A 43,155-nucleotide genomic window follows, 5' to 3' on the forward strand; every position below is an offset into this window, starting at 1 on the left:
ACACAGCATGAGCGGTCAGACCCGCAGGCGGCAGCGCAGCGTAACCACGCAGGGCCCCGCTCATGCCGACGACAAACACAGCATGAGCGGTCAGACCCGCAGGCGGCAGCGCAGCGTAACCACGCAGGGCCCCGCTCATGCCGACGACAAACACAGCATGAGCGGTCAGACCCGCAGGCGGCAGCGCAGCGTAACCACGCAGGGCCCCGCTCATGCCGACGACAAACACAGCATGAGCGGTCAGACCCGCAGGCGGCAGCGCAGCGTAACCACGCAGGGCGAGAGGCACACCGCATGAGCCGCGTCACCGCCCGCCGCCGGATGCGACGGATCACTCCGGACGCGGACATCCAGCGCCCGGACACCCTCGCTGTCGAAGAGCCGCTGGAAATCCGCATCGGCGGCCAGTCGCTGACGGTCACCATGCGCACCCCCGGCGATGACATCGACCTCGTGCACGGCTTCCTGCTGAGCGAGGACATCATCCGCTCCGCCGAGGACATCGTGGCGGCCCGTTATTGCGCGGGCACCGATGACCAGGGCCGCAACACCTACAACGTCCTCGACGTCACCCTGCGCACTCCGGTCCGGGCGCAGACCCGCTCCTTCCTCACCACGGGAGCCTGCGGGCTGTGCGGCAAGACCGCCCTGGACGAGGTCCGCACTCGCACCCGGTTTCCCTTGCCGCCCGGCGTGCCCGCGGTGGACACCCGCGCACTGGCCGCCATGCCCGGCATGCTGCGTGACCGGCAGTCGGTGTTCGACGCCACCGGCGGCCTGCACGCGGCGGGCCTGTTCACCGCCGAAGGCCGGCCGCTGGCGGTGCGCGAGGACATCGGCAGGCACAACGCGGTGGACAAGGTGATCGGCTGGGCACTGCGCGAATCCCGGGTCCCCGCCCACGATCTGGTGCTCATCGTGAGCGGGCGCGCCTCGTTCGAACTGGTGCAGAAAGCCGTCATGGCCGGGATCCCGATGCTCGGCGCGGTCTCCGCACCCAGCTCGCTCGCGGTCGACCTGGCCATCGATGCGGGGCTCTGCCTGGTCGGCTTCCTCCGCGGCGACACCATGAACGTCTACAGCGTCCCCGAGCGAATTCGGGTCGAGCCGGGCGCCGACTCGTTGTTGGCCTGACTCACTATTGCCCGCGCCGGATACCCGTTTTACCGTGACTGCACGGAGCCGAAACGGGTTCGGCGAGAACGGAGCGACCGATGCGGATCTCGGTGCAGGGGAACTCCGAGGGCCTGCGGGTGCGGATGCGGTTCGAGCAGCACCGCCGCCTGCTGCTCACGCGGATCGTGCTGGCCGTCTTGGCGGTGCAAGGAGCCGTCGTCGGCCTCTGGGCCGCCCTGGCGCCGCATTCCTGGTACACCAGTTTTCCGGGGTTCGGCATTCGGTGGGTGGCGGCGGACGGCCCGTACAACCATCATTTGGCGGCCGACGTCGGGTCCTTCTTCCTGGCGCTGACCGCGGTGACGATCGCCGCGCTGGTCCTCGACCGGACGACGGCGGCCCGGATGGCCGGCATCGGGTGGCTGACCTTCGGTGTCCCCCATTTTCTGTACCACGTCCTGCACAAGCCGGCCGAAATGGGCGCGGCGAGCTTCGCTGCCAGCCTGATCGCGGCATTCCTGCTGGTGGTCGGTGGAGCGGTCTGCGTCTTCGCCCCGCCGCGAGGCGACCTTCCTTTGTCGGATCCGCAGCCGGTCACGGTGCGTTTCCCGCGCCGCCGTACGCGGCCGTCTCGTTGACCGGCCCGGTCGGCCTGCGAGTGCGGGACGCCCGTGGGAGATCACCACGGGCGTGATCCGGTGCGTCCGCGGATGCGCCGCCGAATTCCCCGCCCGTCAGTCCTTCAGCGCTTCGAGCAGTGCCGCGCGCTGACGCGCGCCGAGACCACCGATGCGGCGATCCTCGGGGATCTCCGCCTGGTCCATCAGCTTGGCGGCCTTCACGGGCCCGACACCGGGCAGGGCCTTGATCACCGCGGCCACCTTGGTCTTCTTGACCAGCTCGTCGGAATCGGCCTTCTTCAGCAGGTCCGCGACCGAGACCTTGCCCTCTTTCACCTTGCCGATCAGTTCGGAGCGCGCCTTGCGGACCGCAGCCGCCTTGGCCAACGCCTCGGTGCGCTGCTCTGCGGTCATGGTAGGCAGTGCCATGTCTCCTCCGCTTCCACTCGTCACTCGAACATCTGGTTGACCGGACCGAGTAAACAGCACGCCACCGAGAGCGCAAGCTCGACACACCGGGGCACGAACAGCGGAAATAGCGATGAATTTCCCCGGTTCGCGCCGTCGGAACCGGTGAACGGCCGACGCTCGACGGGCGAAAAGGACGAAAGGAACAGCGGCGGTAACACGGGCGGCGGCTTCCCCGACAGACTCAGCGAACACCGAGCACGGAGACGGTTCAACGTCGAACCAGGGGGATCAACGGCGATCCCCCGTACCCGCCGCGGTGAACGACAACCGAACACGGTCACACCCGCACAGCCGTGCCAGCATGGCGGCATGCCGAACGCCCCGCACGCATTGCCCGCGATGCTCTGGCTGTGGGCCGGGCGGGCGATCTATCGCGGGCCGTCACTGCGCCTGGACGCGCATTCGACCGCGGTCGACTGCCTGGCGGTCGGGATCGATGCTCCGTTCACCCTCGCGGCCGACGGCATCGCACGTTCCGTGCGCAGCGCCCTCGTGCCGCCGCGCCGGGTCCACCGGGTGATCACCGACGGTGACCACATGATGTTCTGCTACTCGGATCCCGGTTCGCCTGCCGCTCGCGCCTGCCGCGAGCGAATGACGCGGTGGGACAACGAGTTCGGGCTGCGCCATGCGGCGGAGGACGCACTGGTCACGGTATCGGGCAGCGCTCGCCCCGACCCGGGATCGCTGGCGGACCTCGCCGGTACGGCGCCGATTCCCCCGCTGGACGTTCGCATCGCGGCGGCGCTCGCCGACCTCGACGCACATCCCGCCGCCACGTTCCCCGCCGCGCGGTTCGCCGCGACCGCACATCTGTCTGAGTCGCGCTTCCTGCACCTGTTCGCCGCCCAGACGGGGACCTCGTTCCGGCGCTACCGCCTCTGGGCCAGGATGCTCGCCGTGGGGCGTGCCATCGCCGGAGGCGCGGACCTCACCACGGCCTCGGCCGAGGCCGGATTCGCCAGTCCCTCGCACTTCAGCGACGCGTTCCGCACCCTGTTCGGGCTGTCCGCTTCCGATTTGCTCGCCACCGGCGTCCAGATCGTCGTACTGGACGGGCCCGAGGGGATCGAATCGGGCACGCGAACTTGCTAGGCTGAAAAAACTAGAACACGTTTCACTTCGGAGGAGACTCGATGGCCAAGCAGATCCGCGACGTGGTCGAGCAGTACGTCAAGCTGGTCGGCTCCGGCCCGACCGAGGACATCGTGGCGCTGTACGCGCCCGACGCGATCGTGGAGGACCCGGTCGGCACCCCGCCCAAGCGCGGCCACGCTGCCATCCGCGAGTTCTACGAAGTGATCGCCGCGCTGGATCGGGAGACCGAGTTGCGGCCGGAGAACATCAGGATCGCGGGCAATCAGGCCGCGTTCCCGTTCACCATCGTCACCAAGGTCGGCGGACAGCGTTTCGTCCTGTCGCCGATCGACGTGATGGAGTTCGACGAGGAAGGCCGGATCACCGGGATGCGCGCCTACTGGAGTCAGGAGGACATGCGGGTCGAACCCGAGTAGTCGTGCGGCGGCCGGGTGCGCCACGTCACATCGCGGCCCCATCACATTCCGGCACGGTCTCTCGTCCGAGAAGTAGGAACCACATCCGCTGATCGAAGGAGATCGACATGGGCGCCACCCGTATAGCCGCCGTCACCCCGCAGCAGGCCGGCCCGATGACCAAGTTGCTGTACCGGCTGGCAAAGCGCCGCTTCCGGGAAGTGCCGGAGCCGTTCGCCGTCACCGCCAACCATCCGAAACTGCTCGCCGCCAACGCCGTCCACGAAACCATGGTCGACAAGGCCAGCACCGCCCTTCCCGCCGTCATCCGTGAGATCGCCGTCTACCGCACGGCGTGGACGATCGGTTGTTCGTGGTGCGTCGACTTCGGCGCCATGCTCATGCGCCTGGGCGAACTGGACGTCGCGCGGCTGGAACACATCGCCGACTACGCGACCTCGCCGCTGTACTCCGACGACGAGCGCGCCGCCATCGCCTACGCCGACGCGATGACCGCCACCCCGACCACGGCCACCGACGAGCAGGTCGCCGACCTGGAGCGGCGCTTCGGCCGAGCGGGCGTGGTCGAGCTCAGCTATCACATCGCGCTGGAAAACTCACGCGCCCGGTTCAATTCGGCACTCGGGATCACCGCACAGGGCTTCAGCACGGATTCCTGCCGGGTGCCCTGGGCGTGAAAGCGGCCGTGGCGCTGCGGAAACGCGCGGGGCGACCTGGCACTTCGGCGCCGCGGGCACTCCGGACTGTCGTTAAAGCCCGGAATGCACTAAGAATAGGAGGTGTTGACGTCGCCTGGCCGTGCCGCGGTCGACGAGCTGCCGTCGCGAATTTCGCGCAACGGCAGGCCGTGCCGGCGTCTTCGGTTTCTCGAGTTCCCCTCCGCTCAACCCTTTGGAGCCGCATGCTCGACGAACAGACCTCGGACGACGACGTCGCGCGGCTGGCGAGACGGGTCGAGAAGGCCCGCGGCCGTCTCGCCTACCAGTTCGACCCGGCGCTGACCGGCGCGCTGTCGGAGGAGGAACTGCTCGCGGAACGCGAACTGGCCGAACGCATCCGGACGCAGGATCGCGACCAGCGCTGGAAGCAGGCCGAGGCGTCCGCCGCGGCGTCCGACCGGGCGCGCAACACCTCGGAGGCCATCGAGAAGGCCGAGATCAGAGACCTGCTGCTGGCGCGCAAGGCCATCGCCGCGCAGCGGCGCGCGTCCAGCCCGCATGCCAGGCTGGCGTCGCTGTACCGGCACCGTTCGTGGTCGCTCGGCTCGCTGGCCGGCGTGGTCGCCGCCGGGATGCTGTGGTCGGCGGTCAACGTCCAGCACAACATCGCGCCGGGTGGCCCGACCGACCCGCTGTACTGGTTCAGCTACCTGCTCGAGGCGATGATCAGCGTGTCGCTGATCATCATCATGATCGGCACGAACAAGGTCACCGAGTGGGGCGTGCTGGACAACCGCAGCCAAGTGGCGGCGGCCGAAGTCGCCCTGCTGACGCTCACCGTGGGACTCAACACCTACCCGTACGTGAGCGAGGGGCGGTGGTTCGACGCCGCCGTGCACGGAGTAGCCCCGGTGATGATCGGCGTCGCGCTGCTCATCCACGACGCCGCGAGCGCCCGATACGGACGCGCGATCAGCTACGCCACCGAGCAGGTGCGGAACCTGCCCGACCCGACCGGCCACGACCCCTTGCCGGAACCCTCTTCGGAGGACATCCGGTCCAGCGCGGACGCGGAGTTCCCGATGAATCTGCGCGCGCCGTTGGTTCAGGGCGCACACAGCTAGATCTATCGGTCAGCGGCGCAACAGGAGTCGTCACCGAACACGGCGTCCGGCGGGTGCGAACGACAGTCAGGGCCGGCGGGGGACGTGAGCCGTCGAGTGCAGACCGGCCCTCGTCCACCACACCGGTGTTCAGTACGGGTATCGGCTTTCGACGGCGTCCTTGGCCTCTTTGAGCCCGCACCCGGTGAGTTCCCGGTACCGCTTGATCGCGTGAATCTTCTTGCCCTGCGCCAGTAATCCGTCGATCTCCGCCATGCCGTCACCCCGCGGGACCGACGGAACGGCGCGCGGTGGTGCGGCCGACGCCGGCGCCTCGATGCCGAGCTGGGCCATGATCAGATCGAGTTTGACGTGCAACGCGTCGACCTTGCGCTCCAAGCGCCGGTTGGCAAACATGACCCATCGTAACGATCGACGCCGCTCCTCACGCCGCGTCGAGCACGGCGTCGGCGAGACTCGTCCGGGTTTCGAAACGCCCGAGGTCCTCGGCCAGCTGCAGCAGCCGGTCCACGCACCACGCACCGGTGACCAGGCGTAGCCGGCCACCGGTCTGCGTCAGCATGCTCCGCGCGTCGACCAGGACGTACAGCCCGGCGACGCCGAAGAACGTGACTTTGGAGAGATCGACGACCACCAGGGGCGCCGCCGTACCCAGTGAACCGATCAGTCTGCGACGGAACACCTCGACGGTGTAATAGTCGACCTCGCCCGCAAGGGCGCATAGCGTGACCTGGTCACTCGGGGCCGTAACGGAGATCTTGAGCCGCTCCGCAGGGTGATCGGCATTGCGAGCGGCGGTGAGAACGTACGTGGGATTGGCCAAGCCTGCCGACATGAGGACCTCGGTCCTGTCGCCCGCAACAATCTCCCGAGGAGGTGCTTGCGGGGTGCTGATGCGCTCCGGAAGACCGGGCCGCCGGAACTAGGCTGTTTGCTCAACCCTCACGAAGGTGTACCCCCGGGATGGGGCCGCCACACCCGTATTACGCCGACTTCTCCCGGCGCTCCGGCCGCTGCGCCTTGCGCGGCACGATGGTGGGCAGCACGTTGTCGTTGACCGTGTCCGCGTTCACGACCACCTTGGCGACGTCGTCGCGGCTGGGGATGTCGTACATCGCGGGCTGGAGGACCTCCTCCATGATCGCCCGCAGGCCACGCGCGCCGGTTCCGCGCAGGATCGCCTGATCGGCGACCGCCTCCAGCGCGTCGTCGGTGAACTCGAGGTCGACCCCGTCCATCTCGAACAACCGGACGTACTGCTTGACCAGTGCGTTCTTCGGCTCGGAGAGGATCTTGACCAGCGATTCCTTGTCCAGGTTGGTCACCGAGGCGACCACCGGCAGACGGCCGATGAACTCGGGGATCAGGCCGAACTTGATCAGATCCTCGGGCATGACGTCCGCGAAGTGATCGGTCGTGTCGATCTCGGCCTTGGACCGCACCTCGGCGCCGAAGCCGATACCGCGGTGGCCGGTGCGGTCGGAGATGATCTTCTCCAGGCCCGCGAAAGCGCCCGCGACGATGAACAGCACGTTGGTGGTGTCGATCTGGATGAACTCCTGGTGCGGGTGCTTGCGCCCACCCTGGGGCGGCACGCTCGCCTGGGTGCCCTCCAGAATCTTCAGCAGGGCCTGCTGCACGCCCTCGCCGGACACATCGCGGGTGATCGACGGGTTCTCGCTCTTGCGGGCGATCTTGTCGACCTCGTCGATGTAGATGATGCCGGTCTCGGCGCGCTTGACGTCGTAGTCGGCGGCCTGGATCAGCTTCAGCAGGATGTTCTCGACGTCCTCGCCGACGTACCCGGCCTCGGTCAGCGCGGTGGCGTCGGCGATGGCGAACGGCACGTTCAGCATCTTCGCCAGCGTCTGGGCCAGATAGGTCTTGCCGCAGCCGGTGGGGCCCAGCATCAGGATGTTGGACTTGGCCAGCTCGACGGTCTCGCCGCGGCTGTCGCGACCCTTGTCACCGGCCTGGATGCGCTTGTAATGGTTGTAGACGGCCACCGCGAGAGTGCGCTTGGCGGTGTCCTGGCCGATGACGTAGTTCTCCAGGAAGTCCCGGATCTCGGCAGGCTTGGGCAGCTCATCGAGCTTGACCTCGCTCGATTCGGCGAGTTCCTCCTCGATGATCTCGTTGCAGAGATCGATGCACTCGTCGCAGATGTACACCCCTGGTCCCGCAATGAGCTTCTTGACCTGCTTCTGGCTCTTTCCACAGAACGAGCACTTCAGCAGATCGCCGCCATCTCCGATGCGCGCCATCTCGTGGGTCCCTACTTCCTTGTCCGCGTGCAACCGTCCGTCCAGGTTGCCAGCTGTCCACCACTTTCGCAGCCGCAAACGCATCGACTGAATCGTGGCCGGTGGGCAGTGCTGTCAACCGGGAGCAAAGGTCCCTAGGTCGACCGTACCCGGTGTTCGGGACGGAGGTCGACAACTCGCGCATGTTTCTCGCGCGGGTTGTGCGAGTTGTCACGACGCCGAAAGGCGGACCGCCCGCCTGACCGGCATTAGAACACTCCGGACCGCACCTCGCGCCGCAGCGGGGTTCGAACACATTCTCGAACCGCGGCGGCGCGACAAGCGGTCCGGCCGGGCGGCATACCCATGGCATGCTTCCCGGCCGGAATTCCCTGTCATAGAACGATTTCCGAGCGTACCGCCGCCGGGATCGGCGATTCGCCCAAGTCGTCCCGGCCGGGCCGGAAACGACTATTCGCGCGTTATTTCTGCGCGCTGAGCTTGCGGTAGTCGAACACCGTGTCGATGATCCCGTATTCCTTGGCGTCCTCGGCCGTCAGGATCTTGTCACGGTCGGTGTCCTTGCGGATGGTGTCGGCGTCCTTGCCGGTGTGCCGCGCGAGCGTGGTCTCCATCAGGCGACGCATGCGCTCGATCTCGGCGGCCTGGATCTCCAGGTCCGACACCTGACCCTGGATGCCACCCTCCAGCGACGGCTGGTGGATCAGCACGCGGGCGTTGGGCAGGCAGGCCCGCTTGCCGGGCGTGCCCGCGGCGAGCAGCACCGCAGCGGCCGAGGCGGCCTGGCCCAGGCAGACCGTGGCGACGTCGGCGCGCACGTACTGCATGGTGTCGTAGATGGCCATCAGCGAGGTGAACGAGCCACCCGGCGAGTTGATGTACATGGTGATGTCGCGGTCGGGGTCCAGCGACTCCAGCACCAGCAGCTGCGCCATGATGTCGTTGGCCGAGGCGTCGTCCACCTGCACGCCGAGGAAGATGATGCGCTCCTCGAACAGCTTGTTGTACGGGTTGGACTCCTTGACGCCGAAGCTCGAGTGCTCGATGAACGACGGCAGGATGTAGCGAGCCTGCGGGCTCTGCGGCGCGATGCCGGACAGGCCGGCGCGCGGGTCGATCGAATTGGCCATCTTCGTCTCCAAAGTCGGTGCGGCGGCCGGACGTTCGAGGTGTCCGGGGGCCTGTGGGTGATCCGGTGCGTTACTTCTTGGCGCCGTTGGCCTGGTTCGCGTGGCTGATCACGTGGTCGATGAAGCCGTACTCCAGGGCTTCGGACGCGGTGAACCAGCGGTCGCGGTCGGCGTCGGTGGTGACCTGCTCGACCGACTTGCCGGTGTGCAGCGCCTGCAGCTCGTTCAGCTCACGCTTGGTGTGCGCGAACTGCTCGGCCATGATCGCGATGTCGGCCGCGGAGCCGCCGATCCCCGCGGACGGCTGGTGCATCATGATGCGCGCGTGCGGCAGCGCGTAGCGCTTGCCCTTGGTCCCCGCGGTGAGCAGGAACTGCCCCATCGACGCGGCCAGGCCCATGCCATAGGTGGCGATGTCGCACTCGGCGAACTGCATCGTGTCGTAGATGGCCATGCCCGCCGTCACCGAGCCGCCCGGCGAGTTGATGTAGAGCGAGATGTCCTTGGTGGGATCCTCCGCCGAGAGCAACAGGATCTGCGCGCACAGCTTGTTCGCGATGTCGTCGTCCACCTGCGTGCCCAGGAAGATGATGCGCTCACGCAGCAGGCGCTCGTACACCGAATCACTGAGGTTGAGACCAGCAGTCGCGGTTGTCATGACCCCTGCCTGGTTGATTGTCACGGATACCTGCCTTCTCTCGCCGGCTCGTTGCGGAGTGCCACATAGCCATCACTGGTCGGATATGCCGGACCCCATCGGGCGGGCCATCCGACTTGTCGTCACAAACATTAACGAAGCAGGGCGGCACCGAACTCCCGGTACCGCCCTTTCTTCGCTCACAGCGCAATCAGCGCACCTCTCGGGCGTCGAGCACGCCGACATTCCATGAAATTATTCGGCGTCCGCAGCGGCCGTCTCGACGGCCTGGTCCTCGTCCGCGGAATCGGCGGGAGCGCCGAACATTTCGGCGGTGTCCACCGTGTTGCCCTCGGAGTCGGTGACGGTCACCTTGCCGACCACGCCCGCCAGCGCCTTGCCGCGACGCACGTCCGCGAACACCGCGCCGAGCTGGCCCGCCTGCTGCACCTGCTGGATGAACTGCTCCGGCGACATGCCGTAGCGCTGCGCCTGGAACAGGATCCGCTCGGTGAGCTCGTCCTGGCCGACCTGGGTGCCCTCCGCCTCGGCGATCGCGTCCAGCAGCAGCTGGGTCTTGACCGACTTCTCGGCGGCCTCCTTGGTCTCGGTGTCGAACTCCTCGCGGGTGCTGCCCTGCGCCTCGAGCGCCTCGGCGAACTTGGCCTCGTCGTGATCGAAGCCGTGCACCGCGTCGTGGGTCACGGCGTCGATCTCGGCCTTCACCACGGCGTCGGGCAGCGGCACCTCGACCTGCTCGAGCAGGGTGTCCAGCACCTTGTCACGGATCTCGCCCGCCTGCTGCACCTTCTTGACCCGCTCGACTCGGCTGCGCAGATCGGCCTTCAGCTCTTCCAGCGTGTCGAATTCACTGGCCAGCTGGGCGAACTCGTCGTCGGCCTCGGGCAGCTCGCGCTCCTTGACGGTCTGCACCGTGACGGTGATGACCGCCTCCTTGCCCGCGTGCTCACCCGCGACCAGCGTGGAGGTGAATTCCTTCGACTCGCCCGCCGACAATCCGACCAGCGCCTCGTCCAGGCCCTCGATGAGCTGACCGGATCCGACCTCGTGGGACAGGCCGGTCGTGGCGGCCTCGGCCACCTCCTGGCCGTCCACGGTCGCCGAGAGATCGATGGAGACGAAGTCGCCGTCCTGCACCGGACGCTCGACACCGCTCAGGGTGCCGAAGCGCTGGCGCAGCGACTGCAACTGCTCCTCGATGTCCTCGTCGCCGACGGTGAACGCGTCGACGGTCACCGCGATGCTCTCGTAGTCCGGCAGGGTGATCTCCGGACGCACGTCGACCTCGGCGGTGAAGGCGAGTTCCTGACCGTCCTCGATCTTGGTGATCTCGATCTCCGGCTGGCCGATGACCTTCACCTCGGAGGTGGTGACGGCCTCGCTGTAGCGACCCGGCAGCGCGTCGTTGACCACCTGCTCGAGGATCGCGCCGCGACCGAGGCGGGCCTCGAGCAGCTTCGCGGGCGCCTTACCGGGACGGAAGCCGGGGATACGGACCTGCTTGGCCAGTGCCTTGTACGCGCGGTCGAAATCGGGCTTCAGCTCCTCGAAGGGCACCTCGACATTGATCCGGACCCGGGTCGGGCTCAGCTGCTCGACGGTGCTCTTCACGGACATGCTCCTTGTTCGTTGTTCGTACTGGTTGACGTTCGGTGTGCGGTGCCTCCCCGGCACTCCGAAGTCGGAACGGCGGATGAGGCGGCCCTACGCTGGCTACCGCGCTCCCCCGACCGGCGCAGATCCGGACCGGAGTCCCGGCCTCGGCCGAGACGACGAGGAATGCGGCGTACGCCACGCATCCCGACCAGGTTAGTTGACCGGCCGAGCGGACCTGCATCCGGCGGTGGCTCCGCGGGCCGCGAGGGCCGCGGTCACTTCCCCACCGACACCGCGTCGGTGACGAAGACCAGCGTCTCGTACGGCGCGATGCCCCGCCCGCCCGCGCCGTAGCCCAGCTCCGGCGGCACGATCAACAACCTGCGCGAGCCTTCTCGGACGCCGACGAGACCCTGGTCCCAGCCGTCGATGACCTGGCCTGCGCCGAGGTCGAGCTGGAACGGCTTGCCGCGACCGAACGAACTGTCCAGCGTCTTCTTGTCCGACCAGGTGACCAGCGCGTAGTTCATGGTGAGCTGCTGCCCCGCCGCGGCGCCGGGCCCGCTGCCCTCGATGAGGTCCTTGACGATCAACTGCTTCGGCGGGTCGCAGTCGTCCGGGATGGTGATGGTGGGCGCGGCGCCGAAGCCACCGGTGACGCCGATGTCCTCGGCGGTGCACTCCCGACCTTTGCTCTGCGTGGCCGGGCGCTGCGCGGGGGAAGGCCCCGCCGCCGCGGTAGTCCTCGTCGCGGAGACGGTCGTGGCGGTCGGCTCGTCGTCCGAGCCGCAAGCCGCCAGCGCGATGGTCGTCGCGGCGAGGGCGCCGATACCGATGATCCTTCCGAGAATGTGCATGCCGCGGACCCTAGACCACGAGCGGGCGCCGGGCGGGGCGAGCTTCCCGCGACACGCGCGGACCGCCGCGGGGAGCCCGCTCCGGCTAGGCTGGCGATGAATCTCCATCCGGCGTTGTCGATTCCGATCGGCAACCGTTGCAGGACCGGGACGGCGGTCACTCGTGGCGGCGCTGTCCTCGATACCCGAACGTGAGGAGAGTCGGCGTATGACCCACATGGCGAGCGCAGGTGGCGACACCTCGGCGGACAACGTCGGCAGCACCGGCGGCCGGACCGTCGCCCCGCGTCCCTACCGGCTCGCGGACGTGCCGGGTCCGTTGGAACGCGACGAACTGGCGTCGATCGACGCGTGGTGGCGGGCCGCCAACTATCTCGCGGTCGGCCAGATCTATCTGATGGCCAATCCGTTGCTGCGCGAGCCGCTGCGCTCCGAGCACATCAAGCCCAGGTTGCTCGGGCATTTCGGCACGGTGCCCGGCCTGAATCTGGTCTGGGCGCACGCCAATCGCGCGATCCGGCAACGCGGGCTGAACGCCGTCTTCGTCGCGGGCCCCGGGCACGGCGGTCCCGGGCCGAACGCGTGCGCCTGGCTGGAGGGCACATACTCCGAGCTCTACGGCCACATCTCGCAGGACGCGGCGGGCATGGGCGCGCTGTTCGGCCAATTCTCCTTTCCCGGCGGGGTGCCGAGTCACTGCGCGCCGGAGACTCCAGGCTCCTTCCACGAGGGCGGCGAACTCGGCTATTCGCTGCTGCACGCGTTCGGCGCCGCCTTGGACAATCCCGATCTCACCGTGTTCTGCGTGGTCGGCGACGGCGAGGCGGAGACGGGACCGCTGGCCACGAGCTGGCACGCGAACAAGTTCCTCAGCCCGGCGCGCGACGGCGCGGTGCTGCCGATCCTGGCGCTGAACGAGTACAAGATCGCCAATCCGACCATCCTGGCGCGCATCCCGGAATCGGAACTGCTCGCCTTGCTGCGCGGATACGGCTACGAACCGATCGTCGTCGCGGGTGACGATCCCGCGGCGGTGCACCAGGCGATGGCCGCGGCGGTGGACACGAGCATGGAACGCATCGACCGGATCCAGCGCGCCGCGCGCGGCGGCGGTGACGGGGCGCGGCCGACCTGGCCGATGATCGTGCTGCGCACACCCAAGGGCTGGACCTGTCCTCCGGTGGTGGACGGCGACCAGGTCGAGGGCACCTTCCGGGCGCACCAGGTGCCGTTGCCCGGCGCGCGCACCGATGCCGGGCACCGCGCGGTCCTGGAGCAGTGGCTGCGCTCCTACCGTCCGGAGGAGCTGTTCGACGACAGCGGCGCACCGGCGCCGGAACTGATCGCTCAGGTACCGGGCGGCGATCGGCGGATGAGCGCCAATCCGGTCGCCAACGGCGGCGCGCTGCTGCGCGACCTGCGCCTGCCGGACTGGCGCGACTTCGGCGTCGATGTGCCCGCGCCGGGTGCGACCGAGCACGAAGCCACCCGGGTGCTCGGCGGCTGGCTACGGGAGGTCACCAGGCACAATCCGGACAACTTCCTCACCTTCGCGCCGGACGAACTGGCCAGCAACCGGTTACAGGACATCCTCGAGGTCACCGGTCGCAACTGGCAAGCCGAGATCGACCCCCGGGACCAGAAACTCGACCGCACCGGCCGGGTGATAGAAGTGCTGTCCGAACACATGTGCCAGGGTTTGCTGGAGGGCTACCTGCTGACCGGCAGGCACGGCGTGTTCACCTGTTACGAGGCCTTCATCCACATCGTCGACGCGATGTTCAACCAGCACGCCAAATGGCTCGACGCCAGCTCGGCGGTGCCGTGGCGGCGTCCGATTCCCAGCCTGAACTATCTGCTGTCCTCGCACGTCTGGCGCCAGGACCACAACGGCTTCACCCACCAGGACCCCGGTTTCCTGGACGTGGTGCTGAACAAGAAGGCCTCGATCGTGCGGGTGTACCTGCCGCCGGACGCCAACACGCTGCTGTCCACCTATGACCACTGCCTGCGCTCCCGGCACTACGTGAACGTGGTGGTCGCGGGCAAGCAGCCCCAGGCCGACTGGCTGTCGGTCTCCGAAGCCGCCGAGCACTGCGCGCGCGGGATCGGTATCTGGCCGTGGGCGGGCCACCGGGACGAGGCGGGCGCCACACCGGATGTGGTGCTCGCCTGCGCGGGCGACGTACCGACGCTGGAGACCCTCGCCGCGGCCGCGATCCTGCGCGAGCGGCTGCCGGAGTTGCGCGTCCGGGTGGTCAACGTGGTCGACCTGATGCGGCTGCAACCGCAGGACGAGCATCCGCACGGTCTGCCCGACCGCGAGTTCGACACGCTGTTCACGCGGGACCGGCCGGTGATCTTCGCCTTCCACGGCTATCCGTGGCTGGTGCACCGGCTGGCCTATCGGCGCACCAACCACGGCGAACTGCATGTCCGTGGTTACAAGGAGCGGGGCACGACGACCACGCCGTTCGACATGGTGATGCTCAACGACCTGGACCGATACCACCTCGTCATGGACGTGATCGATCGGGTGCCCAGTCTGCGTGAGCGCGCCGCCGGACTGCGGCAGGAGATGGTCGACGCGCGCTGGACGGCTCGCGCGTGGACCAGGGAACACGGTGCGGACATCCCCGAGATAGCCGACTGGAGCTGGCCCTACGGGAGTGACCGCGGGTAAGTACGATCGACCGTATGGAAAGTGGCCCGCACACCGCCGAGATCACCGACAAGCGACTGCTGCGCGGTGCGCGAACTCGCGCCACGGTGCTGCGGCAGGCGGTCGACATCGCCTCGCTGGACGGATTGGACGGCCTCAGCTTCGGCAGGCTGGCCGCCGACACCGGGCTGAGCAAGGCGGGAATCCAGACCCTGTTCCGCACCAAGGAAGCACTGCAACTGGCCGCCGTCGACCACGCGCGCGACCGGTTCGTGGAAGCGGTCGTCGAACCGGCCCGTTCCGCGCCGCACGGCGTCGCCCGGCTACGAGCTTTGCTCGACCACTGGATGGTCTACGCCGAGACGCCGCTGTTCCCGGGCGGCTGCTTCCGCGTCGCGACCATGGCCGAATGCGACAGCAAGCCGGGCCCGGTGCGCGATGCCCTGTTCCGCGATCAGCGAGCGTGGGTAGGGCTGCTGGCACGGGAGCTGCGCTCGGCGGCGTCCGCCGGTGAGATCGCCGAATTGGACGCGGATCTGGTCGCGTTCCAGATCGATGCGGTGCTGTGCGCCACCAATACCGCTCTGCGACTCGGCGATCCGGAGGCCGCCGACCGCGCCCATCGCATCGTCGAAGGCTTTCTGCGACCGCTCTGAGCAAGCGCCATACGTTTCGGGTATGACACGGACCAATTGGTCGTTACTCCAGCGCATTCGGAAATCCCGGACAGGTGGCGTCGGCACCTTGTATCTTGCGGACAACGCGTTCCACGCGTTTCCGTAGCAGTCCCCCCATCCGTCGCCGTTGCCGGAGGGCGCGCAGAAGGGCGGTTCTCATGAACCACACAGCCGAAGCGACCGGGTTGGAAATCCTAGGTGCGATCTTGATGGTGGCCTGGATGGTCGTCATGTGGGCGGCCGTCGGCGCACTCGTCGTCGCGTTGCGTAAACCCCTGCGACCATGGATGTTCCGTACCGCACTCGGTGTCATCGCACTGGGCGTGGTGGCCCAGATAGGACACTTCCAGGAGCACGTGGCACAGGTCGGGTACTGGATCCAGCACCCGAACTCACCGGCGTGGATGACCCCGTGGGGCACCGGCCTGGCCAACGGATTCGGTCAGGTCAACCACATGAAGCCGGCGCTCGGCATGGAACTTCTGCACTTGGTGGGCAACTTCCATTTCCTCGCCGGACTGGTCGGCATCGCCCTGGTCACCCACCACGCCCTGGAGAGCAAGGCACGCAAGTGGGGTCGCATGGGCGTGCTGATGCAGGGCATCCACGGGCTCGAGCATCTCGCGCTCACCCTGACGGTCGCCTTCGGCACCAAGGCGATCGGGCTGTCGACCATCTTCGGCCTGCTCGACCCCGGCCCCGGCGCGGCGACGTACCGCATCTGGTGGCACTTCCTGGCCAACGTGATCGGCACGACCATCTTCGCTGTCGCGCTGTATCACCTGTGGCGCGAACGCGCGGTGATCGAAGCCCCGTTCCGCGACCCCGCCGCCGCGAAGCCGAAGCGCGCACCGGCCGCGGCCGAGGGTTCGGGCGCCCCGGCATTCGCGGCGGTGACCGAAGCCTGATAGACAGACCGATCTCGCACGCCTCGACGCGGCGCACCAGCGGCGTAGCGGCGTAGCGGCATTCCGCACAGACGCAAAGGGCGTCCGCCATCCCGGCGGACGCCCTTTGCGCGCATAGAGCAGCCCTCGGGACACACTGCCGACCGAAGCGAGGAGTTGCGGCCCTGAAGCCCCACACGGCCGATCGAAAGCTAGTGGTGCGGTCTACCGGATCCTGCAACGCCAGTCGATCTCCCAGCGCCGCGACCGCTCATAGTCGACCACCAACAGGTCGCCGGCATCGCCGTGCGCAGAGCTAGCGCAACGGATCATCCCGCTCACAGCGGCAACCAGGCGGACGAGCACTGCGGCCCATCCCCTGTCCAGCCGTCCCGATCCCGCGCACCTGCTGAAGCCACCTCTCCGGGAAGACAACAACCCTTCCCAGACATGAGAAACCCCTCGACAAAATATCGACCCGTCGATTAATGTGACGTTATCCAACGGCACGATAGATAGGGACCCGCGGATCGGACCACACCGGACCGATCCCGATCCCGAGGTGGCGAGATGAACGGACGCGAACGATGACCGGCATCACGCCGCACCAGCGACGGACACAGACCTGGCTCGTCCGCCCGCTGATCGTGAGCGCGATAGCGGCCACGCCGGAAACCCCGGCGTCGACCGAAGCGCTGGCCGGGCCCGACACGACCGTCGCCCCGCGCCCCGCAGCAGACCCGGGCCGCCACGGATACGACAGGCCGGGCTCTCCCCATTCCGACGACCGGGACCGAGCCGATCGGCACCGCCCCGCGGACGACATGTCCGCGACGGATGCCACCCCGATCCCCTCCCCACCCCCACCTCGCGCGGCAACCCCGACCACCGACGTTCGCCGCACCGCCGCAGCTCGCGCCGTACCGCCGTACACAGCGCGAAATCCGAACGGAGACTTACGATGACCGCCAACACCACTCATCTCGCTGCCCGACTGCTCGCTTGTGCCGCGATCGTCGGCACGCTCACCGCGGGCGCCGCGGGCATCGCCGGAGCGGAGTCGCATTCGGGTCCGTCCAACCCGCGCAACGGCACGGGTGACACCACCGGTTGGCACCACATCGACCCCATGGGCTACCACCATCGCGACAGCGACCGGCTGGACGCCGAGGAGGCCGACCAGGCCGTCCGCGACTACCGCCAGCGGCAGAACCAGGCGGCACCGGGCGACGTCCCCACCGGCGACGAGTCCGACGGCTCGAGCTGGTCGCGGGTGGCCCGCCCGGACGGCACCGGCTACACCGTCTGCCGGGCGCAGGCCACCTGGTGCCGGTGACCGCAGGACCGGCACACCCTCGCGCACTCGAAACCTTCCGTGACGTCCCTCTGGACTGATCGTCCCGCTATCTAGCGGCACATTACTTGAAGTATCACCATTCCCGGAAATCCACTCCGACCGGGATAACGCACGAAAGAGAAACACTCATGATCAAGATTAGCGGGCTTCGCCGGCCGACCGCGTGTGACGACAAGCGCGGCGGCACGGTACGGACGCTCACCCTGCTGGCGGCGGCAGCGGTGGCGGCGGGCGGCCTGAGTTTCGGCGCGGGCACCGCCGAGGCTCAGGGCGCTGCCTGCCTCTGGGCGGGGGGAGCCTACGGCCAGGGCACCACGGTCGTCGCAGGCGGCTGGACCTTCGCCTGCGGAACCGACGGACTGGGCGCGCCGTACTGGCATCGGGGAGCCCCCGCGCGGCAGGCCAGCACCGTGCCGAACCCGGGCGCCTACGCCCACCCCGCAGGCCTGTTCAGCCCCGGCGCCCGGCAGTACGGCACGGAGTACAACGACTACTGCGTCGGCAGCCAGCTCATCGAGGGTTCCGAGGACGTCTACCAGGTGGTCTCGGACGGACGCGGAGCGCTGTGGTGGAAGGCCGCCGGCTCGATCGACCAGTGGGCCTTCGATCCCGGTAGCGGCCCGCAGCGGTCCTGGCGGTCGTCGAGCCTGTGCTACGACGGCTCGCTGACCTGACCTGACCTGACCTGCCCGATCCCGGCTACCGCACGCCCGTGACCGTCACGACGGTCACGGGCGTGCTCGCGTTCGCGCGGGCCGCCGCTCGGATTCCAGCCGGATCCGCTCGGCGAGGTGATCCGGCACGTGCCAGCTGATGTCGGCCCTGGTGGCCGCCATCAGCTTCCTGCGCACGGACGCCACCTGGGCATCGACCGTCCGGATGGAACTGCCCCGGCGCGCGGCGATGGCACTGTTGGCCCAGCCCGCCGCGGCCAGCACCGCCACTTCGCGTTCCGCCGGCGTCAACTCCTCCCAGCGCGAGGCGGTGGACCTGGCCTGCGGGCGCGGGTTCGGCAGCTTGTCGACCGGCAATCTGCCGAGCAACAGCAATTGCAGCTCGTCGCGTTCGGGACGCAACCGGGCGCCGCGCTGGACCGCCGCCGCGTGGGCCTCGGCGCCGATGACCGCGGTGACCGCCGCGACGGCTCGAGCGGTGCCGCGAGCCACCAGCGTCACCCGGTCGGCGACGATGCCCATCGAGCGGTGCAGGGTGGCGATTCCGCCTTGCAGATGGGCGATCTCGGTGGCGGCGGCGATCGCCTCGGCGCTGCCGGTGTCGCCCGCCTCGATCCGGGCGGACAGCAGATAGGTCAGCGCCATCATGCTGAAGTGCGCGACCCAGCCCGCCGTCCAGGTGTCCCCGGTGATCAGTAGGCGCTCCAGGGTGGACTGACCGAGTTTCACCGCCTCCCGCGGATCGCCGTGCCGGGATACCGCGATCATCCAGGCCAGCTCCGCCCAGGAGGTCGCCCAGCCCGCGTCGGAAGCCACGGCCCGGTCCAGATGCCTGCGCGCGGCCCCGAGCGCGACGTCCGCGTCGCCCAGGTTCGCGTAGGTGAGGGCCTCGAACAGTTCGCTGCGCTGCTCCCCCGCCCGGTCGCCCAGAACGGCGAACTTCCGGCGTGCCCTGGCCAAGACGTCCACCGCCCGCAGGTCGAGGTGGATCAGCAGGAGTTCGAGGCCCCAGGTGAATTCCACCGCGGCGGGCAGGCCGAGGTCGGTCGCCGTCGTCGCACGCCAGCCCGCCCGCAGCTCCGAGGGCAGGCACTCCGCGGCGCATTCGTCCAGCAATTGCGCGGTGTAGGCGTGTCTGCCCTGCCAGATGGCGATCCAGCCCACCAGTGCGGTCGCATTGATGCGCAGCCGCGTCGGCGGCGGCTCGACCTGCGCGGTGACCTCCAGAGCCTGCTCGGTCAGACTGGTGATGGCCCGGTTCGAGCCGGTGATGAACGGCACGCGCAGCGCCATCAGCGTCGCGGCGGTTTCCAGTCCGACCACCGCCTCCTCCGGGTCGGTGAGGCTGGTCTCGACGGCGATGAGAATGTTGTCCCACGCCGCTCGCGCCCACGCGATCCACTCCTGCTCTCGCGGGCCGTACCAGGTGGCGGGCCCCGCGGCGACACGGTCGCGGTAGTGCCGTCGATGCCGGGCGAGCAGTCGCGCTTCGTCCAGGTGGTCGCCGCGGGTGGACAGCCGGTCGCGCACGAAGACTCGGACGCTCTCCAGCAGGTAGTAGCGCACCGTCGCCGCGGTGATGTGGGCCGACAGCAGCGAGCGTTCGACCAGGCGCTCGAGCAGCCCCTCGATCCGCTCGGGGGGTAGCGCCGGGTCCGCGCACACCGCCACGATCGCGTCCACTTCCGCCCCGCCGGACTGCGTCTCGTCGTTCTCGGCGTCGCAACCGGTGGCGAAGACCGACAAGCGCTCCAACAGCAACTGTTCGGGCGCGGGGCACAGACCGTAGGACCAGGCGATCACGTCGCGCACGCTGCGGTGCCGTTCGCCGACGCCACCCCTCGCGCCATGCGTCCACTGCAGGCGGCGATCGTCGGTGTCGCCGGACAACTCGCGCAACACGATCGCGGGTGGCCGGTGCAGCAGCCGCGCTGCGGCCAAGCGGATGAACAGCGGGTTGTTGTCGACGTGCCCGCAGATCCGGGTGGCGATGGCCAGTTGTCCGGGATCCTCGGGAATCGGCCGTCCGGTGCGCTCGGCTCGCCGCCGGAACAGTTCCAGGGCGTGCACACTGGACAGCGGCGGCACGGTCACCAACTGCTCGTCGATCCAGCCGACCGGCTCCCGGCTGGTCGCGACGATGGTCAAGCCGGGGATTTCCTGCAGCAGGCCGACGACGAGCGGACCGACGCCGCCCAGCACGTGTTCGCAGTTGTCCAGCACCAGGATGGTCCGGTGCGTCTCGTCCTCGGCGCCGGCATCGGTGAGGGTCTCCAGCAAGCCGTCCCACGCGGAGCGGCCCACTATGCCGTTCTTCGCGACGGACAAGAGCACTTCCTCGGCGACCGCTCCCGTCTCCGCGCCGGGCGCGAGGCGGGCCAAGCGCGTCCAGTGCACCGTGTGCCGTGCCCCGCCGCGGTATCTGCGCACGGCTTCCACCGCCAGCGTGGTCTTGCCGATGCCGCCGGGCCCGACCAGGGTGATCAGCCGGGCGCTCGACGAGTTCAGCAAGGCGTCTATCCGCCGCAGTTCGGCATGCCTGCCCACGAACTCCGCGGGCGCGGCGGGGCCGTTGCCTCCGCCGCTGCTCACCTCCGACATGCCGACGCACCTACCGATCCGGAAAACCACTGCTCGAGCAGCCTAATGGGCGCGTCCCGTCCTGCCTTTGCGGCTACGGCTCGGCCGCCGCTCGGATTCGTATCGGACCCGGTCGACGAGCTCGTCGGGGATGTGGGCCGCGATGTCGGCGCGGGAGGCGATCATGAGCTTCTGCCGGATGGCGGCCACCTGCGCGTCGACCGTCCGGATGGAGCTGCGCCTGCGGCGTGCGATGGCGCTGTTGGGCCAGCCGGCCGCCGCGAAGACGGCGACGTCGCGTTCGGCCTCCGAGAGGTCGCTCCAGCGCGTGGCGGGCCGCCGCGACACCGGCCGGGAAGCGGCCTGCCGGTCCGGCCGCCGGGCGGGCAGCGCCGGATCCGGGGCCGGAGACCACAGCGCGTCGAGTTCGGGACGCAGCCGCGTCCTGCGTTCGGCGGAGGCGTAGGCGCGGTCGCCGAGCACCGCGCGGGAGACCTCCGCGGCGCGGCGCATCTCGGCGGCGATCAGCGGGACCCGGTCGACGGATATGCCCATCGATCGCTGACGCGTCTTGAATCCGCCTACCAGGTAGGCGATTTCCCGCGCGGTGTCGGCGGCCGCGGCGGGATCACCGCCCTCGGCCCGCTGCGCGACGAGGACCTGGGCGAGCGCCACGATGTGCGCGCCCACCGCCCAGCTCGCCGTCCAGGTGTCCGGTTCGCCGCGGTAGCGGGTGAGCACCCCGTGGGTCAGCGTCAGCGCCTCGGTGGCGGACCCGTGTTTGGCGAGCGCCACCGCGCGCGCGATCTCGGCCCAGGCGCGCGACAATGTCGAACCGGACGACACCGATCGCTCCAGGAAGCGCGCCGTGTTCTCCAGCGCCTGCCGCCGGTCGCCGACGAGGGCGGAACAGAACGCCGCGAACACGTCGCTGCGTTCGGCGCCGATGCGATCGCCCTGTTCGACGAATTTGCGGCGGGCCCGAGCAAGGACGGTGACAGCGCGCGGGTCACCGCGCACGAGCATCAGCTCGAGCCCCCACAGCCACTCGACCGGGGCGGGCAGCCCGAAATCGATGTCGGTGTAGCGCGGTCCAGCTCCCGGGGGGAGGGCCGCGCAGTCCGCGAGCAGTTGCGGGATGTGATCGGTCCGCCCCTGCCACAGCGAGATCCAGCCGAGCAGCGCGGTGGCCAGGTCGGCCAGCCCGGAAGGGCCCAGTCCGGAGGCCCGGGTGGCCTCCAGCGCGCGTTCGGTCAACCGGGTCAGCGCGCCGGCGCCGGACTTGACGTACGGCACCTTCATCGAAAGCAGGACGGTGGCGATCTCCAGCGCGACCACGGCCTCCGCCGGGTCGGCCAGACCGGATTCGATGCCGAGCACGATGTCGTTCCACGCCGAACGCGCCCACGCCAGCCAGGCCTGATCCTGCGGTCCGAGCCAGATGGCCTGCCCGGAGACCACCTTGTCCCGGAAATACCGGCGGTGGCGCGCGGCGAGCCGGTCGAACTCCCCGCGGTCCCGGCGGCGCAGCCGCTCCCGGGCGAACACGCGGACGCTTTCCACCAGATACCAGCTGACCGTGGTCGCGGTGAGATGCGCCGACAGCAGCGACTGTTCGGTGAGCCGCTCCAGCAGGTGTTCGATCGCGCTCGCGGGCAGGGCGTCGTCGGCGCACACCGCGATCGCGGCGTCGAGCTCGATGCCCCCGCGCAGCGACTCGTCGTCGGTCTCGTACCCGGCGGCGAAGACCGACAGCCGTTCGAGCAGCAACTGCTCGGAGGCGCCGCACAGCGCGAACGACCAGGCGATCACGTCGTAGACACCGCGGTGACGCTGCTCGGCGCCCGCCCGTGCGCCGTGGGTCCAGTGCAGGCGTTTGTCGTCCGCGTCGCCGGTGAGTTCGCGCAGCACCATGACCGGCGGCTGGTGCCGCAGACGCGCCGCGGCCAGGCGGATGAACAGCGGGTTGTGGTCGACCCGGCGGCAGATCCGGGCGGCGACGGCCACCGCCTCGCGGTCGTCGGGGATCGCCCGTCCGATGAGTTCGGCGCGCTGCCGGAACAATTCGAGCGACTGCCGCGGCGACAGCGGCGGCACGGGCAGGATGTACTCGTCGGCCCAACCGATCGGTTCGCGGCTGGTGGCCAGGACGGTCAGGCCCGGCGCGGATTCCAGCAACTCGGCGATCATCGCCGCGACCACGCCGAGCAGGTGTTCGCAGTTGTCCAGGACGAGGACAGCACGCTCGGTGGAACGGTTTCCGCTGGTGAACGTGCGTACCAGCGCGTCACGGGTCGGTGGCGAACTGAGGTCGGTGCGCACGGCGGACTGCATCACATCCTGCGCGGTGGCGGTGCTGTCGGCCTCCAGCCCGGCCAGCCGCGCCCAGTACACCGGCCTGCGCCGGGCGTGCGCGCCACGGCACAACGCCTCCGCGGCCAACCGCGTCTTGCCGATCCCGCCCGGGCCGACCAGGGTGATCAGGCGGGCGCCGCTGTCCAGCAGCGCGCCCAGCCGGTCCAATTCCGTTTCCCGGCCGCAGAATTCACTGGTGGATGCAGGCAGCACGTCGCCACGTGCCTGAACCAGGGACATAAAACGAAAGTTAGCCGACGACGCGGCCACGCGCTCGACAATCAGAGGTTACGCAAAGGTCAAGCCCCTGTTTACCAGGGCAGCGGACCCCATTTCCGCGCCGATTGCTACCTCGCGGAGGCCATCTGCTGGTAGTGCATCTGGACCACCGCGCTGTCGAAGGTCATCACGTCGACGAGTTGCAGCCCCGAGACCACGGCGGGCGTCGGGAACAGCGGAATCCCGCCACCGAGCAGGATCGGGTGCACGAACAACCGGTACTCATCGATCAGGTCGTGCTTCATGAACTCCGACGCCGTCTCCGCGCCGCCGAACAGGACCATGTCGCATCCCGGCTGTGCGCGCAACGCGGTGATCTCCTCGACGAGGTCGTCCCGGACCACGCGGGTGTTCCAGCCCGCGGAGGACAGGGTGCGGGAGAAGACCACCTTGGGCGTCTGTTTCCAGCACCGCGCGAAATCCACGTAGAACTCCGAGATCGCGGGATCCACGTCGGCGGTCGGCCAGAACGACGCCATGATCTCGTACGTTTTGCGGCCGTAGAGGAACAGGTCGGCCGAGCGTAATTCGTCCAGGAACGACTCGCACAGTTCCTCGTCCACCACCGGCCAGTGGATCTCCTGATCCGGCCCCTCCGCGAAGCCGTCGAGCGACATCTGCATCCACAGCGTCACGCTTCCCATGTGCCCACACCCATCTGCTGCCCTTGTGCGACTTCCAGATTGTCGGGGAGAGCGACACTTCGGCGCATCGGTAGGTCGCCGGAAGACATACTTAAGTAGACGAGCGTAGGTAGCCTCGCGGCGCGCGAACGCGCGCCGGATGACACCAATATACCGTTGATCAACGGCACGTTACTGCTACGTATCGCCAATGATGGGAATCTGAAACGGAAATATTTCGACCCAAGGGGGTGCGCGCCGCCGGTCAGCTCTCCGGCAGCGTCTCCGCCAGCTCGGCGTCCTGGTCGAGATACCTTGCGATGAGCCGGTTCACGAGTTCGGCGGTGGTCTCCGCCGGGACCGCCCTGGTCGTCTCCAGCCGCTGCGCGAGTTCGGCGACCTGTGCCGGGCCGCGATCGGAATCCTGGAACGACGCCCACGCGGTCCGCCGGAACAGATCCACGTAGCGCCGGGCGATCCGCTCGGCGTCGGCGCGCAGCTTCTCCAGTTCGCCGAGCACCTCGTCGGCCGGGATGCCCACGGCCGCCATCTGCTCGAGGCTGTGCGCCAGACGGCGATCCGCGATGCGGTAGGTCGCCGCGTCGACGGGTTCGTACAGACCCGCCGCGACGACCCGGGCCAGACCGTTGGGCACGTCGCGATAGCGCTCGGCCAATTCGGTCGCCGCGATCGTTTCGCCCGCCTCGACGGCGGCCGCCTCGGGCGAGCCGGGCTCGGCGACACCGAGGATGTCCCCCAGATCGTCGCCACGATCCCAGGCGTTGAGCAATTCCCTGATGCCGTTGAGTTTGATCCCACGATCGAGCAACCTGCTGATGGTCCGCACCCGGTTGAGGTGGTCGGCGCCGTAGAAACCGGTACGCCCCTTGACCTGCGGGGGCGGCAGCACGCCCCGTTCGTGGTAAACGCGCAGGCTGCGCACGGTCGTACCGGCCTCCCGCGCCAGCTCGTCGATCGTGTACTCCACACCCGCAGTCATACCTCAAGGAAACCACATCGCAACACGGGACGGCCGCCGGTGCGCGGCCATTGTCGGGGCGACCGACCGGTCCATAGCGACATTTCAGCAAACATCGTCCGCACAGGGCGCCGCCACCTTCCGAGCGCTCGCCCGCCACCGGTCTTCCCGCCTCTGGAAATCCCCTCGATGCCGGGTCCCGCCGCCGCGCCTATCCTTCCGGCATGGGTGAATCCGCGGGCCTTCCGGCCAGTCTCGCCGACCGCGAGCGCGCGATGCGCGAGCTGACCCACCACCTGGGCACGGGCCGACTGAGCCTGGCCGAATTCGACGAACTCAGCGCGGCCGTCGCTGCCGCGACCAAGCGGAGCGAACTGGCCGAGCTGTTCGCCGACCTGCCGGGCAGCACACCGCCCCCGGCCGAGGTGACGCCGACCAACCCGCTGCCGCGCCTGGTCGTTCTGGCCGGCGCGGCCGTGGTCTTCTCGGTGGTGCTGGCGGTGACCACCGGCAACTGGCTGTGGCTGCTGGTGATCCTCGCCGCGCCCGCGCTTTTCATGCTCACCGCGCGCACCACCTGAGACCGGTTCACCACCTCGACTTCGGCCGCACGTAGTTGGCCAGGTCGACCAGGCGGTAGCGGTGCAGACGATGCGGGGCGATGCGCGCCAGCGCCCGCAGGCTGGACTCCAGCCCGCGTTGCAGACCGAGCAGGGTGAACGGGAAGCCGAGCAGGGTCGCGTCCGGATCGGCCGACCGGCCGCCGCCGCGCACCCATTCCAGCGCCGCACCCACCACGATCACCTGCAACTGCAACGCCCTCGGTTCGTCCGGCGCGGCGTCCAGCCGCGCGGCCGCCTCGAGCAGGTCGGCCTCGGTGGTCTCCGGGATCGGCTGGGAGACCAGCAGCAGGCATCCGGTCATGCGCGCCACGCTTTGATACCGCGATGCCTCCGGCACCTGATCGAGGACCTCTACGGCCTCCAGCAAGCCGCCGTCGGCGGCGAGTCTGCGGGCCAGTCCGAACGCCGCGCTCACCACGCCGTGATTGGTCCGCCACACCGTGCGGTAATACTCCTCGGCGAGCCGATGCCAGCGGTCGTCGGCGCGGTCGCCCAGATGCTGGAGGGTGAGTTCGGCGGTCGCCGCCAGCGCCAGCGCTGGGGCGATCTCACCGGGCAGCATGCCGTGCACCAGGTCGAAATACTCGTAGGCGCGCTCGTACTGGCCGTCCAGCAGCGCGGCGACCGCCGAATACCACTCCAGGCGCCAGTCCGTGCCGTAATCGGGCCGCAGGTCGGCGAGCCGATCGCACGCCGGCACCACCTCACCCAGGTCCAGATGGGCGCGCACCGCCGTCAGCGTGCCCTCCAGCTCGAACGTCTCCGGCTCCGGGATGGTCCCGGAGACGATCCGGTCGGCGGTGCGGCGCAGGGCGTCCAGGGCATGCCGGGGATCGCCGTGCAGCAACGTGGACAGCAGGTCGGCGCTGGGGTCCTCGCCGTCGATCATCGGCACCGGCAGGGCCGCGACGACGCTCGGCGCGTCCAACGCGGGCAGGCGATGGCGCCCGTCGGTCATGCCGTCGGTCTGCCCGATCAACGTCTCGATGCCGAAATCGCCGCGCATGGCACCGAATTCCAGCGACGCCTGCGGATGTTCCTTACCGGTGTCGTAGGCGAGCACCATGCGCAGGACGCCCGCGAGCTGGCCGTACATCGCGTAGGCGGTGGGGAAGCGGCGGCGCGGCTCCGGATGGGTCGCGCGGCACAGCAGCCGGTACAACGCCGGATAGTCCCGCAGCAGCGGCTCGTCCTCGGGCGAGGGAATGCCGGGCAGCTGGTGTCCGTCGGCGTTCTTGGGCATGTCCAGCACCAGAGCGGCCAGCGTCCGCCCCACGGTGTAGATGTCCGAGGCGACGGTCGGGCCGGTCTCGGTGATCTCGGGCGCTTGATAGCCCGGAGTGCCGTAGATACTGCCGTAGGACTCCATCGCGGCGACCGCGCCGAGATCGATCAGCTTGACCTCGTCCTCGCTGACCATGATGTTGTCCGGCTTGAGATCGTTGTAGGCCAGCCCGAACGAGTGCAGGTAGTCCAGCGCGGGCAGGATCTCCATCATGAAGGCGATCGCCTCGGAGACCGGAATGCGTTCGGGCGCACGTAGATCCAGCATCCTCTTCAGCGAGCGCCCGCCGACGTACTCCATGACGATGTAACCGTCGGCCACGTCGCGCCCGGAACGGTGCTTGACGAAGTTGTGGATCTTGACGATGCCGGGATAGGCCACCTCGGAGAGGAATTGGCGTTCGGCGAGGGCGACCACGTGCGCTTCGAAGTCGAGCGGGTTCTGCAACCCCTTCAGCACCACCCAGCGATCGCTCACATTGCGATCGACCGCCAGGTAGATCCATCCGAGTCCGCCGTGGGCCAGACAGCCCTGGACTTCGTACTGGTCGGCAACCATCTCCCCCGGCTGGAGCAGGGGCCGGAAGTTGAACGGCGAGGCGCAGCGACCGCACTCGCCCTCGACGGCGCCCGACCCGGCCGCACCGGTGCGGCCGACCGGCTGCTGGCATTTCCAGCAGAACCGTTTGTGCTCGGGCACTTCCGGGTTCTGCATCACCGCGGTGCGCGGATCGAGCGGGCTCACCTTGGGCATGGACACCAGCCCGCCGCCCAATCGCCGCGCGCTCGGCCGCGAGCGCGCGCTGCGCCCGGAACCGGGTTCGGACTCGGCCTCGAGTGCGCCGAGCAGCAGCCGCTCGGCGGTGCCGATGGTCTCCTCGCCCACGACGGCGGGGCCGGTCGGCGGTCCGCCGTCGCCGGGCGCCGGGTCGACGGCGCCTGCACGTGGGTTCTCGACGTACCGCGGTGTGGACCACGGATTGGGTAGTCGTGGGGCCACCTCGGTTTTGAGCAGATGCCGAGTGGCCCAAGGGTGGGAAGTTCGCCGAGGCACCTCGGTGCCGCGCATGCGCCGATTCGCCCACGGATGCGCAAGTGGACGGTCGGATGCGCTGGGGTGCTCCGGCATACGAACCTCTCAGACCCGCCGTTGAATCGCGGTTTCATTCTGGTCCGCCGCCTGTCGATGCGCGCGTGTATTGTTCCCGACATTGGGAATATATCCGCCCCGGGCGAACGGCCCGGGGCGGATACTGCTTCACTCTTCGTCGGGCTTGTCGAGGATCACCACCGGGTCACCCGATTCGCGGCGCGGCCGCTCGGCCAGGACCGGGAACTGTCCGGTGATGCCCTGGCGGATCTCGGCGATCTGGAGCACCCGCTTGCGGGCGAGGAACCAGCCGCCCACCAGCGCGGGAACCATGATGACGACCATCGCGAGCACCGCGCCGCGCTGCACGTGGTCATCGCTGCACGCCATCAGCACGACCACGGTCGCGAGGAACACCAGCGTCGCGAAGCTCGTGTACGGCGCGCCGATCAGCCGGAAGGACGGACGCTGCGCACGGCCGGTGCGCGACCAGCGCCACAGCTGCAGCTGGCAGATCACGATCGCGGTCCAGGCGAAGATGGTGCCCAGCGCCGACATGTTCAGCACGATCTCGAAGGCCTGCTCCGGCACCACCGCGTTCAGACCGACGCCGATCAGCGCCACCGCGCCGGTGGCGAGGATGCCGACGTAGGGCACGCCGCCGCGGGACATCCGCGCCGCGATGGTCGGCGCGCTGCCGTTCATCGACATCGAGCGCAGGATGCGGCCGGTCGAGTAGAGACCGGCGTTCAGGCTGGAGAACGCCGCCGTCAGCACCACGAGGTTCATCACAGAACCGGCGCCGTCCACACCGAGCTTCGAGAAGAACGTCACGAACGGGCTCTCACCGTTCTTGAACGCGGTGTAGGGCAGCAGCAGGGCGAGCAGCACCAGCGAACCCACGTAGAACAGCGCGATCCGGGCGATCACCGAGTTGATCGCGCGCGGCATGATCTTCTCGGGGTTCTCCGCTTCACCGGCTGCCGTACCGACCAATTCCACAGCGGCGTAGGCGAACACGACTCCGGTGGTGACCAGGACCAGCGGAAGCAACCCGGTCGGGAACAGCCCGCCGTGATCGGCGATGACGCTCGGGCCGGTGACCTGGCCGTCGATCTTGAACCGGCCCGCGAGGAACACCGTGCCGACGATCAGGAAGGTGACCAGTGCGATCACCTTGATCAGCGCGGCCCAGAACTCGAGCTCGCCGAACCACTTCACCGAGACGAGGTTGATGCTCACCACGACCGCGAGGGAGACCAGGGCGATCAACCACTGCGGGATGGCCTCGAACGCTCCCCAGAAATGGACATACGTCGCGATGGCGGTGATGTCTACGATCCCGGTCATGCACCAGTGGAAGAAGTACATCCACCCGACCGCGAACGCCAGTTTCTCGCCGTAGAACTCGCGGGCGTAGGAGACGAACGATCCCGAGGAGGGGCGATGCAGCACCAGCTCGCCGAGCGCCCGCAGGATGAAGAACACGAACACGCCGCAGATGGCGTACACGATGAACAGGCCGGGGCCCGCGCTGGCCAGCCGGCCACCCGCACCCAGGAACAACCCGGTGCCGATCGCCCCACCGATCGCGATCATCTGCAGCTGACGCGGGCGCAGCGACTTGTGATAGCCCGAGTCCTCGTCTTCGAGCGCGGCAGCCTGCGCGGGCGCATCCGCTGGTGGTCGAACTGTGGTCATGGCGATGGCCTTTCAGGTGACGGCGATCATAACTTCGCTCAATGTACCGTTACATAGCGGCACGTTCAATAGCGATTGGCATGTTGTAACACGCTGGACATCAAGAACTTTGAGAAAAGGGCATCCGAGCAGCGGCGATCGCGGCGAGATTCGTTGATCGTGCCACCAGATATCGGTACGCTCAGTGGGACAAACAGGACGAGGGAGCGCAGATGGCCTGGTTCGAACGGGAATTCATCGCGGTCCCAGAGGACCGCAAGAATCAGCTGGTCTACAAGTGGCCGGACGTCAACATCCGGCGCTACAGCCGCGCGATGGTCAACGCCGACCAGCTCGCCCTCTTCGTCAAGTCCGGGCGGGTCGTGGCCGCGATGGGCCCGGGACGCCACCGCATCGACGCCGACGAGCTCCCGGTGCTCGGTGCGCTCGTCGACACCCTCACCGGCGGCAACTACTACCGGGCCGAACTGTATTTCGTTTCCACGAGGGAGTTTCCGGGGATTCGCTTCGGCGGCCGGCTGGACGACATCCTCGATCCGGTCAGCGAGCAGGTGGTGACGCTGCGCGTCTTCGGCGAGTTCGCCCTGACCGTTCGCGACCCGGCCGAGCTGCTGACCGCGCTGGCGGGCACCGCCGATCTCACCGACCCGGACCGGGTGCAGAGCTGGTGCGCCGACCTGCTGCTCAAATCCATGAAGATGGCGGTGACCCAAGGGGTCGCGCGCCGCGACTGGCCGGTGCTCGGGCTCTCGGCACAGCTGCAGCCGATCGAGCAGGCGGTGCTGCGCCAGACCAATACCGCGCTCTACGAATACGGGCTGCGCATCCCGAGGATGGGTAACTTCGACATCAGTCTGGCGCCGGAGGACGCCGACCGGCTGAAGCGACTCGCCAAGGACGTCAAGTACATCAGCCTCACCGGCGATTTCCAGCGCTACGCCGCGGGCGAACTCGCGCTCGGCGCGAGTCAGGGTTTCGCGCGCGGACACCACGGCATGGAAGGCGGATTCCTAGGCGCGGCACTGAGTCTGAACGCCATCGGTCACCAGGTCGGCAACCACTCCCACGCGCCGCAGCTTCCCGCCGCGGCGGCGGAGACGGCTCAGACGTCATGCGCCGCTTGCCAGGGCGCGAATCCGGCGGGCGCGAAGTTCTGCATGAACTGCGGGGCGCGCCTGGTGACGCAACCGAGACACTGCACGAGCTGCGGCGCGGAGTCGAGCCCCGGCGCCAAGTTTTGCGGCGAGTGCGGAACGCCGATGCCCGGAGGCTGACGCCGAGCGCCTGCCTCCGGGCATCGAGTGGTCGATCAGCCCGCGACCGTCGGTGCGACGGCCGTCGCATCACCGCCGCTCACCATGCCGCGGACCTGCCGTGCCGCCACCGAGAGCGCGGCGAGATCGTGCGTTTCGGCGGCGAAGATCTGCGAAAGCGACGCACCCGCACGGGCCAGCCGCGAACGGTTGGTCGACTCCCAGTACGCGATCTTCTCGACCGTGCTGTCCTGCGGCTCGGTGGCGGTCAGCACGTCGAGGGTCAGCGACCGCAGCGAATCGTAGAGATCCTCGCGGACCGCGAGCCGGGCCAGCGCCCGCCAGCGCCCGCCACGCTCCAGCTTGCCGACCGCCGTCAGCAGCCGCTCGATCTGGAAGTGCTCGTTGAGCGCGTAGTACAGCACCGCGACCTCCGCGGCGTCGCGGTCGGCGATGTCGGCCAGGTCGAGTACGTCCAGCAGCGGGAAGCGGTGGATCAGCCCGAACGCCTCCTCGGCCAGCTCCTGGGGCGCGCCACGGCTGATCGACCGCCGCGAACGCTCGGCGAGATCCTCGGTGAGGTAGCCGGTAAGCCACGTGGGCACTCGGCCCGACAGGGCGCGCACGCCGTCGCGGTACCTGGCGATGTCGGCGCCGATCGCGATGGGCTGCGGCCGGTTGGACAGCAGCCAGCGTGCGGCCCGGTCCAGGGTGCGCTTGGTCTCCAGTTCCAGTTCGTTGCGCGCCGCAGTGGACATCGGTGTCTGCCTGATCCGCTGCCAGAGGTCGTACAGGTCGAAGATCTCCACCGCCGCCCGGTACGCGCGCACCGCGTCGTCGGTGGTCGCCCCGGCCTCTTCCGCGAGCCGGAACGCGTAGGTGATGCCGCCGTAGTCCACCATCTCGTTGACCACGACGGTGGCCACGATCTCGCGCCGCAGCGGGTGCCTGCCGATCGCCTGCGCGAACCGCTCCCGCAGCGGCGCGGGAAAGTAGGCGGGCAGCACCGACGCGAACGCCGGGCTGTCGAGCAGATCACCGGCCAGCAAATCGGCCTTGAGCGAAAGTTTCACGTGCGCCATGAGATTCGCCAGCTCCGGCGAGGTGAGACCGGTCCCTTCGGCGGCGCGGCGGGCCAGTTCCGCTTCCGTCGGCAGGGCCTCCAGCTCACGGTCGAGACCGCGACGCTGTTCGAGGTCGTTGATCATCCTGCCGTGCACTCCCGACATGCCCGCCGCGTCGGCCCGCGACATCCCGAGCCGGAAGTTCTGCGAGATGTTGTCCCGCAGCACCAGGTCGGAAACCTCGTCGGTCATCGAGGCCAGCAGCGGATTGCGCTCGGCGACGGCGAGTTCACCGCTGGAGACGACGGCATCGAGCAGGATCTTGATGTTGACCTCGTGGTCGGAGCAGTCCACACCCGCCGAGTTGTCCAGCGCGTCGGTGTTCATCCGTCCGCCGTTGCGGCAGAACTCGATGCGGCCCAGCGCCGTCGCACCGAGGTTGCCGCCTTCGCCGATCACCTTGACCCGCAATCGGTCGGCGTTCACCCGGACCGCGTCGTTGGACTTGTCGCCCACCTCGGCATTGGTCTCGCTGCTCGCTTTGACGTAGGTGCCGATCCCGCCGTTCCACAGCAGATCGACCGGGGCCTGCAGGATGGCCTTGATCATCTCCGGCGGCGACAGGGTGGTCACGCTCGCGGGCAGGTCGAGTGCCGCGCGCACCTCCGGAGTCACCTGGATCGCCTTGGCGGAGCGGTCGTAGACGCCGCCGCCGGGGCTGATCAGCGACGTGTCGTAATCCGCCCACGACGACCTGGGCAATGCGAACATCCGCTGCCGCTCCCGGTAGGACCGCGCCGCGTCGGGAATCGGGTCGAGGAAGATGTGCCGGTGGTCGAAGGCGGCCACCAAGCGGATGTGCTCGGACAGCAGCATGCCGTTGCCGAAGACGTCGCCGCTCATGTCGCCGACGCCCACGACGGTGAAGTCCTGGGTCTGGGTGTCGAGTTCCATCTCGCGGAAGTGGCGTTTGACGCTCTCCCACGCGCCCTTGGCCGTGATGCCCATGGCCTTGTGGTCGTAGCCGGCCGAACCGCCGGAGGCGAACGCGTCACCGAGCCAGAAGTCATAGCTCTGCGCGACGTCGTTGGCGATGTCGGAGAATGTCGCGGTGCCCTTGTCGGCCGCCACCACCAGGTAGGTGTCGTCACCGTCGCGGCGCACCACCTGCGCGGGCGGAAGCACCTCCCCGGTCGCGCGGTCCACGTTGTCGGTGACGTCCAGCAGGCCGGAGATGAAGGTGCGGTAGCAGGAGACGCCTTCCGCGCCGAGCGCCTGCCGGTCGGCGGCCGGATCGCCCGTGGCCGCAGGCGGTTGCTTCACCACGAAGCCGCCCTTCGCGCCGACCGGCACGATCACCGCGTTCTTCACCGCCTGCGCCTTGACCAGACCGAGGATCTCGGTACGGAAGTCCTCCAAGCGGTCCGACCACCGCAGACCACCACGGGCGACGGAACCGAATCGCAGGTGCACGCCCTCGACTCGCGGCGAGTACACGAAGATCTCGAACTGCGGCTTCGGTTTCGGTAGTTCGGCGATCGCGTGCGGATTCAGCTTGACCGACAGGTAGTCCAGCGCGTCGCCCGCCTCGTCGCGCCGGTAGTAGTTGGTCCGCAGGGTCGCCTCGATCAGGCCGAACAGGGCGCGCAGGATGCGGTCGGTGTCCAGGCTGACCACCGCGTCGATCTCGGCCTGCAGCCGTTGGGCGATCTCCGCCGCCCGGTCCGCGGCCTGCGCGCCGACGCCGTCCGGGTCGAAGTACGCGGCGAACAGGTCGATGCACGACCGCGCCGTCGCCGGATGGCTGAGCAGGACGCGGGTGATGTTCCCGAAGGTGTAGGCGAAACCGGCCTGCTGCAAGTACTTCGCGTAGGCGCGCAGCAGGGCCACCTCACGCCAGTGCAAGCCGGCGCGCAGCACCAGTTCGTTCAGGCCGTCGACTTCGGCGCGGCCGAACCACATCGCCGTCACCGCATCCGGAAAACGCCGCCGCACACTGGTTTCCGGCAGCGACGCCGCGTCCATCGAGTGCCCCAGCTGCGCGGCCGGCTCGCTGTCGAGCGCTTCCCGCAGCGGTGCGGCGGTCACCCGAAGCCCGAAGTCGTAGATCCAGCGGTCCGGCCGGTCGGCCAGCGTGATGCGATAGGGCCGCTCGTCGACCACCTCGACGCCGAGGCTGTGCAGCACCGGCAGCACCCGGCTCAGCGAGACGCCCTCACCCGCGACGTAGAGCGTGAATCGCCATTCGGCGGCGCCCGGGTCGCCCTGCCGGTAGAGGTCGGTGTCGATCGCGCCGTCGGACAGCCGCTCGAGGCGCCGCAGATCGCTGAGCGCGTGCGCGGGCTCGTGCTCCTGCTGGTAGCTCGCCGGGAAGGCCGTCGCGTACTCGGTGACCAGCGCCTGCGGCATGTCGGAGGCGCCCGCCGCCTCGGCGACCAGACGGTCGCTCCAGGTCCAGGTCGTCGCAAGCAGCAACTCCTGGATCCGCTCGCGATTCTCCTCGGAGATGTCGGCCGCCTCGGCGCCCGGCTTGCGGTGCACCGTGAAGTAGACGACGGCCAGTTCCGATTCGGTGGCCCGCGCCGAGTACGCGATCTGCTCGGCATCGAACTGCTCGCGCAGGATGTCGCCCATGCGCACGCGGACCTCGGTGGAATAGCGGTCGCGCGGCATGTAGACCAGGCAGTAGATGGTGTCGCTGCGCGAATCGCGCCGGATGAACAGCCGCACCTGGCGCCGCAGGCCCAGATTCATGACCGCGGAGACGGTTTCGAACAGCCTGCGCGCGTCGGTGGAGAACAGCTCCACCCGCGGGAACGACTGCATCATCTCCAGCATGGCCTGGCCGGAGAACGAGTCGAGGCCGAAGCCCGCCCATTCGATGACCTGCAGCACGCGCCGCGAGATGACCGGGATGTCGAGGATGTTCTCGTGCAGGCCCGCGACGGTGAAGGTGCCGACGAAGACGTGTTCGCCCTTGACCATCTTGACGGTGTCGCCCCAGGCCGCGCGGCCGCTCGGGTCGCTCGCGCCGTAGTCGGCCACGCTGATGAAGTACAGGTCCCGAGACCCGGGCAGCAGCGAGTCCACCGACCCGTTGGCCATCCGAAGGACCGTGCGCTTCGCGCCGACCACGGGCACGCTGATATCGGCTTCGGCGCCGTTGCCGAGGACGCCGAGCCCGGTGCCCGGCAGCTGCCACGGTTCGAAGTCGGCGTTCGCGCTGGGCGCGGAGCGGCGGAAGTGGTAGTAGCCGTAGCCGAGCGGCGTGAAGTGCCCGTCGGACAGCCAGCGCAGCAGCCCGGCGGTCTGCGGGATCTCCGCGTCACCGGCCCACTGCGCGGCCTGATCCAGCTGGTCGGCAACGGTATTGAGCACTTCGACCATGGTCGGCGTGTCGTCGGCGACCCGGCGCAGGTCGGCAAGCAGCGGCGGCAGCGCCTGCTCGATCCGGTCGACCAGTTCGTCGGACAGGCCCGCGCCCAGCTGCACGTGGATCCACGACTCGCGCAGCGTTTGTCCGTCCGCCTCCCCGGCCGGCTCGGCCACGCCGTCACGCGGCGCGATGGACAACACCCGGCCGTCGGCGTCGCGCGAGACGTCGAACACGGGATGCACGACTTCGGTGACCGTCGCGCCCAATCGCCGCAGCGCGGCGGTCACCGAGTCGACCAGCAACGGCATGTCGTCGTTGACGATCTGGATCGCGGCGCCGACCCCCGCGCTGTCGTCCGGACGGTAGACCATGGTGGTCGCCGAACCGGGCGCGCGGGTGGCCGCCAGCTCCAGATGCTGACGGAAGATCCGCTCGGCCCGGTCCGTGATCGCCGACGCCGAGGGACCCGGCTGGATCCACCGGAAATAGGCCGCCTCCAGGTCGGTCGGATCATCGCGGAACCGCTTCGGTGAAATCGTCTGCTGGGTGGTTGCCACCATCGATCCGTTGCCTTCCCGAGAACTGCGCTCGTACGTGTTTCGTACTTCACATAACGTACCGCTGGATAACGGCACAATCAACAGTGTAACAATAATTTGCCAGGACGGACATGGGTAACGCCGTCCGGATCAGGGATTTTCTGGAGTCCGCCGGAAGAGGCGCGATCAGATCAGCGGACCAGTCCCGCCCGCGACATGAAGGTCTGGGCGCCGGCTCGACCGGCGAAGGTACCCGTTTCCAATCGCAGACCCGTCCGGGTATCCGCGTACCAGACGGTTGCCGAAGGTCCGATCGCCGCGTAGACAGGTCCGTCGACGAGGGCGGAACCGCCCGCGCCGCGCCATCGAGAAATGCTGTCGGCCAAACGATCCTGCGCAACCAGTTCGGCGTAGAAGGTCACGTCCCGGCCGCCCGCGATACCACCGAAGAGCATCGGGTCCGTGGCGGCGATGACGCACTTCTCCCGCTGGCCGCCGGAATCCAGCGGCTGACAGGTCGCCGCCGTGCGCAGCAGATCCGGCATGGCTCGGACCGGCGCGGTTCCCTGGAGATTCGAGGGCAGCGACAGCGAACAGGACCGAACCGCCAGAACCGCGGCGATCACCATCACCAACGCGATCGCCCCGACCGTGTACCACTGCCAGCGCGGATAGGCCTTGTGCACAAGGCTTTTCGCCTCACCACCGACCTTCTCCGCGATTTCGGCGACCTGCGTGGGCAGCTTCTCCGCGACGGTTCGCGCCGTGTCCACGACACTGCGCAGCGGCGCTCCGCAGTGCGCGCAGCGGGAATCCGCGCCGGTGTTGCGATGCGAGCAGTACTGGCAGACCAGTTCGGGCAGCGTGGACACTTCAGCGCCCCGTGATGACGATGGAGGAGATCGCGGTGGTGTTGATCGACGGATCGCCCTTGGACTCCAGGACGGTCAGCACGATCTTCGAGGCACTCACCGTGGGCTCGGTCTTGGTCACCACCAAGGTCCGTTGATCGAGCGTCGGCTGCGTGTAGACGGTCTTGTTGCCGTCGTCGAACTGGTACGAAACCCGGCTCACCGTGCGGTATTTCGCCCACTGGTCACTGCCGTCCGCACTGATGTGATCCCAGCCGGGCACGATGCCGATCGAGTCGATCTGATACGTCTTGCCCAGGTCGATGGTGATGACCTGGCCGTCGACCTTGTAGGCGCGCACGCACGACCACGCCTTGCCCGTCTGGCTGCCGAAAGCGTCCATCGCCGACGTGCTGCCGGGCGGGCATTTCGACGTCGCGGACTTCGGCTGGATGATCGAACTCGCCGGCGGTGCGGCCGAGGTCGAGGGCGCGGCCGAGGTCGGCGGCGGCGTGACGACCAGAAGCTGATCGTTCGCCGTGTTCTTCTCCTTGCCGCCGGTGGTGACCAGCAGCAGCACCAGCAGTACGGCGACCACGGCGGCGACGATCAGCGCGACCCTGGGTTTGCGCAGCTGGACGAGCGCGTCCTTGGCCATCTGCTGCACGGGCGCGAGCCGCTCGGACGGTGCGGCGGTTGAGCGCGAGGGTTCCGGTTCCGGTTCGGCCTGCACGTTCGATCGGGCGGCGACCGAGGAGTAGTCGTTCCCCAGTTCCATCGCCGGAGCCGATTCCTCTGCCTGCCCGTTCAGCAGCGCGAGGATTCGCTCGCTCGCCTTCGGGCCGTCACCGGTCCGACGCCGCGGCGCGACCTGCTGCGGCTCCGAGTCGAGGTCGGGCAACCCGAGCGACGCGGTGGCGAAGTCGACGCTGTCGCCGTGCTCGGTACTGCCGCTGAGCTCCATGCCGCCGATCGACGGCGCGGCGGAAGACCCGAACGAAGAATCGGAGAGCAGTGCGTCGAGGACCGCACCTCGATGACGGAGAAAAACATCTCCCGGGTCCTCGGCGGGCATGGTCCGGATCGTATCCGGACCGAGCCGGCCGCCGAGCCGGTGCTATTCCCGCTGGAGAGAACAGCCGACCGGTCGGGTCAGCGCTTCTTCTCCTCGGTCACGAAGTACTCCGGCGGCACGTCGAACACCCGGGCCAGCGCGATCACCAGATCCAGCCGCGGGATCGCGTCACCGTGGATCAGCCGGTACAGGCCGGACTGCGACACCGGCACGTCCGGGTAGGCCAACTCCAAGTGCTGCGCCAGCGAGTAGAGCGTCAGCGACCGCGTCGATCCGTCCTCGGTCGAGACCACGGATTCGGCGATCAGCTCCGACAACCGGCTGGAGAAGATCGCCGCCGCGGCCTGTCTGGGGGTTAGCGCGTCCCCGGCGTCCTGATGAGTCAGATCGCCGCCATCGGAATGGGTGTCCGCTACCACGGTGATAGACATTAACCGACCGCTCCCATCAGCTCACGCGACGGCCACCGGGTTGCGGAGGTGCAACCACGGGTCCCGATGCTCCCGCGCTGTGCGCGGGCGGTCCGTCGACGGTTTCGAAATATCGTGTTTCGCCTCTCGGCTCGATCAGCTCGACACGCACCGTGCGCATCGGAATGCTCACGTCGACCGCGGTCGCGCTGACCTGGTTGATCGCGAGATCGACCGCACGCCTGCGCGGACCGCCGGGCTCGCTGATGGTGACCGTCGTGTGCGCGCTCGACGCACGCGGCGGCAGGTGATCGAAGACCGCGATGGTGGCCGGTGTCTCCGCCTCGGTGGTTTGCGTGCCGGTATGCCCGTCACCCGGATCGGCCAGGCGCATGGACCGCGGATCGCCGACCGCGCTCACCAGTTGGCGCCAGCGGTCCGGACGCGCCGAATGGATCTCCACGTCCGCGCCGACCACCATCGCCCGCAGGATGATCTGCTGGGCGACGGGCAACCTGGCGTGCACATCGATGGTGCGCCTGCGCGGGTTGAACCGGGCCGGATCGAACAGCGGCAGCGCGAGAGTGTGGCGCGGCTGGCCGCTGATCGCGCCGAGGATCTGGCCGTTCGGGCCGATCGCGATGGCCAGATCGGCGACGAGTTCCTCCGGTGCGATGTCGGCGCCGGACTCGAAGCCGCGTAGCGCTCGGATGGAGGAGCCGGTCGGCAACGACGCCAGCAGGGCGTTGGACTGGTCGCCGCGCAGTAGCCGCAGGTAGTCCGGCGGCTCGGTGGTGACCGCCGGGCCGATGAACCGGACGATGGCGCGCGGCCCCCCGGTGTCGTCGGTCAAGCTCACCACGAGTGTGGTGCGGCCGCGGTTCCAGGTCCAGCAGTCGTCGAGGCTCTCCCCGCCCAGCCGGGTCCAGTCGATCAGGAAGCTCGTCACACACCGGCCCGGCACCGACGACTCGAGATTGCTCCAGGTTTCCCGGAGGTCGGACAGTTCGACGCCGGCGTGCAGCAGGCGCGTCGCGTCCCGTAAGGCGGCGGCGGGCAGCGCGTGCGCCGCGATACCCCGCTCGCGCAGGCGGCTCGCGATCCGATGCGTGGCGCTGGCCAGCGCTTTGGGGGCGACCACCGCGCACGGACCGCGCTTGCTCAGCGCCGCCAGGTTGCGTTCCTGGTCGAGCCGGACAACCAGCCAGGTGAGCCGGTCCCCGACCACCGGGTGGGTCCCGATCAGCTGGTCGTAGAGCATGCTGTAGCTGCCGGTGGAGCGGACCCGCTGACCGGTGGTGACGATGTCGATGTCCACCGCGATGCCGAACTGATCCAGCATCGGGAACAGCACGTCGACCGAGATGGTGTCCTCGGTGTACAGGGTTCGCTCGGCGATGACGGTGGGCAGGTCGAGATTCGGCGCGAGCTGGATCATCGCGATCAGCGTGCTGCCCGCCTCGTTGATGCCGCACACGCCGGCGGCCACCTGCACGTCCCGGATCCCGGCGGCCTGCGTGCGTTCACGCGCCCGGGCGGTCCGACCTTTCCGGTAGGCCGCCCAGTCGAGCAGCCAGCGAACAGGGGTCCGTTCGTTGACCCGGACGGTCACCGTCACGACCAGGACCGTGACCACCACCGCGCTCACCCACCACGGCGTCTTGGCCGACAGCCCGACCAGGAGCGGGCTGCCGACGACGACGAAGGCGGCGAACGGACCACGCTCGACGCCGGCGACCCGTACGCTCGGAAAGCTCACCGGCGCCTCCGCATCACGGAGTTCATGCGACTGCCGAGGAGGCCGAGCAGCACCGCGGCGAGGATGACCACGGTCGTGGTGATCGCGGGCCGCAGATCCTTCGGGCGCGGCGGAGGGGGCACGGGCAGTTCCGTGGAGCGGAACAGGCCCGTGGGTTGCTGCGGCGGAGTGCGGTAGCTCAGAGCGGCGAGCGGGTCGATCACGCCCGCGCCCACCACGTTGTCGATGCCGCGCGCCGGCGCGTGCGCGCTGGCCTGCAGGCGGGCGGCGATCTCGCGCGGAGTCTCGTTGGGGAAGCGCGACCGCAGCAGCGCGGCCACACCGCTGACGTAGGCCGCGGCGAACGACGCGCCACCGACCGGCACGAGTTTGTCCGGTTCACCGACGCCGTTGATCAGGCCACCGCCACTGGGGCCGAGCGATTCGATGCCGGTGCCGGGGGCGGCGACCGAAACCCACGGCCCGGTGAGCGAATCCGGCATGGGGGCGCCGGTCGCGGTGGTGAATCCCACGGTGAGCACGTCGGCGCCGAACCAGCCGGGCGTGGAAATGGTCTTCACGTCGCGCCAGTTCCGCGGGTCCGCGGGCCGCGTCGGGTCGATATCCGGATTCTGCGCGCAATTGGCGCCGCCTCCGGCGTTGCCCGCGCCCGCCACGATGAGCGCGCCGCGCACATGGACGGCATGGCCGATAGCCGCCGACAGCATGGACTGGTCCACCTGAGCGTCCACCGGGAGGCAGACGGGCAGCGACACGGTGATCACACCGGCGCCTTGGTTCGCGGCGCGCGTGATCGCCCGGGCCAGCGTCCGGATCTCGATGGCGGTCCGCTGGGTCGGATCAGAGCTCGGCCGTTCGGGGCTGAACGCGCCGGAGCGGGTACGGATGGAGATGATCCGTGCGTCCGGCGCCACCCCGGTGAAGCCATCCCCTGGATCGGGAGTGGCCCCGATGATTCCGGCGACCAGCGTGCCGTGCGCGTCGCAGTCGGACAGTCCGTCGCCACCCGCGGCGAGATAATCGCCCCCGCCGACCAGGTTGGGCAGGCGCGGGTGCGGCTGCACTCCCGTGTCGATGACGGCGACGGTCACTCCCGCGCCCCGGCTCAGTGCCTTGGCGCGGCGCAGGTCCAGCGCGAGTTCCGCGGGTGGAGTGCGGGTGAGGTCGCTGTCGGGCAGCGCACCCGCGGCCAGGCAGCCCTTGTCCTGCTTCATCGGCTGCTCGGGCCCCGGCGGGTCGTCCGCGGGCGGTGCGCCGATCACGACCTGGGGCGGCTCCAGCGCGACCGCGGGAGCGGCGGGGACGGCCAGCATCACCCCGGCGAGAACCGCCACAGCGGCACTGCCGACCTTCATCAGATCCCTCGCATCGCGGTGTAGACGCCCATGATCCAGAAGGCGATCACCGGAACCACCAGGATCAGCGCGTATTCCACCAGGTCGATGACACGGCGGGTGACCGGCGACAGCCGTTTGCCCGGCAGCCGCAGCGCCGCGACGCAGGCGAGACAAGCCGCCGACGCCACCACGAGGCCGACCACGAGACGCGAGGCCGGGCTCTCGTACGCGCCCACCAGGACGAAGCCGACGCCGCAGACGGTGACCACGGATCCGGCGACCAGCGCGATCGCCTGGACCCGATCCGGGTGCCAGCGGGCGCGCATCGCGAGCAGGCCGCCGATCGCGGCAGCCATGACGATCTCCCGGATGCCGCCCGGACTGACCGCGGCCGCGATCACCGCGGCGACCGCGAGCACGGTGGAGATCGCGGCCATCAGACCGCGCAGGCTGGTCACCGCCAGTCGGGCGCGGCCCTCGATACCGGCCTCGGTAGCGTTGCGCTGCTGCTCGCCGACCGCGGTGTGCTCGTCGCCTTCGCGCACCGTCTCCGCGTCGAAGATATCGGTCAGCGTGGTCGGCGAGACCTCGTTGCCCGGGTCCGGCAGATCCGGCGGCCGGATGCGGGCGATGACCACGGCCAAGCGCGGCGCCGCGGTCAGCAGCACGATCGCGACGAACACCGTGCCGCCCGCTACCTGCCCGACGGACAGATCCGCGTAGGTCACCGGCAACGCCGCGATGGTGAGCATGATGCCGAGCACCGTCACCGCCATCAGGGTGGCGATGCCCATCTTGCTCAACCGCATCATGGTGGCGGCGGCTACCGCGGCGACCACGGCTCCGGCCGCCAGATTGGCCGCGGTGAGCGGGCCGGGCTGGTCGTAAGGGGGCGGCACCAGCATCGCGCCTCCGGCGAACAGCAGCGGCGTCGCGGTCAACGTCAGCCCGAGGGAGATCTTCGCCGCGGCATTGCGCCGATGGGCCTGCGCGGCGGCCGCCCAGCAAAGCCCGCCGAGCAGCAGGGCCGGCAGTCCGCACCACAAGGTCGAACCGGTCATCGTCCACGACCAGGTCAGCATGGCGGCCACCGCCGAGGCGCCGATGCCGAGGACGGTCAGCCCGACTATGGCAGCGGTGTTCGCGTCGAACTCGGCGAACTCGCGCTCGTTGATCAGGGCGAGCGCGTCGGTGATGTCCTCGACCACCGGCGTGAAGACCTCCGCCGATTCGACGACCGACAGCATCAGCACGGTGCCGTCGGTGACGTCGTGGTCGGCCAGGCTGCGCCAGCGCGGAATCGGCGCCTCGCCCGGGCGGGCCAGGCTCCACTGGCCCTGCGGCGGGGTGAAATCGACGCTCTCGTCATCGATCGCCGAGGCCAGGACGACCAGCAGGTCGTCGATGAACGTCTCGATGGTGAACTTGGTCGGCACCACCACATCGACCTGATACGTGGAGACCATCACGGCGATCCGCGCCCGTGCGACCTCCGCCGACGGCTGCGTCCCGGCAGGCGCGGGCGCGACGGCAGTGCTCATGCCTCCGCCTCGCTGACGCTCGGCTCCGGCATGACCACTGGGGTGGCTGCACCTATTGCTCGCTCGCTACGCTCGCTCATGCCTCCGCCTCGCTGACGCTCGGCTCCGGCATGACCACTGGGGTGGCTGCACCTATTGCTCGCTCGCTACGCTCGCTCATGCCTCCGCCT

General features: G+C 69.0%; 35 protein-coding genes. 14 read left to right on the top strand and 21 right to left on the bottom strand.

What is annotated here, in order from left to right; all coding sequences use genetic code 11:
• The 3 genes from ACGF7Y_RS19510 to ACGF7Y_RS19520 all read left to right on the top strand — a co-directional run.
• The coding region (locus ACGF7Y_RS19510; RefSeq protein WP_393235655.1) for a hypothetical protein at positions 1-298 on the top strand (298 nt) is incomplete at its 5' end.
• Complete coding sequence (gene fdhD / locus ACGF7Y_RS19515) at positions 295-1,134, top strand: formate dehydrogenase accessory sulfurtransferase FdhD (protein WP_393235657.1); 840 nt, start codon at positions 295-297, stop codon at positions 1,132-1,134. The genes ACGF7Y_RS19510 and fdhD, both read left to right, overlap by 4 nt.
• Before the next feature lie 80 nt (positions 1,135-1,214).
• Positions 1,215-1,754: a hypothetical protein gene (locus ACGF7Y_RS19520; protein ID WP_393235659.1), complete on the top strand. Its 540-nt coding sequence runs from the start codon at positions 1,215-1,217 to the stop codon at positions 1,752-1,754.
• Between the two features lie 96 nt (positions 1,755-1,850).
• On the opposite strand, the gene mihF is transcribed toward ACGF7Y_RS19520, so the two are convergent.
• Entirely contained in the window at positions 1,851-2,165 is a 315-nt protein-coding gene (mihF, locus tag ACGF7Y_RS19525) for an integration host factor, actinobacterial type (RefSeq protein WP_040865486.1), read from the bottom strand.
• A gap of 351 nt (positions 2,166-2,516) precedes the next feature.
• Between mihF and ACGF7Y_RS19530 the strand changes: the two genes are divergently transcribed.
• The 4 genes from ACGF7Y_RS19530 to ACGF7Y_RS19545 all read left to right on the top strand — a co-directional run bounded on the left by ACGF7Y_RS19530 (position 2,517) and on the right by ACGF7Y_RS19545 (position 5,504).
• The gene (locus ACGF7Y_RS19530; RefSeq protein ID WP_393235662.1) at positions 2,517-3,302 is read left to right on the top strand and encodes a helix-turn-helix domain-containing protein; all 786 of its coding nucleotides are present in this window, start codon (positions 2,517-2,519) and stop codon (positions 3,300-3,302) included.
• Between the two features lie 41 nt (positions 3,303-3,343).
• Positions 3,344-3,721, top strand: coding sequence for a nuclear transport factor 2 family protein (locus tag ACGF7Y_RS19535; protein ID WP_391467488.1), 378 nt, complete (start codon positions 3,344-3,346; stop codon positions 3,719-3,721).
• Positions 3,722-3,828: 107 nt separating this feature from the next.
• Positions 3,829-4,398: a carboxymuconolactone decarboxylase family protein gene (locus tag ACGF7Y_RS19540; protein ID WP_393235664.1), complete on the top strand. Its 570-nt coding sequence runs from the start codon at positions 3,829-3,831 to the stop codon at positions 4,396-4,398.
• A gap of 224 nt (positions 4,399-4,622) precedes the next feature.
• On the top strand, positions 4,623-5,504 hold the full coding sequence (locus ACGF7Y_RS19545; RefSeq protein ID WP_393235666.1) for a hypothetical protein: 882 nt from the start codon (positions 4,623-4,625) through the stop codon (positions 5,502-5,504).
• Positions 5,505-5,633: 129 nt separating this feature from the next.
• Here ACGF7Y_RS19545 and ACGF7Y_RS19550 read toward each other — a convergent pair whose 3' ends face one another.
• The 7 genes from ACGF7Y_RS19550 to ACGF7Y_RS19580 form a co-directional block, all read right to left on the bottom strand.
• Complete coding sequence (locus ACGF7Y_RS19550) at positions 5,634-5,900, bottom strand: ribosomal protein L7/L12 (RefSeq protein ID WP_393235668.1); 267 nt, start codon at positions 5,898-5,900, stop codon at positions 5,634-5,636.
• 28 nt (positions 5,901-5,928) lie between these two features.
• Positions 5,929-6,339: an STAS domain-containing protein gene (locus ACGF7Y_RS19555; protein WP_393235670.1), complete on the bottom strand. Its 411-nt coding sequence runs from the start codon at positions 6,337-6,339 to the stop codon at positions 5,929-5,931.
• Positions 6,340-6,487: 148 nt separating this feature from the next.
• A complete protein-coding gene (gene clpX, locus ACGF7Y_RS19560; RefSeq protein ID WP_040865558.1) occupies positions 6,488-7,768 on the bottom strand; it encodes an ATP-dependent Clp protease ATP-binding subunit ClpX in 1,281 nt (426 codons plus the stop codon).
• A 461-nt stretch (positions 7,769-8,229) separates the two neighbouring features.
• Positions 8,230-8,898: an ATP-dependent Clp protease proteolytic subunit gene (locus ACGF7Y_RS19565; protein ID WP_040865481.1), complete on the bottom strand. Its 669-nt coding sequence runs from the start codon at positions 8,896-8,898 to the stop codon at positions 8,230-8,232.
• Positions 8,899-8,968: 70 nt separating this feature from the next.
• Entirely contained in the window at positions 8,969-9,556 is a 588-nt protein-coding gene (locus ACGF7Y_RS19570; RefSeq protein WP_040865480.1) for an ATP-dependent Clp protease proteolytic subunit, read from the bottom strand.
• Positions 9,557-9,790: 234 nt separating this feature from the next.
• Entirely contained in the window at positions 9,791-11,167 is a 1,377-nt protein-coding gene (tig, locus tag ACGF7Y_RS19575; RefSeq protein ID WP_393235672.1) for a trigger factor, read from the bottom strand.
• 260 nt (positions 11,168-11,427) lie between these two features.
• Positions 11,428-12,009, bottom strand: coding sequence for an FKBP-type peptidyl-prolyl cis-trans isomerase (locus ACGF7Y_RS19580; RefSeq protein WP_393235674.1), 582 nt, complete (start codon positions 12,007-12,009; stop codon positions 11,428-11,430).
• Positions 12,010-12,217: 208 nt separating this feature from the next.
• Here ACGF7Y_RS19580 and ACGF7Y_RS19585 point away from each other — a divergent pair, with 208 nt between their 5' ends.
• From ACGF7Y_RS19585 to ACGF7Y_RS19605, 5 genes are all read left to right on the top strand, one after another.
• On the top strand, positions 12,218-14,692 hold the full coding sequence (locus ACGF7Y_RS19585) for a phosphoketolase (protein WP_393235676.1): 2,475 nt from the start codon (positions 12,218-12,220) through the stop codon (positions 14,690-14,692).
• A 14-nt stretch (positions 14,693-14,706) separates the two neighbouring features.
• Complete coding sequence (locus ACGF7Y_RS19590) at positions 14,707-15,327, top strand: TetR/AcrR family transcriptional regulator (protein ID WP_393235678.1); 621 nt, start codon at positions 14,707-14,709, stop codon at positions 15,325-15,327.
• Between the two features lie 179 nt (positions 15,328-15,506).
• Positions 15,507-16,256 carry a DUF6008 family protein gene (locus ACGF7Y_RS19595; RefSeq protein ID WP_393235680.1) on the top strand — a complete coding sequence of 250 codons (750 nt, stop codon included), beginning with the start codon at positions 15,507-15,509 and terminating at the stop codon, positions 16,254-16,256.
• A gap of 940 nt (positions 16,257-17,196) precedes the next feature.
• Positions 17,197-17,571: a hypothetical protein gene (locus ACGF7Y_RS19600; RefSeq protein WP_393235682.1), complete on the top strand. Its 375-nt coding sequence runs from the start codon at positions 17,197-17,199 to the stop codon at positions 17,569-17,571.
• A gap of 149 nt (positions 17,572-17,720) precedes the next feature.
• Positions 17,721-18,266 carry a hypothetical protein gene (locus tag ACGF7Y_RS19605; protein ID WP_393235684.1) on the top strand — a complete coding sequence of 182 codons (546 nt, stop codon included), beginning with the start codon at positions 17,721-17,723 and terminating at the stop codon, positions 18,264-18,266.
• A 54-nt stretch (positions 18,267-18,320) separates the two neighbouring features.
• Here the strand turns inward: ACGF7Y_RS19605 and ACGF7Y_RS19610 are convergent, their stop codons facing one another.
• The 4 genes from ACGF7Y_RS19610 to ACGF7Y_RS19625 form a co-directional block, all read right to left on the bottom strand.
• On the bottom strand, positions 18,321-20,867 hold the full coding sequence (locus ACGF7Y_RS19610; protein WP_393235686.1) for an ATP-binding protein: 2,547 nt from the start codon (positions 20,865-20,867) through the stop codon (positions 18,321-18,323).
• Between the two features lie 42 nt (positions 20,868-20,909).
• Positions 20,910-23,441: an ATP-binding protein gene (locus ACGF7Y_RS19615; RefSeq protein ID WP_393235687.1), complete on the bottom strand. Its 2,532-nt coding sequence runs from the start codon at positions 23,439-23,441 to the stop codon at positions 20,910-20,912.
• Positions 23,442-23,548: 107 nt separating this feature from the next.
• Positions 23,549-24,124 (bottom strand): dihydrofolate reductase family protein, encoded by a 576-nt coding sequence (locus tag ACGF7Y_RS19620; protein WP_040865472.1) that lies wholly within the window; start codon positions 24,122-24,124, stop codon positions 23,549-23,551.
• A 244-nt stretch (positions 24,125-24,368) separates the two neighbouring features.
• Entirely contained in the window at positions 24,369-25,103 is a 735-nt protein-coding gene (locus ACGF7Y_RS19625; RefSeq protein WP_393235689.1) for a MerR family transcriptional regulator, read from the bottom strand.
• A 203-nt stretch (positions 25,104-25,306) separates the two neighbouring features.
• Here ACGF7Y_RS19625 and ACGF7Y_RS19630 point away from each other — a divergent pair, with 203 nt between their 5' ends.
• Positions 25,307-25,663 (top strand): DUF1707 domain-containing protein, encoded by a 357-nt coding sequence (locus ACGF7Y_RS19630; RefSeq protein WP_393235690.1) that lies wholly within the window; start codon positions 25,307-25,309, stop codon positions 25,661-25,663.
• A 7-nt stretch (positions 25,664-25,670) separates the two neighbouring features.
• Here ACGF7Y_RS19630 and ACGF7Y_RS19635 read toward each other — a convergent pair whose 3' ends face one another.
• Both ACGF7Y_RS19635 and ACGF7Y_RS19640 read right to left on the bottom strand, forming a co-directional pair.
• Positions 25,671-28,058 (bottom strand): tetratricopeptide repeat protein, encoded by a 2,388-nt coding sequence (locus ACGF7Y_RS19635; protein ID WP_393235692.1) that lies wholly within the window; start codon positions 28,056-28,058, stop codon positions 25,671-25,673.
• A 189-nt stretch (positions 28,059-28,247) separates the two neighbouring features.
• Positions 28,248-29,780, bottom strand: coding sequence for an amino acid permease (locus tag ACGF7Y_RS19640; protein ID WP_393235694.1), 1,533 nt, complete (start codon positions 29,778-29,780; stop codon positions 28,248-28,250).
• A gap of 212 nt (positions 29,781-29,992) precedes the next feature.
• Between ACGF7Y_RS19640 and ACGF7Y_RS19645 the strand changes: the two genes are divergently transcribed.
• Complete coding sequence (locus ACGF7Y_RS19645) at positions 29,993-31,054, top strand: SPFH domain-containing protein (protein ID WP_393235695.1); 1,062 nt, start codon at positions 29,993-29,995, stop codon at positions 31,052-31,054.
• A 35-nt stretch (positions 31,055-31,089) separates the two neighbouring features.
• Here the strand turns inward: ACGF7Y_RS19645 and ACGF7Y_RS19650 are convergent, their stop codons facing one another.
• The 7 genes from ACGF7Y_RS19650 to eccD form a co-directional block, all read right to left on the bottom strand.
• The gene (locus ACGF7Y_RS19650; RefSeq protein WP_393235751.1) at positions 31,090-36,033 is read right to left on the bottom strand and encodes an NAD-glutamate dehydrogenase; all 4,944 of its coding nucleotides are present in this window, start codon (positions 36,031-36,033) and stop codon (positions 31,090-31,092) included.
• A 170-nt stretch (positions 36,034-36,203) separates the two neighbouring features.
• On the bottom strand, positions 36,204-36,884 hold the full coding sequence (locus tag ACGF7Y_RS19655) for a hypothetical protein (RefSeq protein WP_393235697.1): 681 nt from the start codon (positions 36,882-36,884) through the stop codon (positions 36,204-36,206).
• A 1-nt stretch (position 36,885) separates the two neighbouring features.
• The gene (locus ACGF7Y_RS19660; RefSeq protein WP_393235699.1) at positions 36,886-37,938 is read right to left on the bottom strand and encodes a hypothetical protein; all 1,053 of its coding nucleotides are present in this window, start codon (positions 37,936-37,938) and stop codon (positions 36,886-36,888) included.
• A gap of 77 nt (positions 37,939-38,015) precedes the next feature.
• Positions 38,016-38,369 carry a helix-turn-helix domain-containing protein gene (locus ACGF7Y_RS19665; RefSeq protein WP_040865466.1) on the bottom strand — a complete coding sequence of 118 codons (354 nt, stop codon included), beginning with the start codon at positions 38,367-38,369 and terminating at the stop codon, positions 38,016-38,018.
• A 16-nt stretch (positions 38,370-38,385) separates the two neighbouring features.
• Positions 38,386-40,107, bottom strand: coding sequence for a type VII secretion protein EccE (gene eccE, locus ACGF7Y_RS19670; RefSeq protein WP_393235702.1), 1,722 nt, complete (start codon positions 40,105-40,107; stop codon positions 38,386-38,388).
• A complete protein-coding gene (gene mycP / locus ACGF7Y_RS19675; protein WP_393235704.1) occupies positions 40,104-41,462 on the bottom strand; it encodes a type VII secretion-associated serine protease mycosin in 1,359 nt (452 codons plus the stop codon). The genes eccE and mycP overlap by 4 nt, the downstream gene beginning before the upstream one ends.
• On the bottom strand, positions 41,462-42,985 hold the full coding sequence (gene eccD / locus ACGF7Y_RS19680) for a type VII secretion integral membrane protein EccD (RefSeq protein ID WP_393235706.1): 1,524 nt from the start codon (positions 42,983-42,985) through the stop codon (positions 41,462-41,464). Before eccD ends, mycP begins: the two co-directional genes overlap by 1 nt.
• Between the last annotated feature and the right edge of the window lie 170 nt (positions 42,986-43,155).

It is taken from the genome of Nocardia sp. NPDC047654, from assembly GCF_043205035.1.
Classification (GTDB): Bacteria; Actinomycetota; Actinomycetes; order Mycobacteriales; family Mycobacteriaceae; genus Nocardia.

Bases quoted from the DNA above. Each gene is read 5' to 3' on its own strand.
- fdhD (WP_393235657.1), top strand. From the start codon at position 295: ATGAGCCGCGTCACCGCCCGCCGCCGGATGCGACGGATCACTCCGGAC.
- ACGF7Y_RS19520 (WP_393235659.1), top strand. From the start codon at position 1,215: ATGCGGATCTCGGTGCAGGGGAACTCCGAGGGCCTGCGGGTGCGGATG.
- mihF (WP_040865486.1), bottom strand. From the start codon at position 2,165: ATGGCACTGCCTACCATGACCGCAGAGCAGCGCACCGAGGCGTTGGCC.
- ACGF7Y_RS19530 (WP_393235662.1), top strand. From the start codon at position 2,517: ATGCCGAACGCCCCGCACGCATTGCCCGCGATGCTCTGGCTGTGGGCC.
- ACGF7Y_RS19535 (WP_391467488.1), top strand. From the start codon at position 3,344: ATGGCCAAGCAGATCCGCGACGTGGTCGAGCAGTACGTCAAGCTGGTC.
- ACGF7Y_RS19540 (WP_393235664.1), top strand. From the start codon at position 3,829: ATGGGCGCCACCCGTATAGCCGCCGTCACCCCGCAGCAGGCCGGCCCG.
- ACGF7Y_RS19545 (WP_393235666.1), top strand. From the start codon at position 4,623: ATGCTCGACGAACAGACCTCGGACGACGACGTCGCGCGGCTGGCGAGA.
- ACGF7Y_RS19550 (WP_393235668.1), bottom strand. From the start codon at position 5,900: ATGTTTGCCAACCGGCGCTTGGAGCGCAAGGTCGACGCGTTGCACGTC.
- ACGF7Y_RS19555 (WP_393235670.1), bottom strand. From the start codon at position 6,339: ATGTCGGCAGGCTTGGCCAATCCCACGTACGTTCTCACCGCCGCTCGC.
- clpX (WP_040865558.1), bottom strand. From the start codon at position 7,768: ATGGCGCGCATCGGAGATGGCGGCGATCTGCTGAAGTGCTCGTTCTGT.
- ACGF7Y_RS19565 (WP_040865481.1), bottom strand. From the start codon at position 8,898: ATGGCCAATTCGATCGACCCGCGCGCCGGCCTGTCCGGCATCGCGCCG.
- ACGF7Y_RS19570 (WP_040865480.1), bottom strand. From the start codon at position 9,556: ATGACAACCGCGACTGCTGGTCTCAACCTCAGTGATTCGGTGTACGAG.
- ACGF7Y_RS19580 (WP_393235674.1), bottom strand. From the start codon at position 12,009: ATGCACATTCTCGGAAGGATCATCGGTATCGGCGCCCTCGCCGCGACG.
- ACGF7Y_RS19585 (WP_393235676.1), top strand. From the start codon at position 12,218: ATGACCCACATGGCGAGCGCAGGTGGCGACACCTCGGCGGACAACGTC.
- ACGF7Y_RS19590 (WP_393235678.1), top strand. From the start codon at position 14,707: ATGGAAAGTGGCCCGCACACCGCCGAGATCACCGACAAGCGACTGCTG.
- ACGF7Y_RS19595 (WP_393235680.1), top strand. From the start codon at position 15,507: ATGAACCACACAGCCGAAGCGACCGGGTTGGAAATCCTAGGTGCGATC.
- ACGF7Y_RS19600 (WP_393235682.1), top strand. From the start codon at position 17,197: ATGACCGCCAACACCACTCATCTCGCTGCCCGACTGCTCGCTTGTGCC.
- ACGF7Y_RS19605 (WP_393235684.1), top strand. From the start codon at position 17,721: ATGATCAAGATTAGCGGGCTTCGCCGGCCGACCGCGTGTGACGACAAG.
- ACGF7Y_RS19610 (WP_393235686.1), bottom strand. From the start codon at position 20,867: ATGTCGGAGGTGAGCAGCGGCGGAGGCAACGGCCCCGCCGCGCCCGCG.
- ACGF7Y_RS19615 (WP_393235687.1), bottom strand. From the start codon at position 23,441: ATGTCCCTGGTTCAGGCACGTGGCGACGTGCTGCCTGCATCCACCAGT.
- ACGF7Y_RS19620 (WP_040865472.1), bottom strand. From the start codon at position 24,124: ATGGGAAGCGTGACGCTGTGGATGCAGATGTCGCTCGACGGCTTCGCG.
- ACGF7Y_RS19625 (WP_393235689.1), bottom strand. From the start codon at position 25,103: ATGACTGCGGGTGTGGAGTACACGATCGACGAGCTGGCGCGGGAGGCC.
- ACGF7Y_RS19630 (WP_393235690.1), top strand. From the start codon at position 25,307: ATGGGTGAATCCGCGGGCCTTCCGGCCAGTCTCGCCGACCGCGAGCGC.
- ACGF7Y_RS19635 (WP_393235692.1), bottom strand. From the start codon at position 28,058: ATGCGCGGCACCGAGGTGCCTCGGCGAACTTCCCACCCTTGGGCCACT.
- ACGF7Y_RS19640 (WP_393235694.1), bottom strand. From the start codon at position 29,780: ATGACCACAGTTCGACCACCAGCGGATGCGCCCGCGCAGGCTGCCGCG.
- ACGF7Y_RS19645 (WP_393235695.1), top strand. From the start codon at position 29,993: ATGGCCTGGTTCGAACGGGAATTCATCGCGGTCCCAGAGGACCGCAAG.
- ACGF7Y_RS19650 (WP_393235751.1), bottom strand. From the start codon at position 36,033: ATGGTGGCAACCACCCAGCAGACGATTTCACCGAAGCGGTTCCGCGAT.
- ACGF7Y_RS19660 (WP_393235699.1), bottom strand. From the start codon at position 37,938: ATGCCCGCCGAGGACCCGGGAGATGTTTTTCTCCGTCATCGAGGTGCG.
- ACGF7Y_RS19665 (WP_040865466.1), bottom strand. From the start codon at position 38,369: ATGTCTATCACCGTGGTAGCGGACACCCATTCCGATGGCGGCGATCTG.
- mycP (WP_393235704.1), bottom strand. From the start codon at position 41,462: ATGAAGGTCGGCAGTGCCGCTGTGGCGGTTCTCGCCGGGGTGATGCTG.
- eccD (WP_393235706.1), bottom strand. From the start codon at position 42,985: ATGAGCACTGCCGTCGCGCCCGCGCCTGCCGGGACGCAGCCGTCGGCG.